This window comes from Streptomyces sp. NPDC085937 (genome assembly GCF_044540535.1).
Taxonomy (GTDB): domain Bacteria; phylum Actinomycetota; class Actinomycetes; order Streptomycetales; family Streptomycetaceae; genus Streptomyces.
In genome coordinates, this window is record NZ_JBITSH010000007.1 from 170211 (window position 1) to 227425 (window position 57215).

General features: G+C 69.3%; 54 protein-coding genes (2 of these 54 cut by a window edge). 31 read left to right on the forward strand and 23 right to left on the reverse strand.

From position 1 onward, the window contains the following. From ACIF8S_RS17330 to ACIF8S_RS17340, 3 genes are all read right to left on the reverse strand, one after another. A protein-coding gene (locus ACIF8S_RS17330; protein WP_399999932.1) for an IclR family transcriptional regulator crosses the window boundary here: on the reverse strand, window positions 1-589 show its 5' portion. It extends 239 nt beyond the left edge of the window; only the first 589 of its 828 coding nucleotides appear in the window; the start codon lies at window positions 587-589; the stop codon falls past the left edge of the window. Between the two features lie 195 nt (window positions 590-784). Then, window positions 785-997 carry a DUF5326 family protein gene (locus ACIF8S_RS17335; protein ID WP_024886229.1) on the reverse strand — a complete coding sequence of 71 codons (213 nt, stop codon included), beginning with the start codon at window positions 995-997 and terminating at the stop codon, window positions 785-787. Window positions 998-1146: 149 nt separating this feature from the next. Next, window positions 1147-1464 carry a cupin domain-containing protein gene (locus ACIF8S_RS17340; RefSeq protein WP_145829469.1) on the reverse strand — a complete coding sequence of 106 codons (318 nt, stop codon included), beginning with the start codon at window positions 1462-1464 and terminating at the stop codon, window positions 1147-1149. A 60-nt stretch (window positions 1465-1524) separates the two neighbouring features. Between ACIF8S_RS17340 and ACIF8S_RS17345 the strand changes: the two genes are divergently transcribed. The 6 genes from ACIF8S_RS17345 (at window position 1525) to ACIF8S_RS17370 (ending at window position 6208) form a co-directional block, all read left to right on the forward strand. Then, window positions 1525-1902, forward strand: coding sequence for a phage holin family protein (locus tag ACIF8S_RS17345; RefSeq protein WP_399999933.1), 378 nt, complete (start codon window positions 1525-1527; stop codon window positions 1900-1902). A 5-nt stretch (window positions 1903-1907) separates the two neighbouring features. Further along, window positions 1908-2399 (forward strand): low molecular weight protein-tyrosine-phosphatase, encoded by a 492-nt coding sequence (locus ACIF8S_RS17350; protein WP_399999934.1) that lies wholly within the window; start codon window positions 1908-1910, stop codon window positions 2397-2399. After that, window positions 2396-3547 carry a cystathionine gamma-lyase gene (locus tag ACIF8S_RS17355; protein ID WP_399999935.1) on the forward strand — a complete coding sequence of 384 codons (1152 nt, stop codon included), beginning with the start codon at window positions 2396-2398 and terminating at the stop codon, window positions 3545-3547. Before ACIF8S_RS17350 ends, ACIF8S_RS17355 begins: the two co-directional genes overlap by 4 nt. Window positions 3548-3775: 228 nt before the next feature. Further along, window positions 3776-4681 carry a LysR family transcriptional regulator gene (locus ACIF8S_RS17360; protein ID WP_399999936.1) on the forward strand — a complete coding sequence of 302 codons (906 nt, stop codon included), beginning with the start codon at window positions 3776-3778 and terminating at the stop codon, window positions 4679-4681. A 91-nt stretch (window positions 4682-4772) separates the two neighbouring features. Next, window positions 4773-5255, forward strand: a complete 483-nt coding sequence (locus ACIF8S_RS17365; protein WP_024886234.1) for an NUDIX hydrolase — start codon at window positions 4773-4775, stop codon at window positions 5253-5255. Between the two features lie 89 nt (window positions 5256-5344). Then, entirely contained in the window at window positions 5345-6208 is an 864-nt protein-coding gene (locus ACIF8S_RS17370) for a GNAT family N-acetyltransferase (protein WP_399999937.1), read from the forward strand. Window positions 6209-6284: 76 nt separating this feature from the next. Here the strand turns inward: ACIF8S_RS17370 and ACIF8S_RS17375 are convergent, their stop codons facing one another. Beyond that, window positions 6285-6704 carry a heme-binding protein gene (locus ACIF8S_RS17375; RefSeq protein ID WP_399999938.1) on the reverse strand — a complete coding sequence of 140 codons (420 nt, stop codon included), beginning with the start codon at window positions 6702-6704 and terminating at the stop codon, window positions 6285-6287. 143 nt (window positions 6705-6847) lie between these two features. Further along, on the reverse strand, window positions 6848-8056 hold the full coding sequence (locus tag ACIF8S_RS17380) for an MFS transporter (RefSeq protein ID WP_399999939.1): 1209 nt from the start codon (window positions 8054-8056) through the stop codon (window positions 6848-6850). Window positions 8057-8196: 140 nt separating this feature from the next. Between ACIF8S_RS17380 and ACIF8S_RS17385 the strand changes: the two genes are divergently transcribed. Further along, on the forward strand, window positions 8197-8661 hold the full coding sequence (locus tag ACIF8S_RS17385; RefSeq protein ID WP_399999940.1) for a MarR family winged helix-turn-helix transcriptional regulator: 465 nt from the start codon (window positions 8197-8199) through the stop codon (window positions 8659-8661). A 9-nt stretch (window positions 8662-8670) separates the two neighbouring features. Then, window positions 8671-9123 carry a GNAT family N-acetyltransferase gene (locus ACIF8S_RS17390; RefSeq protein ID WP_399999941.1) on the forward strand — a complete coding sequence of 151 codons (453 nt, stop codon included), beginning with the start codon at window positions 8671-8673 and terminating at the stop codon, window positions 9121-9123. 67 nt (window positions 9124-9190) lie between these two features. Here the strand turns inward: ACIF8S_RS17390 and ACIF8S_RS17395 are convergent, their stop codons facing one another. After that, window positions 9191-10576 carry a serine hydrolase domain-containing protein gene (locus ACIF8S_RS17395; protein ID WP_399999942.1) on the reverse strand — a complete coding sequence of 462 codons (1386 nt, stop codon included), beginning with the start codon at window positions 10574-10576 and terminating at the stop codon, window positions 9191-9193. A 203-nt stretch (window positions 10577-10779) separates the two neighbouring features. Between ACIF8S_RS17395 and ACIF8S_RS17400 the strand changes: the two genes are divergently transcribed. Further along, window positions 10780-11619: a phosphotransferase family protein gene (locus ACIF8S_RS17400; RefSeq protein WP_400000066.1), complete on the forward strand. Its 840-nt coding sequence runs from the start codon at window positions 10780-10782 to the stop codon at window positions 11617-11619. 55 nt (window positions 11620-11674) lie between these two features. On the opposite strand, the gene dnaB is transcribed toward ACIF8S_RS17400, so the two are convergent. Further along, window positions 11675-13153: a replicative DNA helicase gene (dnaB, locus tag ACIF8S_RS17405; RefSeq protein WP_399999943.1), complete on the reverse strand. Its 1479-nt coding sequence runs from the start codon at window positions 13151-13153 to the stop codon at window positions 11675-11677. Window positions 13154-13613: 460 nt separating this feature from the next. Here dnaB and ACIF8S_RS17410 point away from each other — a divergent pair, with 460 nt between their 5' ends. Further along, window positions 13614-14951 (forward strand): MATE family efflux transporter, encoded by a 1338-nt coding sequence (locus ACIF8S_RS17410; RefSeq protein WP_399999944.1) that lies wholly within the window; start codon window positions 13614-13616, stop codon window positions 14949-14951. 105 nt (window positions 14952-15056) lie between these two features. On the opposite strand, the gene rplI is transcribed toward ACIF8S_RS17410, so the two are convergent. The 4 genes from rplI to rpsF all read right to left on the reverse strand — a co-directional run bounded on the left by rplI (window position 15057) and on the right by rpsF (window position 16754). Next, window positions 15057-15503 (reverse strand): 50S ribosomal protein L9, encoded by a 447-nt coding sequence (gene rplI / locus ACIF8S_RS17415; RefSeq protein ID WP_399999945.1) that lies wholly within the window; start codon window positions 15501-15503, stop codon window positions 15057-15059. An 18-nt stretch (window positions 15504-15521) separates the two neighbouring features. Further along, on the reverse strand, window positions 15522-15758 hold the full coding sequence (gene rpsR / locus ACIF8S_RS17420; RefSeq protein ID WP_003949403.1) for a 30S ribosomal protein S18: 237 nt from the start codon (window positions 15756-15758) through the stop codon (window positions 15522-15524). A gap of 43 nt (window positions 15759-15801) precedes the next feature. Continuing rightward, a complete protein-coding gene (locus tag ACIF8S_RS17425) occupies window positions 15802-16386 on the reverse strand; it encodes a single-stranded DNA-binding protein (RefSeq protein ID WP_399999946.1) in 585 nt (194 codons plus the stop codon). A gap of 77 nt (window positions 16387-16463) precedes the next feature. Continuing rightward, a complete protein-coding gene (gene rpsF, locus ACIF8S_RS17430; RefSeq protein ID WP_019324683.1) occupies window positions 16464-16754 on the reverse strand; it encodes a 30S ribosomal protein S6 in 291 nt (96 codons plus the stop codon). Between the two features lie 314 nt (window positions 16755-17068). Between rpsF and ACIF8S_RS17435 the strand changes: the two genes are divergently transcribed. From ACIF8S_RS17435 to ACIF8S_RS17445, 3 genes are all read left to right on the forward strand, one after another. Beyond that, complete coding sequence (locus tag ACIF8S_RS17435; protein ID WP_349795648.1) at window positions 17069-17383, forward strand: hypothetical protein; 315 nt, start codon at window positions 17069-17071, stop codon at window positions 17381-17383. Window positions 17384-17548: 165 nt separating this feature from the next. Continuing rightward, window positions 17549-18670, forward strand: a complete 1122-nt coding sequence (gene femX, locus ACIF8S_RS17440; RefSeq protein ID WP_349795646.1) for a peptidoglycan bridge formation glycyltransferase FemX — start codon at window positions 17549-17551, stop codon at window positions 18668-18670. 100 nt (window positions 18671-18770) lie between these two features. Next, the gene (locus ACIF8S_RS17445) at window positions 18771-19802 is read left to right on the forward strand and encodes an alanine racemase (RefSeq protein ID WP_024886248.1); all 1032 of its coding nucleotides are present in this window, start codon (window positions 18771-18773) and stop codon (window positions 19800-19802) included. Between the two features lie 103 nt (window positions 19803-19905). On the opposite strand, the gene ACIF8S_RS17450 is transcribed toward ACIF8S_RS17445, so the two are convergent. Together ACIF8S_RS17450 and ACIF8S_RS17455 are read right to left on the reverse strand one after the other, a co-directional pair. Beyond that, on the reverse strand, window positions 19906-21414 hold the full coding sequence (locus ACIF8S_RS17450) for a glycosyltransferase family 87 protein (RefSeq protein ID WP_399999947.1): 1509 nt from the start codon (window positions 21412-21414) through the stop codon (window positions 19906-19908). A 102-nt stretch (window positions 21415-21516) separates the two neighbouring features. Beyond that, complete coding sequence (locus tag ACIF8S_RS17455; protein WP_399999948.1) at window positions 21517-23799, reverse strand: transglycosylase domain-containing protein; 2283 nt, start codon at window positions 23797-23799, stop codon at window positions 21517-21519. 723 nt (window positions 23800-24522) lie between these two features. Between ACIF8S_RS17455 and ACIF8S_RS17460 the strand changes: the two genes are divergently transcribed. From ACIF8S_RS17460 to ACIF8S_RS17475, 4 genes are all read left to right on the forward strand, one after another. Next, complete coding sequence (locus tag ACIF8S_RS17460; protein WP_215210608.1) at window positions 24523-25206, forward strand: PadR family transcriptional regulator; 684 nt, start codon at window positions 24523-24525, stop codon at window positions 25204-25206. Window positions 25207-25249: 43 nt separating this feature from the next. Next, window positions 25250-26332, forward strand: coding sequence for an inositol-3-phosphate synthase (locus ACIF8S_RS17465; protein ID WP_349795639.1), 1083 nt, complete (start codon window positions 25250-25252; stop codon window positions 26330-26332). Window positions 26333-26411: 79 nt separating this feature from the next. Continuing rightward, complete coding sequence (locus ACIF8S_RS17470) at window positions 26412-27674, forward strand: MFS transporter (protein WP_399999949.1); 1263 nt, start codon at window positions 26412-26414, stop codon at window positions 27672-27674. 123 nt (window positions 27675-27797) lie between these two features. Next, entirely contained in the window at window positions 27798-28286 is a 489-nt protein-coding gene (locus ACIF8S_RS17475) for a hypothetical protein (protein ID WP_399999950.1), read from the forward strand. A gap of 94 nt (window positions 28287-28380) precedes the next feature. On the opposite strand, the gene ACIF8S_RS17480 is transcribed toward ACIF8S_RS17475, so the two are convergent. Continuing rightward, a complete protein-coding gene (locus ACIF8S_RS17480; RefSeq protein ID WP_399999951.1) occupies window positions 28381-29847 on the reverse strand; it encodes a CCA tRNA nucleotidyltransferase in 1467 nt (488 codons plus the stop codon). Window positions 29848-30048: 201 nt separating this feature from the next. On the opposite strand from ACIF8S_RS17480, the gene ACIF8S_RS17485 reads away from it, so the two are divergent. From ACIF8S_RS17485 to trxA, 7 genes are all read left to right on the forward strand, one after another. After that, on the forward strand, window positions 30049-32439 hold the full coding sequence (locus ACIF8S_RS17485; RefSeq protein ID WP_399999952.1) for a DUF6049 family protein: 2391 nt from the start codon (window positions 30049-30051) through the stop codon (window positions 32437-32439). Window positions 32440-32483: 44 nt separating this feature from the next. Further along, on the forward strand, window positions 32484-34817 hold the full coding sequence (murJ, locus tag ACIF8S_RS17490) for a murein biosynthesis integral membrane protein MurJ (RefSeq protein ID WP_399999953.1): 2334 nt from the start codon (window positions 32484-32486) through the stop codon (window positions 34815-34817). 141 nt (window positions 34818-34958) lie between these two features. Further along, window positions 34959-36659: a protein kinase family protein gene (locus tag ACIF8S_RS17495; protein ID WP_399999954.1), complete on the forward strand. Its 1701-nt coding sequence runs from the start codon at window positions 34959-34961 to the stop codon at window positions 36657-36659. A gap of 28 nt (window positions 36660-36687) precedes the next feature. Further along, the gene (sigM, locus tag ACIF8S_RS17500; RefSeq protein ID WP_399999955.1) at window positions 36688-37413 is read left to right on the forward strand and encodes an RNA polymerase sigma factor SigM; all 726 of its coding nucleotides are present in this window, start codon (window positions 36688-36690) and stop codon (window positions 37411-37413) included. Beyond that, entirely contained in the window at window positions 37410-38324 is a 915-nt protein-coding gene (locus ACIF8S_RS17505) for a hypothetical protein (RefSeq protein ID WP_399999956.1), read from the forward strand. The genes sigM and ACIF8S_RS17505 overlap by 4 nt, the downstream gene beginning before the upstream one ends. A gap of 194 nt (window positions 38325-38518) precedes the next feature. Next, window positions 38519-39487, forward strand: coding sequence for a thioredoxin-disulfide reductase (gene trxB, locus ACIF8S_RS17510; RefSeq protein ID WP_399999957.1), 969 nt, complete (start codon window positions 38519-38521; stop codon window positions 39485-39487). Between the two features lie 39 nt (window positions 39488-39526). Continuing rightward, entirely contained in the window at window positions 39527-39859 is a 333-nt protein-coding gene (trxA, locus tag ACIF8S_RS17515) for a thioredoxin (RefSeq protein ID WP_024886262.1), read from the forward strand. Between the two features lie 87 nt (window positions 39860-39946). On the opposite strand, the gene ACIF8S_RS17520 is transcribed toward trxA, so the two are convergent. The 9 genes from ACIF8S_RS17520 to rpmH all read right to left on the reverse strand — a co-directional run bounded on the left by ACIF8S_RS17520 (window position 39947) and on the right by rpmH (window position 46967). After that, window positions 39947-40564 (reverse strand): GNAT family N-acetyltransferase, encoded by a 618-nt coding sequence (locus ACIF8S_RS17520; protein WP_399999958.1) that lies wholly within the window; start codon window positions 40562-40564, stop codon window positions 39947-39949. A 317-nt stretch (window positions 40565-40881) separates the two neighbouring features. Beyond that, window positions 40882-41985: a ParB/RepB/Spo0J family partition protein gene (locus tag ACIF8S_RS17525; RefSeq protein WP_399999959.1), complete on the reverse strand. Its 1104-nt coding sequence runs from the start codon at window positions 41983-41985 to the stop codon at window positions 40882-40884. After that, complete coding sequence (locus tag ACIF8S_RS17530; RefSeq protein ID WP_400000067.1) at window positions 41982-43058, reverse strand: ParA family protein; 1077 nt, start codon at window positions 43056-43058, stop codon at window positions 41982-41984. The genes ACIF8S_RS17525 and ACIF8S_RS17530 overlap by 4 nt, the downstream gene beginning before the upstream one ends. A 370-nt stretch (window positions 43059-43428) precedes the next feature. Continuing rightward, window positions 43429-44148, reverse strand: a complete 720-nt coding sequence (rsmG, locus tag ACIF8S_RS17535; RefSeq protein ID WP_399999960.1) for a 16S rRNA (guanine(527)-N(7))-methyltransferase RsmG — start codon at window positions 44146-44148, stop codon at window positions 43429-43431. Between the two features lie 120 nt (window positions 44149-44268). After that, window positions 44269-44781 carry a protein jag gene (locus tag ACIF8S_RS17540; protein ID WP_399999961.1) on the reverse strand — a complete coding sequence of 171 codons (513 nt, stop codon included), beginning with the start codon at window positions 44779-44781 and terminating at the stop codon, window positions 44269-44271. A 15-nt stretch (window positions 44782-44796) separates the two neighbouring features. Further along, the gene (gene yidC / locus ACIF8S_RS17545; protein WP_399999962.1) at window positions 44797-46062 is read right to left on the reverse strand and encodes a membrane protein insertase YidC; all 1266 of its coding nucleotides are present in this window, start codon (window positions 46060-46062) and stop codon (window positions 44797-44799) included. Window positions 46063-46065: 3 nt separating this feature from the next. Continuing rightward, entirely contained in the window at window positions 46066-46440 is a 375-nt protein-coding gene (yidD, locus tag ACIF8S_RS17550; protein ID WP_078541038.1) for a membrane protein insertion efficiency factor YidD, read from the reverse strand. Beyond that, complete coding sequence (gene rnpA, locus ACIF8S_RS17555) at window positions 46437-46808, reverse strand: ribonuclease P protein component (RefSeq protein WP_078541040.1); 372 nt, start codon at window positions 46806-46808, stop codon at window positions 46437-46439. The genes yidD and rnpA overlap by 4 nt, the downstream gene beginning before the upstream one ends. Before the next feature lie 21 nt (window positions 46809-46829). Then, entirely contained in the window at window positions 46830-46967 is a 138-nt protein-coding gene (gene rpmH, locus ACIF8S_RS17560; protein ID WP_003956500.1) for a 50S ribosomal protein L34, read from the reverse strand. A gap of 376 nt (window positions 46968-47343) precedes the next feature. Here rpmH and dnaA point away from each other — a divergent pair, with 376 nt between their 5' ends. The 7 genes from dnaA to gyrA form a co-directional block, all read left to right on the forward strand. Continuing rightward, the gene (dnaA, locus tag ACIF8S_RS17565; protein ID WP_399999963.1) at window positions 47344-49344 is read left to right on the forward strand and encodes a chromosomal replication initiator protein DnaA; all 2001 of its coding nucleotides are present in this window, start codon (window positions 47344-47346) and stop codon (window positions 49342-49344) included. 1101 nt (window positions 49345-50445) lie between these two features. Then, complete coding sequence (gene dnaN / locus ACIF8S_RS17570; protein WP_024886272.1) at window positions 50446-51576, forward strand: DNA polymerase III subunit beta; 1131 nt, start codon at window positions 50446-50448, stop codon at window positions 51574-51576. A 141-nt stretch (window positions 51577-51717) separates the two neighbouring features. Next, the gene (gnd, locus tag ACIF8S_RS17575) at window positions 51718-52593 is read left to right on the forward strand and encodes a phosphogluconate dehydrogenase (NAD(+)-dependent, decarboxylating) (protein ID WP_024886273.1); all 876 of its coding nucleotides are present in this window, start codon (window positions 51718-51720) and stop codon (window positions 52591-52593) included. Between the two features lie 72 nt (window positions 52594-52665). Beyond that, window positions 52666-53787, forward strand: coding sequence for a DNA replication/repair protein RecF (gene recF, locus ACIF8S_RS17580; RefSeq protein WP_399999964.1), 1122 nt, complete (start codon window positions 52666-52668; stop codon window positions 53785-53787). Continuing rightward, the gene (locus ACIF8S_RS17585; protein WP_399999965.1) at window positions 53784-54326 is read left to right on the forward strand and encodes a DUF721 domain-containing protein; all 543 of its coding nucleotides are present in this window, start codon (window positions 53784-53786) and stop codon (window positions 54324-54326) included. The genes recF and ACIF8S_RS17585 overlap by 4 nt, the downstream gene beginning before the upstream one ends. Before the next feature lie 433 nt (window positions 54327-54759). Continuing rightward, window positions 54760-56820 carry a DNA topoisomerase (ATP-hydrolyzing) subunit B gene (gene gyrB, locus ACIF8S_RS17590; RefSeq protein WP_349795601.1) on the forward strand — a complete coding sequence of 687 codons (2061 nt, stop codon included), beginning with the start codon at window positions 54760-54762 and terminating at the stop codon, window positions 56818-56820. 42 nt (window positions 56821-56862) lie between these two features. Beyond that, on the forward strand, window positions 56863-57215 hold the 5' end (the start) of the coding sequence (gene gyrA / locus ACIF8S_RS17595) for a DNA gyrase subunit A (protein ID WP_399999966.1). The gene runs 2245 nt beyond the window's last position; only the first 353 of its 2598 coding nucleotides appear in the window; it begins with the start codon at window positions 56863-56865; the stop codon falls past the right edge of the window.

Here is a 57215-nt window from a genome sequence, read left to right on the forward strand (position 1 = left end):
AGTCGCGCACGGTGTACGGGGTGACCGGCCGCACGGGGTAACGGTCGAGGTGGTCACGCCGGGCCCCCTCGTCGAGCTGCGCCAGCAGACACTGGCCGAGGGCGTGGGCGTGGCCGGTCTCGCGGAAGTCGGCCCACTCCTCGACGGCGGGATTGCCCGGGGTGTCGGCGACGCCGACCACACCGATCTCACCGTCGCGGTACACCGCGTAGTACACGGGGACACCCACCACGTCCCGCCAGCGGGCGAGGGTGTCGGTGACCGTGCTGCGACGTTTCTGCTGTGCTCCGCTGCTGCTCAACCGCTCGGTGGCCTCCCCCAGGAAGAACAGCCCCCGGTCGCGGCGCAGATAGCCCTCGTGCACCAGGGTGCGCAACAGGTGATAGGTCGTGGGAAGGGCAAGCCCGGTCTCCCGGGCGAGCTGTTTGGCCGGTGCCCCGTGCTCGTGCCCGGCGACGGTCTCCAGCAGGCGCATGGCGCGCTGGACCGAACCGATGAGGGTCGCGCCGGGGGACGCGGGAGGCGCCGGCGATCGCGGCTGCGCGGGAACCGCGGTCCTCTGTGCGGAGGCGGTGCCAGTCGTGGCCAAGGGTCACTCCCGTAACGCGAGGGGGCAGCCCGTGCGGGGAACACGGGTGGTGGGGTCGCCGCTCGCGGGGACCGGCCCCGCGTCGAGTTCCGGACTCTAACGGCCCGTCACCGCACGCAGGAGGCCCTGTGCAGAAACTTCCCCCACCCGAGGGAACCGGCGCTTCCCGTTACCGCCTCGCCGGTTCCCGCCGGATCACCAGTCGCCGCGCGACGAGGAGCTCGTCGTGAACTTCCGCACGACGTAGATCAGTCCGCCGATCAGGGCGACGAACACCAGCGCCTTGAAGAGCAGGCCGATCACGAAGCCGACCACGCTCGCTATCAGTCCGCCGAACACCACCAGGGCGATGACCGGCACCGCGATCCACTTCACCCACCACGGCAGTCCCGTGAAGATCTCTCGCATCGCCCTCGTCCTTACCTCTCCGCCCGCCACGTGCCGGGTCGTGTCGATGATGTCCTGCACTCGATGCTAGGGCGGACAGGGGCCCGGCGGGGGCTTCGGATCCCTTGTCCTCCCCTGACCCGTCCCCTAGGGAACCCGGAGACCGCGCCTCAGCTCTCCGGGGGAGAGAAGACCACCAGGACCCGCAGGTCCTCACTGATGTGGTGGAACTTGTGCGGCACCCCGGCGGGCACGTACACGACGCTGCCACGCGCCACCTGCGTGGTCTCCGTGCCCACGGTGATCGCGGCACGGCCGCTGGCCACGAAGTACACCTCGTCCTGACCGTGCGGCTGCTGGGGGTCCTGGGCGCCGGCGTCCAGGGCGTAGAGGCCGACCGACATGTTCCGTTCGCGCAGGAACTGGAGGTACGCCCCGTCGTTCGCGGCGCGTTCCGCTTCCAGTTCGTCCAGCCGGAATTCCTTCATCTCCTGGTCCCGCCCTGCCCTCACTGCCCGATCCGGATGCTGTCTGCCACGATCAGACACATGAAGAATTTCCTAGTCAAGACGATCGCCAACGCGGGAGCCCTCGCCGTCGCGGTCTGGCTGCTCGACAAGATCACCCTGACCGGGGACAGCACGGGCAGGGAGATAGGCACCCTGCTCCTGGTCGCGTTGATCTTCGGCGTGGTGAACTTCCTGGTCAAGCCGGTGGTCAAGCTGCTGAGCCTGCCCCTGCTCATCCTGACCCTGGGCCTGTTCACCCTGGTGGTGAACGCCCTGATGCTGCTGCTCACCTCCTGGCTGGCCGACCAGCTCGACCTGAGCTTCCACGTGGAGGGCTTCTGGACGGCCGTCCTGGGCGGTCTCATCATCTCCGTGGTCTCCTGGGCACTGAACGTCGTCCTGCCCGACGGGGACTGAACACCATGACCTACCGCGTCTGCTTCGTCTGCACCGGCAACATCTGCCGCTCGCCGATGGCCGAATCCGTCTTCCGCGCGCGCGTCGCCGAAGCTGGGCTCGGCGACCGGGTCGAGGTCGACAGCGCCGGTACGGGCGGCTGGCACGAGGGCGAGGGCGCGGACCCCCGCACCGTCGCCGTGCTGCGGGACAACGGCTACGGGGCGGGACACACGGCCCGGCAGTTCGACCCCTCGTGGTTCGCCCGCCTCGACCTCGTCGTCGCCCTGGACGCCGGTCACCTCAGGGCACTGCGTCGTCTCGCCCCCACGGAGCGGGACGCGGCCAAGGTGCGGCTGCTGCGGTCGTACGACCCCGGGGCCGGCGACGACCTCGACGTGCCGGACCCCTACTACGGGGACCGGGAGGGTTTCGAGCAGTGTCTTGAGATGGTGGAGGAGGCGAGCGACGGACTGCTCGCCGCGGTTCGCGAACAGGTGGAAGGACGGGCGGCATGAGCGACGCGACGAGGGGCACGACCGACGGGCCGGGTGACGGCACCCGTGCGGTGCGCGCCGGGCTGCCCGAGCCGGTCAAGCACGAGCCGACCCTGCCCGGTCCGGTGTTCGCCGCCCACTTCCACCTCCCCGGCGACCCCACCGGCCCGTACACCTACGGCAGGGACGAGAACCCGACGTGGACCCTGCTGGAACGGGCCATCGGCGAGCTGGAGGCCCCCGGACAGGACGACGTCGAGGCGCTGGTGTTCGCCTCCGGCATGGCCGCCATCTCCGCTGTGCTCTTCTCCCATCTGAGCGCAGGGGACGCGGTCGTCCTGCCGGACGACGGCTACCAGGCGCTGCCGCTGGCGCGCGCCCAGCTGGAGGCGTACGGCATCGAGGTGCGCACCGCGCCGACCGGTGGCGACGCGCAGCTGGAGGTCCTCGACGGCGCGAAGCTGCTGTGGATCGAGACGCCCTCGAACCCCGGCCTCGACGTGTGCGACGTGCGACGGCTCGCCGACGCGGCCCACGCGCAGGGGGCTCTCGTGGCTGTCGACAACACCCTGGCGACGCCGCTCGGCCAACGCCCGCTGGAGCTCGGCGCGGACTTCGCGGTGGCCAGCGGCACCAAGCAGCTGACCGGCCACGGCGACGTGCTCCTCGGGTACGTCACCGGCCGCGATGCCGGGGCGATGGCCGCGGTACGGCGGTGGCGCAAGATCGTCGGCGCCATTCCAGGCCCCATGGAGGCCTGGCTCGCGCACCGCTCGATCGCCACGCTGCAGCTGCGCGTGGACCGGCAGAACGCCACCGCGCTGACACTCGCCGAGGCCCTGCGGGAGCGGCCGGAGATCACAGGGCTGCGCTACCCGGGGCTGCCCGACGACCCGTCGCACAAGATCGCGTCCCAGCAGATGCGCCGCTACGGGTGCGTGGTGTCCTTCACGCTGCCCTCACGCGCGCGGGCGGACCGTTTTCTCGACGCCCTGCGGCTCGTGGACGACGCGACGAGCTTCGGCGGTGTGCGGTCCACGGCGGAGCGGCGCGGCCGCTGGGGCGGGGACGCGGTGCCGGAGGGCTTCGTACGCTTCTCCGTGGGCGCCGAGGATCCGGAGGACCTGGTGGCTGACGTGCTGAGGGCACTGGACCAGACCGCCGGCTGACACATTCCACCCGTCGGATTCCGGACATCCGGCACCGGACTGCGGACGGTCCGAGCCTCCCCCCTCGTGGCTCGGACCGTCCTCGGTTCTGCGCGCGAAGAACCGCGCGACCAAGGCTAGTTGACTCAGTGTCAGTGTCCAATCACAGTAGCGACAGCGACCTATCGACATATTTATAGTTGGCGCCGTCCGATCCGCGGCGGGGGCCGACGAGGGAGGGGGCGTGCCGTGGATCTGGCTCTGCTGCGGACCTTCGTGACCGTGCACCGGGCCGGTTCCTTCACGCGCGCGGCCGCCCTGCTGGGCCTTTCCCAGCCGGCCGTCACCTCACAGATCAGAACGCTGGAGCGGCAGGTCGGCCGCCCGCTGTTCCTGCGCCAGTCGCGCGGGGTGACGCCGACGACGATCGGCGACGAACTCGCCCACAAGGCGGCACCGCATCTGGACGCCCTGGTGGAGATAGCCGAGTCCGGGCTCGAGGAGGACTCATCCTTACGCTCCCTGCATCTCGCCGGTCCCCCCGAGTTCACTGCGGAGCGGGCGCTGCCCGCGCTCACGGAGCTGACCGGTGAGGACGGCCAGAGCTTCGCCCTGCGTGCCTCCTTCGGCACCGCCGAGGAGGTACTCGAAGGGCTCGCCGCCGGGCACCATGATCTGGCCATCAGCACCGTCCGGCCGCGCGGCGCCCTGCTCTCGGCCACCGCGCTCTGCGACGAGGAGCACGTCCTGGTCGCCGCGCCCCGCTGGGCCGAGCAGATCGCACCCGGCACGCTCCGCCGGTCCGATCCGTCCGTCCTGGAACGGATCCCGGTCCTGGAGGTGCACGAGTCGCTCCCCTTCGTCGTCCGCTACTGGGCCTCCGTGTTCGACTCCCGCCCGGTCAGTCCGGGCACGGTCGTCGTCCCGGACCTGCGAGCGGTGCTGGCCTGCGCCGCGGCGGGTGCTGGTCTCGCGGTGCTGCCCCGCTATCTCTGCGCGGGCGCCCTGGAACGCGGTGAGGTCGTGGCCCTGCACGAACCCGCGGTGCCACCGCTGCGCACCTATTTCCTGACCGTCCGTACCGGCACGCTGGCGATGCCGCACATCGCTCGGGCCCACGAGTGGCTGGAGCGGGCAGCCGCCCGCTGGTGCTGACCGGTTCCCGGAAAGCCTGTCCTCGCGGCATCCGGGCCGAGGGTAGGTCGCGCGATGTTTCACGTGGAACCAGCCGGGCCACATTTCCCCCATGACCGTCCGACCCGTGGTCAAGCGCACCGCCCGAGCCGTTCTGCTGGACGGCGAGCATTTGATCCTGATCAAGCGCACCAAACCCGGCGTGGATCCCTACTGGGTGACTCCCGGCGGCGGGGTCGAGCCGGAGGACCCGACCGTGGTCCACGCCCTGCACCGAGAGGTGTACGAGGAACTCGGCGCAAAAATCGCCGACGTGGTCCCGTGCTTCGTGGACACCGTGGAGCACATCGGTGAGGACGCCGACACCACCGGGGTGAAGGTGCAGCACTTCTTCGTGTGCCGCCTGGAATCCATGGACCCGTCCCTGCGGCACGGTCCGGAGGTCGAGGAACCCGCCGGTGAGTACGAGATCGTCCGGGTGCCGTTCACCCGGGTCGGCATCGCCTCCGTCCACCTCGTACCGCTGTCCCTGCGGCACTACCTGGACGGCAACATCGAGGGCGTCCGCGCCCTGCACGCCTCCGACCTGGGCTGATCCCCCTGCTGGACGGTATGGCCAAAAGCTCGTACGCATCTGCGGAAACAGGTGGACGCCGAAGGCCCCGGTCGGACAGCCTGACCTGCGTGCCGACACCTTCTCTCGACTCCCTGCCCATCCGTCGTCTGACGCTTCGCGATCTCACCGCCTGCGCCGACCTGTCCGAGGACCGGAGGTGGCCCCGGGAGGAGCACAAATGGGGTCTCCTCCTCGCGGCTGCGAAGGGCTACGGCATCGACGCTCCCGACGGTGGTCTGGCGGCCGCCTGCGTCGTCACCGAGTACGGACCACGCGAACAGCCCTCCCTTGCGGCCATCGGCATGGTCCTCGTCGCGGAGCGGCACTCCCGTCAGGGCATCGGACGCCGGCTGATGCGTCACGTCGTCGCGGAGGCGGGCACCACTCCCCTCACCCTGTACGCCACGCCCCTCGGCCGGCCCCTCTACGAGGAGCTCGGGTTCAAGGTCACCGGGCGGGCCGAGATGCTGCGCGGCCGCTTCGTCCCCGGGAGCCGGACGGACATCCGGACCCGCACCGCCACCGCGGACGACCTGCCGGGGATTCTGCGGCTCGACGAGGAGGTCTTCGGGGCGGACCGGACGCACATCGTGACCCGTCTGCCCGCCTTCGCGGACCAGCTACGCGTGGCCGAGGACGACGGACGGCTGATCGGTTACGCGGCTGCGTGGCCCAACATGGACACCCATGTCGTGGGTCCGCTCATCGCCCGGGACACCGCGACGGCCCAGGCACTCATCGCCTCCCTCGCCGCCCACACCAACCGGCCCCTGCGCACCGACATCGACGTGCGTCACGAAGAGCTGCTGGGCTGGGCGAAGGACCACGGGCTGTCGACGGTCGCGCATAACGCGGTCATGACGTACGGGATCACGGAGCTGCCGGGGGACTGGAGCAGGTCGTTCGCCCCGGTGACGGTCGCAGCGGGCTGACGGTCCGCGGACAGGGACGACGCCGGTCCCGGAGGCCGGGACCGGCGTCGCCAGCTGTGCCGTGCGTGGCGTGCCGTCAGGCGAGGGCCTGCACCGCGGTGGTGGCGACGCCGTGGTCCTGCTCCGGGGAGCCGCCGCCGACTCCGATGGAGCCGATCAGCCGGCCGTCACGCCGCACGGGCACGCCCCCGGCGATGAACAGCAGGGGCCGGTCCAGCGCGGTGGGCAGCGTGTGGAAGAGGCCACCGGGCTGTACGGCGTCCACCAGGTCGGCGGTGGGCGCGTCCAGCTGCAGTGCGGTGTAGGCCTTGCGGGTGCTGGTCTCGCCCGAGATCAGCACGGCCCGGTCGTCCCGGCGGAACGCGAGCAGGTGCCCGCCGGCGTCGAGGACGGTGACGCTGACGGTGATGCCGGCCGCTTCGGCGGCCTTGACCGCGGCGGTGACGAGGGCTTCGGCGTCGGCGGTGGCGAGCGGGGCGACTGCGGTGGTGCTCATGAGGTGGTTCTCCTAGCGGTACGAGGGATGTCCGTCGTCAGTCGGCACGGACGTGCCGTGACGGACGAGGGGATCGATGGTGTGCGGAGAGGGCGTTGGGAGCGCGGGGACGGCCCTGGCCCCGCGCCCGGAGGTTCCGGAGTTCAGTGCGTGGTGACGGTCGGGCGGTCGGCAGGCGACATGCCGGCGGCCGGCGTGCCGGCAGTGGTGTCGCGGCGTTCGAGGACTGCTGAGAGGACGGCGAGCGCCAGGGCGGCCGCGGCGAGAACGGCGCCGACCCAGTTGGGCGCGGTGTAGCCGAGGCCGACCGCGATCACGAGTCCGCCCAGCCAGGCGGACAGCGCGTTGCCGAGGTTGAAGGCGCCGATGTTGACGGCGGACGCCAGGGTGGGGGCGCCGTGCGCGTGGTCCAGGACCCGCTTCTGCAGCGGTGGGACCGTGGCGAAGCCGAGAGCGCCGACCAGGGCGATGGTGACGGCGGCGGCGACCTTGTTGTGGGCGGTCACGGTGAAGAGCGCCAGGACGACGGCGAGGGCCCCGAGGGACACGTACAGCATGGGCATCAGGGCGCGGTCGGCGTACCTGCCGCCGACGAGGTTGCCGCCGACCATGCCGAGGCCGAACAGGACGAGCAGCCAGGTGACGGAGCCGTCGGCGAAGCCCGTGACGTGCGTCATCATCGGCGCGATGTAGGTGATGGCCGCGAAGACGCCGCCGAAGCCGAGCACGGTCATCGCCATGGCGAGCAGGACCTGCACGTTCTTCAGGGCGGCCAGCTCGTGGCGCAGCCGCACGCCCTCGGGCTTGGGCATGTCGGGGACGAGCTTGGCGACACCGGCCAGGCCCACCACGCCTAGGGCGGCGACCAGGCCGAAGGTGACGCGCCAGCCGACGGACTGGCCGACGAAGGTGCCCAGCGGGACGCCGAGCACGTTGGCGACGGTGAGGCCGGTGAACATCATGGCAATGGCGCCGGCCCGCTTGTGGGGGGCGACCAGGTCGGCGGCCACCACGGAGCCGATGCCGAAGAAGGCGCCGTGGGCCAGCGAGGAGACCACCCGTCCGGCCAGCATGAGGCCGAAGGTGGGGGCCAGCGCCGAGAGCAGGTTCCCGACGACGAACAGGCCCATCAGCAGCATCAGCATGCGCTTGCGGGAGATCTTGGTGCCGAGCACGGTCATCAGGGGAGCGCCGAGCATGACGCCCAGGGCGTAGCCGGTCACCAGATAACCGGCGGTAGGGATCGAGACACCGAAGTCGCCCGAGACCTCGGGCAACAAGCCCATGATCACGAACTCCGTGGTGCCGATCCCGAAGGCCCCGATCGCGAGGGCCAGGAGCGCGAGAGGCATGAGGGACAGACCTTCCAGAGATTGCAGGAGCGCTTAGCGAGCTCTGACAATAATTGCAGACGCGGGATACTTGCAAGCGCGGGATATTGCGACTGTGCTCTACCCTGGTGACAAAAGCTCGTGGACGGAGGAGTCACCCCATGACAGCCACGGATCCCGCGCTCACCGCCCTCTCCCAGGGCTGGTGCGCTCTCTCGCTGCTGCACGGGAGGATCGAGGCCCACATCGAGCGCGCACTCCAGGCCCGGCACGACCTGAGCGTGCGGGAGTACTCGCTGCTCGACGTACTGAGCCGGCAGCACTCCGGTGAGGGAGGCCACCTGCAGATGAAGCAGGTCGCCGACGCGGTCGTGCTCAGCCAGAGCGCCACCACCCGCCTGGTCACCCGGCTCGAGGACCGCGGCCTGCTGGAGCGCTACCTCTGCCCCACCGACCGGCGCGGGATCTACACCGACGTCACCGAAGCGGGTCTCAAGCTCCTCGAAGAGGCACGGCCCACCAACGACACCGCCTTGCGTGAGGCCCTCGACGAGGCCGCGAAGAACCCCGAGCTGGCTCCTCTGGTCCATGCCGTGGAGACGCTGAAGGCTCCGGTGCCCGCATAGGGTGCCGCCATGGAAGATCTTGAGATACGGGCCGCGACCGCCGACGACATCCCGGCGATCGTCGCCATGCTGGCGGACGACCCACTGGGCGCGCAGCGCGAGTCACCGGACGACCTCTCGCCATACCTGACCGCGATGGAACGGCTGCGAGCTGACCCCCATCAGCATCTGGTCGTCGCGGTCCGGGAGGGCCAGGTCGTCGGGACACTTCAGCTGACGATCATTCCGGGACTGTCCCGGCGCGGATCCACCAGGTCGATCATCGAAGCGGTCCGTGTCCACGCGGACGAGCGGGGCGGGGGCCTGGGCAGCAAGCTGATCGAGTGGGCGATCGACACCTCCCGCCGCGAGGGTTGCCGGCTGGTCCAGCTGACCTCCGACAGCACCCGTACCGATGCGCACCGTTTCTACGAGCGGCTCGGCTTCGCGGCGTCCCACGTGGGCTTCAAGCTGCCCCTGTGAGCCATGAGGCCGTGTTTCACGTGAAACACGGCCCCTTGCCGGTGTTCATCCGAGTTGTCCGTCCGGCCTATCCGATGCCCTGCCACCCCTCAGGGTGCACGCCGCCGGGCACCGGGGCCCCTTCCTCGTACGGCTGCCGGGTGAAGACGAACGACCCCAGGTCGAGATGGCTGACCGTCCCGTCCGCCCGCCGTACGGGCCTCAGGCGCTCCCCGGCGTAGTAGCCCTCGAGCCCCACCCAGGTCTCCTCTCCGTCCGGGCGGAACCGGGAGCGCCTCCCCTTCCCGGAGAGCGGCTCCAGTGCGAGCAGCCCGTCGGCCGACAGCCTCAGCCCGAAGGGGTACGTCCCCCAGTACCACTGCCCGACCAGTTCGAGCGGGGCCGGATCGGCGCCCCGCAACGGTTGCCAGGGAGTGGGGAAGCGCGGTTCCGCCTCGGCGACGATCCGGACCAGGTCCGCGGCGACCGTGAACGGCGCCGGGCCGGAGGTGCAGTTGGCGAGGACCACCGCGCTCACGTCGTCCGCGAGACCCATCGTCAGGCAGGCCAGGAACCCGGGAAGCGATCCGGTGTGCCCGACGAGTGCCCTGCCGTGCTGATGACGCAGCTCCAGACCCAGGCAGTACGCGTAGCCGTCGGCCACGTCCGCCGCCTCGGCCGGTGCCGCCGGCGCCCTCATCTCCCGCACGGACTCGGCGCTCAGCACCCGCTCGTCCCCCGCGGCCAGGAAGGCGGCGAAGCGCGCCAGGTCGTCCGTGGTGGACCACAGCTGCCCGGCGGGGGCCATCACTCCCAGGTCCTCCAGCGGCTCGGGCTGCATCACGTCCGCCCAGGGGTGCACCGCCCAGCCACCGGCATGCGGCGCCTCGGGCAGCACAGTCGTCCGGTGCAGGCCCAACGGCTCGAGCACCTCCCGCCGCAGGACGTCCTCCCACGGCGCACCACGCAACTGGGCGACCAGCGCGCCCAGCAGCGCGTATCCGGGGTTCGAGTAGTGGAAGCGCCGGCCTACGGGGTGCACCACAGGGCGGTCCCCCAGAACGTCCGCGAGTTGAGGGCGCAGCGAGCCAGGGGTTCGCTCCCACCAGGGACCGGGCGTCTCGGCGGCCAGCCCGGCACGGTGTGCCAGCAGGTCGGCGACGCTGACCTCACCCACCCCCGTACCCGGCAAATGCTTCTCCAGGGGGTCGGCGAGGTCGAGCAGCCCCTCGTCCCGAAGCCGGAGCACCAGGACGGCGGTGAAGGTCTTGGTGATCGAGCCGATCCGGTACTGGACGTTGCCGTCCGGGACTTCTCCCTCCACCGAGGTCCGGGCCCCGCTCCACACGGTCTTCCCACCCCGCACCACCGCTGCCACGAGCGACGGCGCCCGTCCTTCGCTCTGCGCGAGGGCGATCCGGTGCAGCAGGGCCCGCCGGGTACCGGGCAGCAGTTCTTCCTCAGGTGACGTCATGCCACCAGTTCAGCAGGAACCAAGGTCACGTGCGGCTCCCCGCGCAGTCAGCGAAACAGGACAACCGAACAGGGCCCCGGGGAGCGGGTGCTTTGCGATGCTTGGCGCCGGATCCGGGGGCTCCGAACGATGGCCCGAAGACGTCCAGGGCCTCGCCGTGGTCCCCTACGAGTCGACGCACCCAGAGGATGAAGGAGAACGAATTGGAGCCGTCAGAACTCCGCCGAGCTGTGGCGGCAGGACGGGCAACCGCTGCGGATCTGGGCCTACCGGTCGACGATGCCGTCGTCATCCACAACTCGGACCGCATCGCACTGCGCCTGACGCCCTGTGACGTCCTCGCCCGGGTCGCACCCTCGGGACATCTGGCGGACTCCGCGTTCGAAGTGGAGGTCGCTCGCCGCCTCGCCGACGTCGACGCACCGGTGGCCGAACTCGATCCTCGGGTCGAGCCCCGGGTGTACGTCCGCGACGCCTTCGCCGTCTCGCTCTGGACCTACTTCGCGCCTGTGGGACCGGAGATCGCGCCGGCCGCCTATGCGGACGTACTCGAGCGGCACCATGCCGCCTTGCGCCAGGTCGATCTGGACGCACCGCACTTCACCGATCGAGTGGCCGCGGCGCTGAGAGAGGTGACCGACCGGGAACGGTCCCCCGAGCTGTCCGACTCCGACCGGGGTTTCCTCAGCGACACACTCGGTGGACTGGGTTCCTCGATCAGCGGCGACAAGGCAGGCGACCAGCTGCTGCACGGCGAGGCGCATCCGGGCAACCTCCTCAACACGAGGCGGGGGCCGCTCCTCGTGGACCTCGCCACATGCTGCCGCGGACCGATCGAGTGGGACCTCGCCCATGCCCCCGAAGAGGTCGGAGAGCACTACGCGGGCGCCGACCACGCCCTGATCGCACGCTGCCGCGCCCTGAACTGGGCACTCTTCTCGGCCTGGCGCTGGCGCCAGGCCGACCAGATGCCCGACCGGGCCCACTGGAGGGTGGAGGGCCTCCACCGCGTTCGTGCCGCACTCGATCGCTGCGAGGGCTGAACCGAAGGCGGAGGGCTTCTGAGACCTGGTCCGCAACGACGTGGGCGGTGACCGCTCAGGTCTGCGCCATGTCGACGAAGCGGGAGTAGTGGCCCTGGAAGGCGACCGTGATGGTGGCCGTCGGACCGTTTCGGTGCTTGGCCACGATCAGGTCGGCCTCGCCCGCGCGCGGGGACTCCTTCTCGTAGGCGTCCTCGCGGTGCAGCAGGATGACCATGTCGGCGTCCTGCTCGATGGATCCCGACTCACGCAGGTCGGAGACCATCGGCTTCTTGTCGGTGCGCTGTTCGGGACCACGGTTCAGCTGGGACAGCGCGATGACCGGGATCTCCAGCTCCTTGGCGAGCAGCTTGAGGTTACGGGACATGTCCGACACCTCCTGCTGCCGGCTCTCGGCCCGCTTGGAGCCGCCGGACTGCATCAGCTGGAGGTAGTCGATGACGACCAGCTTCAGGTCGTTGCGCTGCTTGAGGCGCCGGCACTTGGCGCGGATCTCCATCATCGACAGGTTGGGCGAGTCGTCGATGTAGAGCGGTGCTGCGGAGACATCGGGCATCCGGCGGGCCAGACGGGTCCAGTCCTCGTCGGTCATCGTGCCGGACCGCATGTGGTGCAGGGCGACACGGGCCTCCGCGGACAGCAGACGCATCGCGATCTCGTTGCGGCCCATCTCGAGGGAGAAGATGACGCTGGGCAGGTTGTTCTTGATGGACGCGGCCCGCGCGAAGTCCAGGGCCAGCGTCGACTTGCCCATCGCGGGACGCGCGGCGATGACGATCATCTGACCGGGATGCAGACCGTTGGTGAGCGAGTCGAAGTCGGTGAAGCCGGTGGGCACGCCCGTCATCTCGCCGCTGCGCGACCCGATCGCCTCGATCTCGTCGAGGGCGCCCTCCATGATGTCGCCGAGCGGCAGGTAGTCCTCGCTGGTGCGCTGCTCGGTGACGGCGTAGATCTCCGCCTGCGCGCGGTTGACGATCTCGTCGACGTCGTCGTCGGCGGCGTATCCCATCTGCGTGATGCGCGTGCCCGCCTCGACCAGGCGCCGCAGGACCGCGCGCTCGTGCACGATCTCCGCGTAGTAGGCGGCGTTGGCCGCCGTGGGCACCGTCTGCACGAGGGTGTGCAGGTACGACGCCCCGCCGACCTTGTTGATCTCGCCGCGCTTGGTCAGCTCCGCGGCGATCGTGATCGGGTCGGCCGGCTCGCCCTTGGCGTAGATGTCGAGGATGGCCGTGTAGACGGTTTCGTGGGCCGGCTTGTAGAAGTCGTGCCCCTTGAGGATTTCCACGACGTCGGCGATGGCGTCCTTGGACAGCAGCATGCCGCCCAGTACCGACTGCTCGGCCTCCAGGTCCTGGGGCGGGACCCTCTCGAACGCGGAGCCCCCGCCGTCCCAGACCCCTCGGGCCTGACCGCGGTCGTGCTGCTCGTCCCGGCCCCGGCCATGGTCGCCCGTGCGACGGGAGGCGGGCAGACGATCACTGGGACCGCTGTCGGCCCACGGGTCGTCCAAGGGCTCGGAAATGCTCACCGAGCCACCTCCTCCCGTCCGCCGGAGCGGATCTCGCCGTGCACCTCAGTTCTACGGCACGGCACTGACAAATAAGGGGCCCAACTCCGCTTGTCACGCGCCGGATTTGTGGCTTTCTCGAAACCGGTGGACGGAGCAGGCGCCGGACCACCGTAGGCCCGTCGGCACCGTCAGCCAATCTGGTTATCCACAGGCCATGTGGACGACCGGCCCAATGCTGTGGAGAACTCTGCGAAACCTGTGCACGAGCCGGTGGACAGCCCTGTGAACAAGCCCGCGATTGGCGTACGAGAAACGTTCTGACCAGCCCTTTTGCCATCCACCGGCTGTGCAGACAAAAAACTTCCTCACGGGGATCAAGATCCGTTCATGAGGTGTACGCAAGCCCACACCCTGAGCCACGACGTAAGGGTCACCGGCAGATTGCATCTCTTACCTGTGGATGATTAGATTGGTGCACATGACACAGGCCCCCGCGCGCCCCAGAGCCGCCCGCCGACAGCACGATCGAGAGATCGTCCTGCTGGCCGTCCCGGCCTTCGGCGCACTCGTCGCCGAGCCGCTGTTCGTGATGGCCGACAGCGCCATCGTCGGCCACCTCGGCACGGCACAGCTCGCCGGGCTCGGGGTCGCGTCAGCCCTCCTGATGACCGCCGTGAGCGTCTTCGTCTTCCTGGCCTACGCCACCACGGCGGCCGTCGCCCGGCGGGTGGGCGCCGGCGACCTTCCGTCCGCCATCCGTCAGGGCATGGACGGCATCTGGCTCGCCCTGCTGCTCGGCGCCGTCGTCATGACCGCCGTCCTCCCCACGGCGCCGGCCCTCGTGGACCTCTTCGGCGCCTCCGAGACGGCAGCCCCGTACGCCACCACGTATCTGCGCATCTCGGCGCTTGGCATCCCGGCCATGCTGATCGTGCTCGCGGCGACCGGTGTGCTCCGCGGACTGCAGAACACCCGGACCCCCCTGTACGTGGCCGTCGCCGGCTTCGTCGCCAACGGCGTCCTCAACGTCGTCCTGGTCTACGGCGCCGGCCTCGGGATCGCCGGCTCGGCCTGGGGCACCGTCATCGCCCAGTGGGGCATGGCGGCCGTATATCTGACCGTGGTCCTGCGTGGGGCACGTCGGCACGGCGCCTCGCTGCGTCCGGACGCCGCCGGCATCAGGGCCTCGGCCCAGGCGGGCGCTCCCCTCCTGGTGCGGACCCTCTCGCTGCGGGCGATCCTGCTGATCGCGACGGCCGTCGCCGCACGCCTCGGTGACACCGATATCGCAGCTCACCAGATCATCCTCTCCCTGTGGAGCCTGCTGGCGTTCGCTCTCGACGCCATCGCCATCGCCGGGCAGGCCATCATCGGGCGCTATCTGGGAGCAGGTGACGCCCAGGGTGCGCGGGACGTCTGCCGTCGCATGGTCGAGTGGGGTGTGGCGGTCGGTGTCGTCCTGGGGGCTCTGGTCGTGCTGGCCCGGCCTCTGTTCCTGCCGTTGTTCACCAGCGATGCTCTGGTGAAGGACGCCGCCCTGCCCGCCCTGGTGATCGTGGCGATCACCCAGCCCATCTGCGGCGTCGTCTTCGTCCTGGACGGCGTCCTGATGGGCGCCGGAGACGGGCGGTACCTGGCCTGGGCGATGCTGGTGACCCTCGCCGTCTTCACCCCGGCCGCCTTGCTGGTCCCCGTCCTCGGCGGCGGCCTCACGGCACTGTGGGTCACGATGATGCTCATGATGGCCGTGCGCATGCTGACCCTGTGGCTGCGTTCCCGCTCCGGCCGCTGGATCGTCACCGGCGCCGCACGCTGACGTTTCACGTGAAACACCGCGCCGGCGTCCCAGCGCACCCATGACATGGGGGCCGCATCCGGATGGATGCGGCCCCCATGCTCACTGCTTCAGCGAGCGCTGCACTCAGGCGGCGACGACCTCAAGGTTGACCTTGGCGGCAACCTCGGGGTGCAGACGCACCGACGTCTCGTGGGCGCCCAGCGTCTTGATCGGCGAGCCGAGCTCGATGCGGCGCTTGTCGACGTCGGGACCACCGGCGGCCTTGATCGCCGAGGCGATGTCGGCCGGGGTGACGGAACCGAAGAGACGACCGGCGTCGCCGGAGCGAACGGCCAGGCGGACCTTGACGCCCTCGAGCTGGGCCTTCACCTGGTTGGCCTGCTCGATGGTCTGGATCTCGTGGATCTTGCGAGCACGACGGATCTGCTCGACGTCCTTCTCGCCGCCCTTGGTCCAACGGATCGCGAGCTTCCGCGGAACCAGGTAGTTGCGAGCGTAACCGTCCTTGACGTCGACGACGTCGCCCGCGGCACCGAGACCGGTGACCTCGTGGGTGAGGATGATCTTCATGAGTCGGTCACCCTTCCCTTATCGCGCGGTGGACGTGTAGGGCAGCAGCGCCATCTCACGGCTGTTCTTGACGGCCGTGGCGACGTCACGCTGGTGCTGCGTGCAGTTGCCGGTCACGCGGCGGGCACGGATCTTGCCGCGGTCGGAAATGAACTTCCGCAGCATGTTCGTGTCCTTGTAGTCCACGTACGTGACCTTGTCCTTGCAGAATGCGCAGACCTTCTTCTTAGGCTTGCGCACAGGCGGCTTCGCCATGGTGTTTCTCCTGTGTGATCAAGAAGTGTGGGTACGGCCCGCCCTAGAAGGGGGGCTCGTCCGAGTAGCCGCCGCTGCCGCCGGAGCCACCGCCCCAGCCACCGCCGCCGCCCTGCTGGCCGCCGGCGGGAGCACCGCCGGTCGCCCACGGGTCGTCGGCGGGCGCGCCGCCGCCCTGCTGGCCGCCACCGGGGCCGCCGCCCCAGCCGCCGCCACCCTGGCCGCCGCCGCCACCGCCGCCGTAACCGCCCTGGCCACCGCGGCCGGTGGTCTTGGTGACCTTGGCCGTGGCGTTACGCAGACTGGCGCCGACTTCCTCGACGTCCAGCTCGTAGACCGTGCGCTTGACGCCCTCACGGTCCTCGTAGGACCGCTGCTTCAGCCGGCCCTGCACGATGACGCGCATGCCTCGCTGGAGCGACTCGGCGACGTTCTCCGCCGCCTGACGCCAGACGGAGCAGGTCAGGAACAGGCTCTCGCCGTCCTTCCACTCGTTCGTCTGACGGTCGAAGGTGCGGGGGGTCGACGCGACACGGAACTTCGCGACGGCCGCACCGGACGGGGTGAAGCGCAGCTCGGGGTCGTCGACAAGATTGCCGACGACCGTGATGACGGTCTCGCCTGCCATGGGGGAACCTCTCGGCGGGTTTGCTGCTGGCTGCTTGTGCTGCTACTCGGATCCCGGGATCAGCTGAGCGGAGAGGCTCAGTGGGTCTCGGGACGGAGGACCTTGGTCCGGAGGACCGACTCGTTCAGGTTCATCTGGCGGTCGAGCTCCTTGACGACCGCAGGCTCGGCCTGCAGGTCGATGACCGAGTAGATGCCCTCGGGCTTCTTCTTGATCTCGTACGAGAGACGACGACGGCCCCAGGTGTCGACCTTCTCGACCTTTCCGCCGCCGTCACGGACGACAGAGAGGAAGTTCTCGATCAGCGGGGAGACAGAGCGCTCCTCGAGATCGGGGTCGAGGATGACCATCACCTCGTAGTGACGCATGTGGAACCCACCTCCTTTGGACTCAGCGGCCACGGTCGTTCCGTGGCAGGAGGGTCGTGATGCGTTGCGCAACGATGTCTGTCAGTAGAACAGCCGCCACTGACAATCGAGCCGGGCGGCGGTCACCGGGCCGGACGGGACGGGCCGTGACCCGGTCCTGCTCCTGCCTGGCTCTGTCCGGACAGACACCGGTGCAGACGCTACAGAGTACCCGCACAGCGGCTTCCGGTTGAAATCCGGCCGTGGGGGCCGTCAATCTGTACACATCGGGTGTGTACGGCGCTACGATGCGCCGCCCATCGCAGGAGGTGCCCATGGCACAGGCATTGCGACCCAACACCGCAGGCGGACTCTTCGCCACGGACGGAAAGCCCCACCCTCTCCAGGACACGCTGCTCGCGGTGACCCTGGTGCTGGGACTCACGTCCTTCATCACGGCGCAGTTCCACCACCTGCACCTGCTCAGTTCCTGGACCGGCCTGGTGGGCATCCTCACCGGTGCGTACGGCCAGTGGATCTCGGTGACCACGCGCGAGCGCTTCGGGCTCATCGTGGGCCTCGGGGCCGCGGGCGTCGGCTTCTTCCTGGGCATGGCGCACGGCGGCCTCTTCGGTGGAGTCGTGGACTGACACCGGCACCACCCGAATCGCACATCGTCGAACGCCCCGGCCGAGGCCCGGCCGGGGCGAAGGTCCCGTGCGCCCAACCGGGCCGCACCCGCGGCGCAGTAGGCTTCGCGCGAGAGCCGGAGCCCCTGAACCCATGGGGACACACCAGCCCGAGGAGCGCCCCGAATGAGCCTGACCCTGAGGACCATCAGTCGCGAGCAGCATCTGGCGTACATCCAGAGCCTGCCGTCGGCGAGCCACATGCAGGTCCCGGCCTGGGCAGACGTCAAGGCGGAATGGCGTGCGGAGAACCTCGGCTGGTTCGACGACCGCACCGGCGAGATGGTCGGTGCCGGTCTGGTCCTCTACCGTCAGCTGCCCAAGATCAAGCGCTACCTCGCCTACCTGCCCGAGGGTCCGGTCATCAACTGGTTCTCGCCGAATCTGCAGGAGTGGATCGAGCCGATGCTCGCCCACCTGAAGCAGCAGGGCGCCTTCTCCGTGAAGATGGGCCCGCCGGTGATCATCCGGCGCTGGGAGGCCGCCACCATCAAGCGCGGCATCCAGGACCAGGACGTCAAGCGCCTGCGTGACCTGGAGGCCGACTTCATCGAGCCTCGCGCCTTCGAGGTCGCGGACAAGCTGCGCCGCATGGGATGGCAGCAGGGTGAGGACGGCGGCGCCGGCTTCGGTGACGTCCAGCCGCGCTACGTCTACCAGGTGCCGCTGGCCAACCGCTCGCTGGAAGAGGTCCACAAGAACTTCAACCAGCTGTGGCGCCGCAACATCAAGAAGGCGGAGAAGGCCGGCGTCGAGGTCGTCCAGGGCGGTTACGAGGACCTGGCCGAGTGGCAGCGGCTGTACGAGATCACGGCCGTGCGCGACCACTTCCGGCCGCGCCCGCTGTCGTACTTCCAGCGCATGTGGACGGCCCTCAACTCCGAGGACCCCAACCGCATGCGGCTGTACTTCGCCCGGCACAACGGCGTGAACCTGTCCGCGGCGACGATGCTGATCGTCGGCGGGCACGTCTGGTACTCCTACGGGGCCTCCGACAACATCGGCCGCGAGGTCCGTCCCTCGAACGCGATGCAGTGGCGGATGCTGCGCGACGCCTACGCGCTGGGCGCCACGGTGTACGACCTGCGCGGCATCTCCGACTCGCTGGACGAGACGGACCACCTCTTCGGGCTGATCCAGTTCAAGGTGGGCACCGGCGGTCAGGCGGCCGAGTACCTCGGCGAGTGGGACTTCCCGCTGAACAAGCTGCTCCACAAGGCGCTCGACATCTACATGTCGCGCCGCTGACCCGCGCTTCCGCGCGGTCTTCGTCTTCGTAGCCCGACGGCTTCGTCGCCTCCCATACCTTTGATACACCGCAGCCACGAGAAAGGTTCCAGGTCCGGCCATGGCGCTCACGCTCTACGTCGACACCGCGCGCTGGCGGGCGCATCACAAGCACGTGCAGGAGCAGTTCCCGGGGCTGGTCCCCGTCTGCAAGGGCAACGGCTACGGCTTCGGCCACGAGCGGCTCGCCGAGGAGGCCACTCGGATGGGCTCGGACGTCCTGGCGGTCGGCACGACGTACGAGGCCGCCCGGATCAAGGACTGGTTCGGCGGTGACCTGCTGGTGCTGACGCCGTACCGCCGCGGTGAGGAGCCGGTGCCGCTGCCCGACCGGGTGATCCGCTCGGTGTCGTCGGTGGACGGCGTGTACGGCCTGGTCGGTGCGCGCGTCGTCATCGAGGTCATGTCCTCGATGAAGCGGCACGGCATCAGCGAGCAGGACCTGCCCCAGCTGCACGCCGCGATAGAGAACGTCCGGCTGGAGGGCTTCGCCATCCACCTCCCGCTGGACCGCACCGACGGCTCCGATGCCGTCGAGGAGGTCATCGGCTGGATGGACCGCCTGCGGGCGGCCCGCCTGCCGCTGCACACAATGTTCGTGAGCCACTTGAAGGCCGACGAGCTCGCGCGTCTCCAGCAGCAGTTCCCGCAGACCCGCTTCCGCGCCCGGATCGGCACCCGGCTCTGGCTGGGGGACCACGAGGCCACCGAGTACCGGGGCGCGGTCCTGGACGTCACGCGCGTCACCAAGGGGGACCGGTTCGGTTACCGCCAGCAGAAGGCCGCGTCCGACGGCTACCTGGTGGTCGTGGCAGGCGGAACGTCCCACGGGGTGGGTCTGGAGGCCCCCAAGGCCCTGCACGGCGTCATGCCGCGTGCCAAGGGCGTGGCCCGCGCGGGCCTCGCGACGGTCAACCGGAACCTCTCGCCGTTCGTGTGGGGCGGCAAGCAGCGCTGGTTCGCCGAGCCGCCGCACATGCAGGTGTCCATCCTGTTCGTGCCGGCCGACGCGCCGGAGCCCAGGGTCGGCGAGGAGCTGGTGGCCCATCTGCGGCACACCACCACGCAGTTCGACCGGCTCGTCGACCGCTGACGACACGCCCGAAGGGCCGTGCAGGCAGTTGCGTGCACGGCCCTTCGGGCGTTCCGGTGGAGGTTCGGCCGGCGGCGGAGTGCCCCGCGCGGAGGCGGTTCGCTCAGAGCGAACCGCCGGTGGCTCCCGTCCGGCCCCAGTCGACCTGAGGACCCTCGAAGTGCGCCGCGTGCCGTGCCGGACGGGCCGCGGGGCCGAGCACGAACACGTCCTCGGTGCCGTCCAGCACGCCACCGGAGGGGTCGTCGTCGCCTGAGCTGCGGACCGGGTCGCGCTCCGGCATCAGGATGTCGCGGACGACCATGACGCACAGGTAGAGCGTCCCCAGCAGGTGCAAGCCGATGGCCCAGTGATAGCCGTCGGTGGGCAGGCCCTTGTGGGCGTCTCCGCTGGTCGTGTACGCGAGGTACATCCAGATGCCCAGGAAGTACGCCACCTCGCAGGCCTGCCAGATCAGGAAGTCCCGCCACTTGGGCCGGGCGAGCGCCGCCAGCGGCACGAGCCACAGCACGTACTGCGGCGAGTAGACCTTGTTGGTGAGGATGAACGCGGCGACGATCAGGAAGGCAAGCTGGGCGAAGCGCGGCCGGCGCGGAGCCGTGAGCGCCAGAGCGGCCACGCCCGCACAGCACAACAGCATCAGCAGCGTCGCGAACGTGTTGACCGTCTCCGTGCTGAGCGGATCGTCGGAGTTCTGCGCCAGGATCAGCCAGAACGACCCGAAGTCGACCCCGCGCTCCTGGCTGAACGTGTAGAACTTCGACCAGCCCTCGAAGGCGAACAGCATCACCGGAACGTTCACGACGAGCCAGGCGACGGCGGCCCCGGCGAGCGCCGTACCGAAGTGCCGCCAGCGGCCCGCGCGCCAGCACAGCATGAGCAGGGGACCGAGCAGCAGCACGGGATACAGCTTGGCGGCCGTGGCAAGGCCCAGCAGGACTCCAAAGGCGAGGGAGCGGCCCCGCGACCACATCAGCATCGCGGCGGCCGTCAGAGCGACCGCCAGCAGGTCCCAGTTGATGGTGGCCGTCAGCGCGAAGGCCGGAGCCAGGGCGACGAGCAGGCCGTCCCAGGGCCGCCGGGCGTGCGTCCGCGTCACGCACACGGCGATGACGGCCGCGCATGCCATCAGCATCCCGGCGTTGACCATCCAGTACCACTGCTCCTGGTCCTGGATGCTGCCGCTGCCGGGAGTGAGCCAGGAGGCCACCTCCATGAACACACCCGTAAGCACCGGGTACTCGAGGTACTTCATGTCCCCGGGGAGCTGGTCGAAGTACGGCACCAGTCCATCGGCGAAGCCACGCCCCTGGTAGAGGTGGGGAATGTCCGAGTAGCAGGCGTGCGTGTACTGCGAACTGGCACCGAAGAACCACGCCCCGTTGTAGCAGGGCGCCTTCTGCACCAGCCCCAGGGCGAACATGCCGATCGCCACGAGCGCGATCACCCGCACCGGGGTCCACCAGGACCTGCCGAGCAGGGCACGGCGCCCGATCGGTCCCCCGATCAGCTCACTGCCGGACGCTGCGACCCGGTCTTCCTCGGTCGGCCTCACCGGGTCCGCTTCGTGGGCGCTCGCTTGCGTCGTTTTTCCACTGGGCATGCCGCACATCCTGCCGTACCTGTCCGGTGATACGCCGAGGGCCGGCGTACCCCGTCGGGGGTACGCCGGCCCATGTTTCACGTGAAACACCCAAGTCGGGCGAGGAACGACTCAGCCGCTGCCGCCTCCGAGGAAGCCGCCGTTACCGCCGCCCCGGGGGCCTCCCGGATCCTCGGAGTCCGTCGGATCGGGGGACGAGCTCGCGCCTCCGTCGGTGCCTCCGTTGTCGCTGCCGCCCGGGCCGGTCCCGCCGTTCTCCTCCTCCTCGTCCCGGCAACGGAAGTCGAACGGCCCGCAGGTCTCGGTCTCGGTGGGCGGCGGCGGGGTGGTCACGGTCTCGGTGGGCGGCGGAGGCGCCGACGGCGTCGCCTCTTCGGTCTCTGTGACGGACGGGGACGGCGACGGAGCGCCGATGCCGTCCGCGACCTCGCCGATCTTCTCCGCCTTGGGGAATCCGGGGTCGGACTCTCCCTTGAGCGCGGCCTTCATGAACTCGGTCCACACCTCGGTGGGGATGTCACCACCGTGGATCGAGTCCTTGCCCGCCGTGCCGTTCATGGAGAGCAGCTTGTGGCTCTTGGGGTCCTCACGGAACATCGCGACCGCGGTCGACAACTGCTGGGTGTAGCCGACGAACCAGGCCGACTTGTTCTCGTCCGTGGTACCCGTCTTGCCGGCGACACGACGACCCAGGTCCTGTGCGTGGTAGCCGGTTCCGTTCTCGACGACGTTCTCGAGCACGTCGGTCACGTTGTTCGCCACGTTCTCGGGCATCGCCTGCTTGATCCGCGGCTTCTCGAAGCCGGGCAGCTCCGAGCCCTGGTGCTTGACGGCGGTCACCGAGTACGGGTCCGCCTGCTTGCCGGAGGCCGCGAACGTCGCGTACGCGTCCGCCATACGGATCGCGCTGGGCGTCGACGTACCGAGCGCGAAGGAGGCGTTCAATCCGGCGAAGCTGTCCTTCAGGATGCCGGACTTCTGCGCGACGTCCGCCACCTTCTTCATCCCCACGTCCATGCCGAGCTGCACGAACGGGGTGTTGACCGACTGCTCCATCGCCTTCCGCAGGCTGATGAAGCCCCACGGGAACGGGCCCTCGTTCTTCTGCAGGAACGGCGTCTGGTCCTTGTTGAGGACGAAGGAGCCGTCGTTGTTACGGATCTTCAGACGGTCGTTTCCGTTGTACTTACTGGCCGGCGAGAGGCCCACGCCGTCGGTCTTGTACGTGCCGTACTGCATCGCGGCGGCGAGCACGAACGGCTTCCACGTCGATCCGACCGGGATACCCGAGGTGTCCGCGTTGTTGTTGAAGTGGCCGTTCTCGAATCCGGCACCGCCGTACAGAGCGACGATCGCGCCGTCGTTGGGTTTCACCGTGGCCGCGCCGAACTGGACGTGCTGGTCCAGTTCGCGCTTCGGGTCGATGTTCTTCGACTCGACCTTCTTGACGGCCTTGGCCAGTGCCTCGACCTTGTCCTTCTCGAAGGTCGTGTAGATCTGGTAGCCGCCCTGGTCGAACTGCGCCTCCGTGATCTCGGTGTTCTTCAGCACGTAGCGCTTGGCCGTGTCGACCAGGTAGCTGATCTGTCCGGTCATACCCTTGGTCGCCTTGCGGCCCTGAGGCTCGGGGTACTTCTTGACCGCTGTCCTGTACTCGGCGTCCGAGATGCGCTCGTCGGTGTGCATCTGCTCGAGGATCCAGGCCCAGCGCTCCTCGGAACGCTCGCGGTTGGCCTCGGGCGTGGCCGAGCTGTCGATGCTCTGGTTGCCGGCCGGGTCGTAGTAGGTCGGGCCCTTGAGCAGGGCCGCGAGGAAGGCGCACTCACTGGGCGTGAGGTCGACCGCGTCCTTCCCGTAGTAGGTCTGGGCGGCGGCCTGGATTCCGTAGGCGCCACGGCCGTAGTAGGAGGTGTTGAGGTAACCCTGGAGGATCTCGTCCTTGGAGAGCTTCGTGCCCACCTTGATCGAGATGAACATCTCCTTGAACTTCCTGGAGACCGTCTGCTCCTGGGTCAGGTAGGTGTTCTTCACGAACTGCTGGGTGATCGTGGAACCGCCCTGGGTGTCGCCACCGCGCGCCATGTTGCCGAGCGCTCGGGCGATACCCATGGGGTCGATGCCGGAGTCGGTGTAGAAGCTCTTGTTCTCGGCCGAGATCACCGCCCACCGCATGGCCTCGGGGATCCGGTCGATGGTGACGTTCTGCCGGTTCTGTCCGCTGCCGGTGGCGACCATCTGGGTGCCGTTCGCCCAGTAATAGACGTTGTTCTCGGACCGCGCCGCGGCGTTCTCCTCACTGGGGACGCTCACCATCGCGTAGCCGATGCCGGCCACGGCGACGAGACCGCCGAAGAAGGCGAGGCACAGGCCGGACACGAGCTTCCACGACGGCATCCAACGGCGCCAGCCGTCCTTGTCGTAGCGCGGATAGTCGATGATCCGCTTCTTGGCGGGCGGGGCCGCGCGGCCCCGCCCCCGTGCGGGACCCGCGGCGCGGCGGGCCCCTCCCCGCTGTGCCGCGCGTCGCGCCTCGGCACGACTGCCGTACGGACGGGTCTCATCCCCCGCGCCGCGGGCACCCGACCCATAGGCATCGGACGGAGACCCGGTGGCGCCTCGCGGTGCCGCTCGGCGGCCGGAGGACGAGCCGGACTGGCCGCGTCGGGCCGCGGCACGTCCGCCTCCCTGCGGCTGCGGCGGTTTGCGACGGTGCTCGCTCATCGAACGACTACTCCTCGGGCAGGCGCAGCTCTGCGCGCCTGGAAACGGCGGCTGGTTTCCGGTCCCCCCGAAGTACGGATGCTGCGCTCGGCGCATTCACCCGTACTGCACCGGGGACAGGGACGCCCCCGGTCGTCACTCGGTTCCCAGTGGTCTGCATGGCGCACAGACTACGCACCGTCAAAACCCACCGGGCCCAGAAGTTCACCTCAAATCAGGCAACTTGCTCGCAACGAAACGGTGATGTGATCCCGTTCACCCTCCCCCCTCTTGTCGCACCCGGAAGGTCGTTCTATCGTCGTGATGTATCGAGTCGATACATCAGCACGACATAAGGGCGGCCACGCACCGCACACGAGCCCATCGCGGCGTGACGGGGGCAGAGGGGAGGCGACGATGAGCCGGCGTTCCGGAATCCTCGAATTCGCCGTACTCGGCCTGCTCCGCGAATCCCCGATGCACGGGTACGAGCTGCGCAAACGACTCAATACGTCACTGGGTGTGTTCCGCGCGTTCAGCTACGGGACGCTCTACCCCTGCCTCAAGACGCTGGTCGGCAACGGCTGGTTGATCGAGGAGCCGGGACACACCACCGAGGACGCTCTGGCCGCTCCGCTCACGGGGCGCCGCGCCAAGATCGTCTACCGGCTGACGGCTGAGGGCAAGGAGCACTTCGAACAGCTGCTCGCCCAGACGGGGCCGGACGCGTACGAGGACGAGACGTTCGCCGCGCGGTTCGCCTTCTTCGGGCAGACGTCGCGCGACGTCCGCATGCGCGTGCTCGAGGGCCGCCGCAGCCGGCTGGAGGAACGCCTCGAGAAGATGCGTGCCTCCCTGGCCCGGACCCGGGAGCGTCTCGACGACTACACGCTTGAGCTCCAGCGCCACGGGATGGAGTCCGTGGAGCGCGAAGTGCGCTGGCTGAACGAGCTCATCGAGAGCGAGCGGGCCGGACGGGACCTCAAGGGTTCCGCCGCCGGGGGGCCCGCTCAGCAGGACACCACATCTGGAGCGACGGGCGACCTGCCCCGGCCGGGGGACGACTCCCGGCCGGATACGCCCGGCGACACCGCCACGTGAGAGTCCGCAAGGGCCTCACTCGTACACACAGGGAGCAACCGGAATGGGTTCGGTTCGCGTAGCCATCGTCGGCGTGGGCAACTGCGCCGCATCGCTGGTGCAGGGAGTCGAGTACTACAAGGACGCCGACGCCGGGTCCAAGGTGCCGGGCCTGATGCACGTCCAGTTCGGCGACTACCACGTCAGCGACGTGGAGTTCGTCGCCGCCTTCGACGTGGACGCCAAGAAGGTCGGTCTCGACCTCGCGGACGCCATCGGCGCCTCCGAGAACAACACCATCAAGATCTGCGACGTCCCCAGCACCGGTGTGACGGTCCAGCGCGGCCACACGCTCGACGGTCTCGGTAAGTACTACCGGGAGACCATCGAGGAGTCCGCCGAGCAGCCGGTCGACGTCGTGCAGGTCCTCAAGGACAAGCAGGTCGACGTCCTCGTCTGCTACCTGCCCGTCGGCTCCGAGGACGCGGCGAAGTTCTACGCCCAGTGCGCCATCGACGCCAAGGTCGCCTTCGTCAACGCCCTCCCGGTCTTCATCGCCGGCACCAAGGAGTGGGCGGACAAGTTCACCGAGGCGGGCGTCCCGATCGTCGGTGACGACATCAAGTCGCAGGTCGGTGCCACCATCACGCACCGCGTCATGGCGAAGCTGTTCGAGGACCGGGGCGTCATCCTGGACCGCACGATGCAGCTGAACGTCGGCGGCAACATGGACTTCAAGAACATGCTCGAGCGTGACCGCCTCGAGTCCAAGAAAATTTCCAAGACGCAGGCCGTCACCTCGCAAATCCCCGACCGGGACCTCGGCGAGAAGAACGTCCACATCGGCCCGTCCGACTACGTCGCCTGGCTGGACGACCGCAAGTGGGCGTACGTCCGCCTCGAGGGCCGCGCCTTCGGTGACGTCCCGCTGAACCTGGAGTACAAGCTCGAGGTCTGGGACTCCCCGAACTCCGCCGGTGTCATCATCGACGCCCTGCGCGCCGCGAAGATCGCCAAGGACCGGGGCATCGGCGGCCCGATCCTCTCCGCGTCCTCGTACTTCATGAAGTCGCCGCCGGTGCAGTACTTCGACGACCAGGCCCGGGAGAACGTCGAGAAGTTCATCAAGGGCGAGGTCGAGCGCTAAGGCCTCACCCGCTGCGGGCAGTCGAGGGTCTCCGGGTCGTGTGTCCCGGAGACCCTCTTCATATGTGAGGCTGTGCCCCATGGCCGTCGTCCGTGACCTGCGCGTTCTGCTGCGCTTCCAAGGCTTCCGACGCCTGCTGGCCGTCCGGCTGCTCTCCCAGGGCGCCGACGGCGTCTTCCAGGTCGCGCTCGCCGCCTACGTCGTCTTCTCACCGGAGCGGCAGACCTCGGCCGCGGCGATCGCCTCCGCGATGGCCATCCTGCTCCTGCCGTACTCCGTGGTCGGGCCCTTCGCCGGCGTCCTGCTGGACCGCTGGCGCCGCCGCCAGGTCTTCCTGCACGGCAATCTGCTACGCGCCTTGATGGCCTCGGTGACGGCCGTCCTCATCCTCGCCCGGGTGCCCGACTGGCTCCTGTTCGTGGCCGCGCTGTGCGTCACCGGCGTCAACCGATTCGTGCTCGCCGGACTGTCCGCCGCGCTGCCCCGCGTGGTGGACGCCGAGCGGCTCGTCATCGCCAACTCCCTCTCGCCGACCGCCGGAACCCTCGCCGCGACCGCGGGCGGCGGTCTGGCCTTCGTCGTCCGGCTGGTCGTCGCCGACTCCGACGCCGCCGTGGTGCTCGTGGGTGCCGCGCTCTACCTGTGCGCGGCGCTGGCGGCCCTGCGCATCGCCAAGGAGGCCCTCGGACCGGACCGGGCCTTGGTACACCCCCGGTTGTCCGCGGCTCTCTCCGGCACCGCCGGCGATCTGGCCGCCGGCGTGCGGCACCTGGCGGCCCCCCAACGCAGGAACGCCGCCTGGGCACTCACGGGGATGTTCCTCATGCGTTTCTGCTACGGCGCGATGCTCGTGATGCTGCTGATGCTCTGCCGGTATCACCTGACGTCGACCACGGACGAGGGACTCGCGTTGCTGGGGCTGGCGTTGGGCGTGTCCGGCGCCGGCTTCTTCGCCGCAGCCGTGCTGACGCCGTGGGCCGCGGGACGGCTGGGACCTGGCCGTTGGATCGTGGCGTGTGCCGCGGCGGCGGCCGTGCTGGAGCCGGCGTTCGGTCTGCCCTTCGCCTCCGGCCCCCTGCTGGCGGGGGCGTTCGTACTCGGCGTGACGACCCAGGGCGCGAAGATCGCCACCGACAGCATCGTCCAGGCTTTTGTGGACGATGAGTTCCGCGGCCGGATCTTCTCGGTGTACGACGTGTTGTTCAACGTGGCGTTCGTCGGCGCGGCTGCCGTGGCCGCCCTGATGCTCCCTCCGGACGGCCGCTCGGTCCCGCTGGTGGTAACAATTGCCGTTATCTACGGAGCGGTTGTGGCGACTATGTCCCGGTTTGAGCGCCAGTAAGTGTCACATCAGTGCCACAGCGGCTGAACTTGCTTCAGAGTCGTCCGTGGGGACCGGTAGCTTACGTGGGTCTTACCAACGCGCCTTTCGCGTCACGTTTCTATGTTCTAGGGGGACCCCCAAGTGACCACTCCGCCGCCCCAGGGCAACCCGTTCGCCCAGGGCCAGCAGCAGCCCTACGGCCAGCCCCAGGGCCAGGCCCCCTTCCCGCAGCAGGCCGGCCAGCCTGGCTTCCCCCCGCCCGGGGCGCCTGTGCCGCCGCAGCAGCCGCAGGGCCGCAAGATCAGCTTCAAGACGATCAAGAACATCGTCATCGTCCTGATCGTCGCCGGTGTGGCCATCGGCGGGTGGATCGCCAGCCGTGACGACGCCAGCGCGGCCGCCGTGGGTGACTGCATGCACCGTGGCAGCACCGACGACAACAACCCGGACCTCGAGGTCGTGGACTGCGGCGACTCGAAGGCGCAGTACAAGGTGCTGGCCAAGGTCGAGGGCGACTTCTCCGGCATCACGGCTCAGAGCAAGTGCGAGGCGGCGGCCAAGGACTTCGAGTACGTGTACACGGAGACCAACGGCAGCAAGAGCTTCCTGCTCTGCCTGAAGGACAAGTAGAACAAGATCGGGGGGCGGTGTTTCACGTGAAACACCGCCCCCCGACTCATGCGCGGGGTCATGTTTCACGTGAAACATGACCCCGTTTCCGTCGTCACCCCTGCTGTTCGGACCACCACTCCTTGAGTGCCGCGACCGCCGCTTCGTGGTCCATCGGACCGTTCTCCAGCCGGAGCTCCAGCAAGTGCTTGTAGGCCTGCCCGACCTCCGGCCCCGGCTTGATCTCCAGGATCTGCATGATCTGGTTGCCGTCGAGGTCCGGACGGATGGCGTCCAGCTCCTCCTGCTCCTGGAGCTGGGCGATGCGCGTCTCCAGCCCGTCGTACGCACGGGAGAGAGCGGCGGCCTTGCGGCGGTTCCGCGTGGTGCAGTCCGAACGGGTCAGCTTGTGCAGGCGGCCGAGCAGCGGCCCCGCGTCACGGACGTAGCGGCGGACGGCGGAGTCCGTCCACTCTCCCGTGCCGTAGCCGTGGAACCGCAGGTGCAGCTCGACGAGCCGCGAGACGTCCTTCACCATTTCGTTGGAGTACTTGAGCGCGGTCATGCGCTTCTTGGTCATCTTCGCCCCGACCACCTCGTGGTGGTGGAACGAGACACGGCCGTCCTTCTCGAAGCGGCGGGTACGGGGCTTGCCGATGTCGTGCAGCAGGGCGGCCAGCCGAAGGGTCAGGTCGGGGCCGTCCTCCTCCAGGGCCATCGCCTGCTCCAAAACGATCAGCGTGTGCTCGTAGACGTCCTTGTGCCGGTGGTGCTCGTCCCGCTCCAGGTGCAGGGCCGGAAGCTCGGGCAGCACGTACTCGGCGATCCCGGTGTCCACGAGCAGGGTGAGGCCCTTGCGGGGGTGCGCGGAGAGGATCAGCTTGTTCAGCTCGTCCCGGACACGCTCGGCGGAGACGATCTCAATGCGTCCGGCCATCTCCTTCATCGCCGTAACGACCTCGGGGGCCACCTCGAAGTCGAGCTGGGCGGCGAACCGCGCGGCACGCATCATGCGCAGCGGGTCGTCCGAAAAGGACTCCTCGGGCGTCCCCGGCGTGCGCAGCACCTGCGCCGCGAGGTCCTGGAGGCCGCCGTGCGGATCGATGAACCGCTTCTCCGGAAGGGCGACAGCCATCGCGTTCACCGTGAAGTCACGGCGCACGAGGTCTTGCTCGATGGAGTCGCCGTAGGAGACCTCCGGCTTGCGGGAGGTGCGGTCGTACGCCTCGGAGCGGTAGGTGGTCACCTCGATCTGGAAGCTCCGGTCGGTGTCCCCGACGCGCGCCTCCTTCTGCGCCCCGACCGTCCCGAAGGCGATCCCGACGTCCCAGACGGCGTCCGCCCAGGGACGCATGATCTTCAGGACGTCCTGCGGGCGGGCGTCGGTCGTGAAGTCCAGGTCGTTGCCGAGGCGGCCGAGCAGTGTGTCCCGCACCGAGCCGCCGACCAGGGCGAGTGAGAACCCAGCCTCCTGGAAACGGCGGGCTAGGTCGTCGGCGACAGGGGCGACCCGCAGCAGTTCACTCACGGCGCGGTCCTGCACCTGGCTCAGGGCACTGGTTGCTTCGTTGGCGTTCGGCACAACAGAAGAGGGTACGTGGCCCGAACGGCCCGGAGCGCCCCGAAAATGACGCAGGGACGGACACCTGTGGCGATCATGGACAAGGCTCGCGCTGCTCGATCTTGGACACCGGTCCGCGGCACTTCCCCTCCCCGCACATCGTTACCATGCCTGGACGCACATTCCGACGACCACTGACGACGACAAGGGACGGGCGAGCGCGTGGCCGAGGCGGCAGACTTCCAGGGAACCCGTCCCTCACCTGCCCACCGCTGGCTGCGGCGCACCGGTGTCCTGCTCGCCGGAGCGCCCCTCGTGGCGGGGCTGCTTCAGCTGCCCGCCGCGTCCGCGGAGGCCGCCGTGCAGGCCGCGCCGCGGGCCGCCTCCGACGACGGATCGGTGGCCGTTTCCGTCGACTCCCTCGCACCCTCCGCTCCGACCGGGGACGACACCGTCACCGTCTCCGGGACGGTGACCAACAAGGGCAAGCGGACCGTCACCGACGCCTCCGTCGGCCTGCGGGTCGGGCCACTGCTGGACACCCGGTCGAGCATCGACAGGGTGGCGAAGAACGCCGGAGACGTCGACAGCCCGCTCGGCGCGGAGATCGACGGCAAGTACTCCGAGAAGTTCTCCAAGCTCACCCCGGGTGTCTCCCAGCCCTACTCCATCTCCGTCCCGGCGAACGCGCTGGACCTGGGTGACGACGGTGTCTACGAGCTGGCGGTCGCCCTGGCCGGGGAAACCTCCGACGAGCCCTGGGAGCACACGCTCGGCGTCCGGCGGACATTCCTGCCGTGGCAGCCGGAGGACGCCGGCACCAAGACGAAGACGACGTTCATGTGGCCGCTGATCTCCACCGTCCACATGACGGCCGAGACCGGATCGGACGAGGAGCAGACGCCCGTCTTCCACGACGACGAGCTCGCAGCCGAGATCTCCCCGGGCGGCCGGCTGGACCGGATGGTGGCCCTCGGCAAGGACCTCGACGTCACCTGGGTGATCGACCCGGACCTGCTGGCTTCTGTCGAGGCGATGACCACCCGGTACGAGATCCCCGGCGAGACCGCGGACGACAACAACGACGTCGGCGGCCATCAGGCGGTCGCCAAGCGCTGGCTCACCGAGGTACAGAAGGCGGTCACGGACAAGGAGGTCGTCGCGCTGCCCTTCGGCGACCCCGACCTGGCCTCCCTCGCCCACCGCGGCACGTCCGTCACGGGTTCGCTCCGCCACCTCAAGGAGGCCACCGACGTAGCCGCCGGCACGGTGGAGTCGATCCTCCACGTGACGCCCAGCACGGATTTCGCCTGGCCCGTCGAGGGCGCCGTCGACCCTTCCGTCATCAAGGTCTCCACCTCCGCCGGAGCCGACAAGGTGATCGCCCGCAGCGACACCTTCGAGGAGGGCCGCGACCTCACCTACACGCCCACCGCGCCCCGGCCGATCGGCGGCGGAACCACGGCCGTGGTCGCCGACGGTCGGCTGTCCACCGTCTTCCGGGGCGACATGACCAAGGCCTCCGCCTCCACCCAGGCGGTGCAGCGCTTCCTGGCGCAGAGCCTGACCCTCGCCCTGCAGACCGACCGTCCGCGCAGCGTCGTCGTCGCACCGCAGCGCACCCCGTCCGCCGCCCAGGCCCAGACGATGGCCGAGGCCATCAGCGCCCTGCAGGACAGCACCTGGTCGCAGCCGCAGGACCTCACGGCAGCCGCCAAGTCCAAGCCGGACCCGGCCGCCGGCACCGAGGTGCCTTCGGCCTCCTCGTACCCGTCGTCGCTGCGCAGGCAGGAACTGCCGAAGTCGGCCTTCGAGCAGATCGCCAGGACACAGGACAAGCTCGACCGCTTCAAGGTGATCCTCTCCGACGAGTCCCGCGTGGTGACGCCGTTCGGACGCGCCCTGAACCGGGGCATGGCGGCTTCGTGGCGCGGCCGGCCGTCCGAGGCCGCGATCTACCGCAGCGGCGTCGAGTCCTACCTGGACGGGCTGAGCGGCCAGGTCCGGCTGATCGACAAGTCGGAGACGAAACTCTCCGGGCGCAGCGCCACGATCCCCGTCACGGTCCAGAACAACCTGGTGCAGGGGGTCGAGCACCTGGTGCTCCGGCTCACCTCCACCAACCCCACCCGCCTGGAGATCGACGGCAACGCCTACGAGGAGCAGCCCGTCACCGTCTCCGGGGGCCACAGCCAGTCGGTGAAGTTCACCACGTCCGCCAACGCCAACGGCCGGGCCACGGTGGTCGCACAGCTGTACACGCAGGACGGGCGGCCCTACGGTCAGCCCGTCACGTTCGACGTGAAGGTCACGGAGATCACCGCGACCGTGATGCTGGTCATCGGCGGCGGGGTCCTCCTGCTCGTCCTGGCCGGGTTCCGGATGTACACCCAGCGCAAGCGCGCAGCGGCCCGGGAGGCCGAGGAGCAGGACCAGACGGCGGACGAGGACGCCGACGACCCGAAGAACCCCGAAGCCTCCGAGAGGCGTGCCACCCAGGAGTCCGGTCCGGACCCTCGCGAGGACGCCCGGGAGCAGCCGAGTGACCCGGCCCCGGACACCGCACCGGAAAGCGCCGACCCGTCCGGCACGGGTGAGAGAGTGGACCGTTGAGGATGTCGTGGCCGGTCGGCCCGGGACGATGAGGTGGGGTAACCATGAACGCGCCGTACGACGGTGACCGCGGCAGTGCCGCGGCCAACTCGGGCCATCCCGAGTCGGACCCCGCCGGGGGTCCGCCGCCCGGGCACGACCAGGCGTCACAGCCACCCGCCGACATGTACGTCCAGGACGCCTACGACCAGGACCCCTACCGGGCGCAGGACATCGCCGCCCAGGACCCTGTCGCGGAGGCGCTCTACGACCGGTCGGCGCACCCACCGCCCCCGCCCGCGGCCCAGCACCCGCAGCAGCCCCTGTACGGGCAGCCGCCGCAGTCCCCGTACGCGCCCGACCCCCGGGTGTGGGCCCGCACGCCCGCCCCGGAGCCGGACGGCCCCACCCAGTACCTGCCCTACGGCGACGACCCGCGCACCACGCAGTACGTCGGCGTGGACGACCTGGTCGGCCAGGCCGGGGAGCAGCGCCATGAGCCCGACGCCTTCGCGCATCTCTTCCGCGACCAGCAGCAGAGTGGTGCCTTCCCCGACCAGCAGGGCGGCGGGTACGCCCGGCCGCAGGCCGGGCCCCATCCCGGGCCTCCTCCCGCGCACCCCGGGCAGCCCGCGGGCGACCCGCAGCAGTACGCGGCCGCGCCGGTGCCCGGCCCCGCGTCCCCCACGCCCGGCCACTACGGGGGAGCGACTCCGCCACCCGTCGCCGAGCCGACGGCCCCGGAACCCGCGCCGGCCCCGAAGAAGGGCGGCCGTGCCGGTGGTCTGCTGAAGTCCAGTGCCGTGATGGCGGCCGGCACGATGGTGTCCCGCCTCACGGGATTCATCCGGTCCGCGCTGATCGTGTCGGCCCTGGGTCTCGGGCTGCTCGGCGACTCCTTCCAGGTCGCCTACCAGCTGCCCACCATGATCTACATCCTGACCGTCGGCGGCGGTCTCAACTCGGTCTTCGTGCCGCAGCTGGTGCGGTCCATGAAGGACGACGAGGACGGCGGCGAGGCCTACGCCAACCGCCTGCTGACGCTGGTGATGGTGGCGCTGGCCCTGCTCACCGCGCTCGCCTGGCTGGCCGCCCCACTGCTGGTGCGCGCCCTGTCGAACCCCGTCGCCACGGACCCCGCGGCCAACGATGTCGCCGTCACCTTCACGCGCTACTTCCTGCCCTCGATCTTCTTCATGGGCGTCCACGTGGTGATGGGTCAGATCCTCAACGCCCGCGGGCGGTTCGGCGCGATGATGTGGACCCCGGTCCTGAACAACATCGTCATCATCGTCACGCTCGGCACGTTCATCTGGGTCTACGGCACCGCCGCGGACTCCAAGATGCAGGTCTCGACCATCCCGCCGGAGGGTATGCGGCTCCTCGGGGTCGGCGTGCTGCTGGGTCTCGTCGTGCAGGCCCTGGCGATGATCCCGTACCTGCGGGAGACCGGTTTCCGCATCCGCCTGCGCTTCGACTGGAAGGGCCACGGTCTCGGCAAGGCGGCGATGCTCGCCAAGTGGACCATCCTCTTCGTCCTCGCCAACCAGGCGGGCGCGTTGGTCGTCACCCAGCTGTCCACCGCCGCGGGTCTGGACTCGGACGTCGAGGGCACCGGTTTCGCCGCCTACGCCAACGCCCAGCTGATCTGGGGTCTGCCGCAGGCCATCATCACGGTCTCCCTGATGGCCGCGCTCCTGCCCCGCATCTCGCGCTCCGCGGCGGAGGACGACGGAGGCGCCGTGCGCGACGACATCTCCCAGGGCCTGCGCACCACCGCCGTCGCCATCGTGCCCATCGCCTTCGGCTTCGTCGCGCTCGGCATCCCGATGTGCACCCTGATCTTCGGCTCCTCGGGCACCAGCGAAGCCACCAACATGGGCTTCATGCTGATGGCCTTCGGCCTCGGCCTGATCCCCTACTCCGTGCAGTACGTCGTCCTGCGCGCCTTCTACGCCTACGAGGACACCCGGACCCCCTTCTACAACACGGTCATCGTGGCCGCCGCGAACGCGGTCGCCGCAGGAGTCTGTTTCCTGGTGCTCCCGCCCCGCTGGGCCGTGGTCGGCATGGCCGCCTCGTACGGCGTGGCCTACGCCCTCGGAGTCGGTGTCGCCTGGCGGCGGCTGCGCAAGCGGCTGGGCGGCGACCTGGACGGCGCCCGGGTGCTGCGGACCTACGCCCGGCTCTGCATCGCCTCCGTGCCGGCTGCCCTCCTCAGTGGCGCGGCCTGCTACGGCATCAGCAAGGTCCTGGGCCAGGAGGTCCTGGGGTCGTTCGCCGCGTTGGTGGGCGGTGGTGCCGTGCTGCTCGGTGTCTTCTACGTAGCCGCGCGCCGGATGCGGATCGAGGAGGTCAACTCGTTGGTCGGTATGGTCCGCGGACGCCTGGGACGCTGAGACAGGGGGTAGGCGCACAACCATCATCGGCCCCCGTGTGTCGTGCATAGCGGCGGACTGTGGGCACAATTGGGTTCGGCGTCGGACTGCGCGCGACGGATGCCGGCCGACGCGCAATGGATGGGGAGGCAGGGAACGACGGTGGCGGAACGGAGCACAGCTGCCGTCGACGTGGCAGACAACAGCGGCGAGCAGTCGCTGACCGCGGAGGCGGACCAGTCCACGGCCGACGGGGTGGCCAAGAACCGGGAGCGGGACACGGACAGCGACGAGGCACAGGAGAGCACCGGGACCGAGGGTTCCGCGACGACCTCGCCACCCGAACTGCACAGCGGCCACAAACTGGCCAGGCGCTACCGCCTGGAAGAGTGCGTCACCCGACTGGACGGGTTCAGCAGTTGGCGTGCCGTGGACGAGAAGCTCCGCCGTGCCGTCGGCGTGCACATCCTGCCCGCGGACCACTCACGTGCCCGGTCAGTGCTGGCCGCGGCCCGTTCCTCGGCCCTGCTGGGCGACCCGCGTTTCGTCCAGGTGCTGGACGCCGTCGAGGAGAACGACGTCGTCTACGTCGTGCACGAATGGCTGCCCGACGCCACCGAGCTGACCACCTTGCTCGCCTCCGGACCGCTGGAGGTGTACGACGCCTACCAGATGGTCAGTCAGGTCTCGAGCGCCATGGCGGCGGCCCACCGCGAGGGCCTCGCCCATCTGCGTCTCAACCCCAACGCCGTCCTGCGCACGTCGACCGGTCAGTGGCGCATCCGCGGTCTCGCCGTCAACGCCGCCCTGCGCGGCGTCAGCTCGGACACCCCGCAGCGCACGGACACGGAGTCGGTCGGCGCCCTGCTCTACGCGGCGCTGACGCAGCGTTGGCCGTACGAGAACGACGCCTACGGCATGGCCGGCCTGCCGAAGGACATCGGCCTCATCCCGCCGGACCAGGTCCGCGCCGGCGTCCACCGCGGCCTGTCCGAACTGGCCATGCGCGCCCTCGCCAACGACGGTGCCACCGCCTCCCGTCACGAGTCGCCGTGCACCACGCCGGAGGAGCTGGTGAAGGCGATCGGTGAGATGCCCCGCATCCGTCCGCCGGAGCCCGCGTTCACCACTCCGCCGGACTATCAGCGCACCACGTACCAGCAGGGCTCCTACGGCCGTCCCGCAGCACGCCCCCACGTCACCCAGCCGTCCCCGGTTCCGCCCCCGCCGCTGCAGAGCCGTACGGGCAAGGCGCTGAAATGGGCCGTCTCGGCCCTCCTGATCGCCGCCCTGGGGCTGGGCAGTTGGCAGCTCGCGGACGCGCTGCTGGAGCAGGGCGGCAAGTCCGAGGACACCAACAAGACCCAGCCGACGGACGGGGACGACAAGAACGCCGACAAGCCGGTGCGTGGCAAGCCCATCACCGTCGCGGAGGCACACGACTTCGACCCCTTCGGCAAGGACGGCTCCGAGTACCCGGAGAACGTGCCCAAGATCATCGATGGTGACCCGAACAGCTACTGGCAGACGAGCTACTACGAGACCTCCGACTTCGGCCGGCTGAAGCCGGGTGTGGGTGTCATCCTCGACCTCGGCAAGAGCCAGGAGGTCGGCAAGGTCGACGTGTCCTTCATCGGCAGCACGTCCGTCGAGCTCCGTGCCGCACCCGGCGACACCGGGACGCGACCGACGTCCTTCGACTCCTACAGCAAGGTCGCCGAGGGGTCGGGCACCTCCGTCGTCCTTACGCCCAAGGAGACGGTGAAAAGCCGTTACCTGCTGGTCTGGCTGACCGAGCTGCCCACGCAGGCAGACGACGGGAAGTGGCGCGGCCGGATCGCGGACGTCAAGGTGACCAGCTGAGGCCGGCTGCCTCGAGGGAGGGGATCCGATGGCGGACGGCGCCGCATACGACGGAGTGAGCGATCAGGACCTGCTCGCCCGGCACGTCGACGGCGACGCCGAAGCCTTCGGTGAAATCGTGAGGCGGCACCGCGACCGGCTGTGGGCCGTCGCCCTCCGGACGCTGGGGGACCGCGAGGAAGCCGCTGATGCCGTCCAGGACGCCCTCGTCTCCGCCTACCGGGCCGCCCACACCTTCCGCGGCCAGTCGGCCGTCACGACGTGGCTGCACCGCATCACGGTGAACGCCTGTCTGGACCGCGCGCGCAAGGCCGCCTCGCGGAAGACCGCACCGGTCGACGACACGGAGCGCCTGGAGCAACTGCTGGAGCCGCACGAGTCCGCCTCGGCACCAGCGGAACGCAACGATCTGCACCGCCAGCTCATCGAGGCGATGGGCACCCTTCCGCCCGACCAACGGACCGCACTCGTCCTGGTCGACATGCAGGGTTACCCCGTCGCCGAGGCGGCCCGGATCCTCGACGTGCCGACCGGCACCATCAAGAGCCGATGCGCCCGCGGCAGGGCGAGACTCCTGCCGTTGCTCACCCACCTGCGTCCGGAGGGCACCAGCGAGGGTGAGCAGAGAGGCGCGCCACGGAACCGGACCAGGGGCGCGTCCGTCCCACCCGCAGCGGGTCCAGAGCGACCGGACCCGCCGGACCCAGAATCGAGCGACCCGGCTGCACTGAAGGGCGGAGGTGGGCGAGCGTGACGTCGACGACCGACAAGGCAGAGCATCCCGACGTCGCGGAGATCTCCGACCTCACCGAGGGGCTGCTCCCCGCGGCCCGCCGGGACGTCGTACGCAGGCACCTGGACCGGTGCGCTCTCTGTGCCGACGTCCATGCGTCCCTAGAAGAGATCAGGGGCCTCCTCGGCACCATCCCCGGCCCGCCGCGCATGCCGGCCGATGTCGCGGGCCGCATCGACGCGGCGCTGGCCGCCGAGGCCCTGCTGCACGCCGCGGCGCCCGCGCCCGACAGTGCGGATCGCAGCATTCCCGCTGTTCCGGTCGAGAGCGGCGACGATCAGCAGCATGTTTCACGTGAAACACCGACGCCGTCCCAGGGGCCCTCGGGCCGCCCCCGTTCCTCGACGACGGGTCCTGGCCGCAAACCACGCTTGCGGGGGAGGAACCGGCGGGTCGCCGTACTGGGGACTGTGTTCACCGTCGCCGCCCTCGGTCTTGGCTCCGTCGTGCTGTCGTCGATGAACGACAGCGGCACCTCACCTGAAGGGCAGCGGACGACCGCTGCGGACACCTTCTCCGAGGGGAAGCTGGAGAGGCAGGTCGCCGACCTTCTCGCGCGGAACCCGGAGCAGGACAAGAGCGCTCGCTCCCCCCACACCTTCGGACTGCCCTCAGATTCGGGTGCCGCCAACCCCCGGGTGCTGACGAAGCCTGCGGTTCCGGCATGCATCCAGGACGGCATCGGTCGCAACGACGCCGCGCTGGCCACCGAGCAGGGCATCTACCAGGGCAAGGACGCCCTGCTCGTCGTCCTCCCCGACGCGTCGGACGCCACCCGGGTGACGGCCTACATCGTCGAGGCGACGTGTGTGCGGAACTCCTCTCCGTCCTCCACCGCGCAGGTGCTGCTGGAGCACTCCTACACCCGCTGACGGCCGGGCGCATGATCTGCGCTCTCCTTGGTATCCCGTACGGTGTGTGGCCCCGGCCTGCCGCCGGAGCACCGTCTGCGTGTGCCCGGGCACGGCGGGAATGCGGGCCCCTTAGGATCCGTTGGGTGGGGTGAGAGTTCCGAAAGAAGCTCCCACCGGTCGAACGACGCAGACCAGAGACGAGGAATCTAGCCGTGAGCGACGTCCGTAACGTGATCATCATCGGCTCGGGGCCCGCCGGCTACACGGCGGCGCTCTACACCGCCCGTGCGTCGCTGAAGCCCCTGGTGTTCGAGGGCGCTGTCACCGCCGGCGGTGCGCTGATGAACACCACCGACGTGGAGAACTTCCCCGGCTTCCAGGACGGCATCATGGGCCCTGAGCTCATGGACAACATGCGGGCCCAGGCCGAGCGCTTCGGCGCCGAGCTGGTTCCGGATGACGTCGTCGCCGTCGACCTGACCGGTGAGATCAAGACCGTCACGGACACCGCCGGCACGGTCCACAAGGCGAAGGCCGTCATCGTGACCACCGGCTCGCAGCACCGCAAGCTGGGGCTGCCGAACGAGGACGCCCTCTCGGGCCGTGGCGTCTCGTGGTGTGCCACCTGTGACGGCTTCTTCTTCAAGGACCAGGACATCGCCGTCATCGGTGGCGGTGACACCGCCATGGAGGAGGCGACCTTCCTCTCCCGCTTCGCCAAGTCGGTGACGATCGTCCACCGCCGTGACACGCTGCGCGCCTCCAAGGCCATGCAGGAGCGCGCCTTCGCCGACCCGAAGATCTCGTTCGTCTGGGACAGCGAGGTTGCCGAGGTTCTGGGCGACCAGAAGCTCTCGGGTCTGAAGCTGCGCAACGTCAAGACGGGTGAGCTTTCCGACCTGGCGGTGACGGGCCTGTTCATCGCGATCGGCCACGACCCGCGTACCGAGCTCTTCAAGGGCCAGCTCCAGCTGGACGAGGAGGGCTACCTCAAGGTCGACGCACCCTCGACGCGCACCAACGTCACGGGAGTCTTCGGAGCCGGCGACGTGGTGGACCACACCTACCGTCAGGCGATCACCGCGGCCGGCACCGGCTGCTCGGCCGCCCTTGACGCCGAGCGCTACCTCGCCGCTCTGGCCGACGAGGAGAAGGCCGAGCCCGAGAAGACCACTGTCTGACCCACCCGCCCCACGCACCAATTAGTTAAGGAGCCCGCTGTGGCCGGCACCCTGAAGAACGTGACCGACGACTCCTTCGAGCAGGACGTCCTCAAGAACGACAAGCCTGTCCTGGTGGATTTCTGGGCCGCCTGGTGCGGCCCGTGCCGTCAGATCGCTCCGTCCCTCGAGGCCATCGCCGCGGAGTACGGCGACAAGATCGAGGTCGTCAAGCTGAACATCGACGAGAACCCGGGCACGGCTGCCAAGTACGGCGTCATGTCCATCCCGACCCTGAACGTCTACCAGGGTGGCGAGGTCGCCAAGACCATCGTCGGTGCCAAGCCCAAGGGCGCGATCGTGCGTGACCTTGAGGACTTCATCGCCGAGTAGTGAGAAACCGCCTCCCCGGCGGTGCATGTTTCACGTGAAACCCGGATGGGCCGACCCGGTTGGGTCGGCCCATCCGTGTGAGTGAACTCAGAGAGGTCGCAGGACCGGCTCCTTCTGTACGGCTCCAAGCAACCGGTCGAGCGCCATCTCGACGTCTTCCTTCCAGGAGAGCGTCGACCTCAGCTCCAGGCGCAGCCGCGGGTACGTCGGGTGCTGGCGGACCGTTTTGAAGCCGACGGCCAGCAGGTGGTCCGCAGGAAGCACACAGGCGGGCTCCTTCCACCGCGCGTCGGCGAACGCCTCGATCGCCTTGAAACCCCGGCGCAGCAGATCCTTCGCCACCGTTTGCACCATCACCCGGCCGAGTCCCTGCCCCTGGTACTCCGGCAGGATGAACGCGGTCATCAGCTGCACCGCGTCGGGGGACACCGGGCTGGTGGGGAACGCCGTGGAGCGCGGCACGTAGGCCGGAGGCGCGTAGAGGACGTAGCCCACGGGGACGTCGTCGACGTAGACGACCCGTCCGCAGGAGCCCCAGTCGAGAAGGACCGCCGAGATCCAGGACTCCTTCTCCACTGTGGAGGTTCCCGCCTTTACCGCTGCCTCGCCGCTGACGGGGTCGAGCTCCCAGAAGACGCACGAGCGACAGCGCTGGGGGAGGTCGGGAAGGTTGTCCAGCGTGAGCGGTACGAGCCGACGGCCCATGAAGCCTGTTCCTCGCTTCCTTCGCCCGCTGCCATACGGGCGGCTGTCAGAGCACTCCGTTCCCTGAGCAGGCTGCCGATGAAGCCGCTGACGACGCCCACCCCCAGCCCCGCGCTCATCAATCCGGTGCGGCTCGTCATTCGCATGGCCCCTGCCTAGCTCTCAGAGGTGTTGCTGGGTGGATACGCCCTGTTCAGTCGCATCGTATCCACGAAGCGATTCCCCCGATACCGACAAAAGGCAAAGGGGCGGGCCGCGTTCCGGCACGACCGGACACGGCCCGCCCCAATCGGTCTTGAGACCGGGACGAGCGACCCTCAGGAATCGATCTCCTCGGCCTCGTCCTCGTCGCCGAGGCTGCTTTGCAGTACCGGACCCTCTCCAGGTGCGAGGGTGCCGAGGATGCGCTCCAGGTCCTCCATCGAGGCGAACTCGACGGTGATCTTGCCTTTTTTCTGCCCGAGGTCGACCTTCACCCGCGTCTCGAAGCGGTCCGAGAGACGCGTCGCCAGTTCGGACAGGGCCGGCGACACGCGCGCGCCCGCACGCGGTCCCTTGGCACGCTGAGCCTTCTGAGGCCGGGAGCCCATCAAGGTCACGATCTCCTCGACGGCCCGCACGGAAAGGCCCTCGGCCACGATGCGGTGAGCGAGACGATCCTGCTCCTCGGAGTCCTCGACGGACAGCAGCGCGCGGGCGTGTCCGGCCGACAGCACTCCCGCGGCCACCCGGCGCTGAACGGTCGGGGAGAGCTTCAGCAGACGCAGGGTGTTGGACACCTGCGGGCGGGACCGGCCGATGCGGTCGGCGAGCTGATCATGCGTGCAGTTGAAGTCCTTCAGGAGCTGGTCGTAGGCGGCAGCCTCTTCCAGCGGGTTCAGCTGGGCGCGGTGCAGGTTCTCCAGCAGGGCGTCGAGGAGGAGCTTCTCGTCGTCCGTGGCCCGCACGATCGCCGGGATGGCCTCCAGACCGGCCTCGCGGCAGGCACGCCATCGGCGCTCGCCCATGATGAGCTCGTAGCGGCCGCCGCCCACCTGGCGCACGACCACGGGTTGGAGGAGGCCCACCTCCTGGATGGAGGTGATGAGCTCGGACAGAGCGTCCTCGTCGAAGACCTCACGGGGCTGCCGTGGGTTCGGCGTGATGGCGTCGAGGGGGATTTCGGCGAAGTGAGCGCCCACCGGCGGAGCCGGCGCGGCAGCAGGGCTCGCCGCAGTCGTGTCCTCGGTTTCACGTGAAACAGACGTCAGTGCGGCCACCTTCGCGGCCGCCACCCCACGCTCGTTCGGCAGGATCGGCACCGCTGCGGGTGACGGGGAAGCCGTCCCGCCGATTGCGGCCGGTGGCACCGTCTTCTCTACCGGGGCAGCGGGGATCAGTGCTCCGAGACCACGACCCAGCCCCCTCCGTCGCTCACTCACTGCACGCCCTCCACCATGTTCGGATCAGTCTGCTGTGCGCCGATGTGCGCCTGCGATGCGTCATAGCTGACGCCGACGCCTCTCAGCGCGATCTCACGCGCCGCCTCGAAGTACGAGAGGGCACCGCTCGATCCAGGATCGTAAGTCAGCACCGTCTGGCCGTAGCTCGGCGCCTCGGAGATACGGACGGAGCGGGGGATGCTGGTCCGCAGGACCTCGTCGCCGAAGTGGGTGCGTACCTCCTCCGCAACCTGGGACGCGAGCCGTGTCCGGCCGTCGTACATGGTGAGCAGGATGGTCGAGACGTGCAGTGTGGGGTTCAGGTGGCCCCGCACCAGGTCGACGTTGCGCAACAGCTGCCCGAGCCCTTCCAGCGCGTAGTACTCGCACTGGATCGGGATCAGCACCTCCTGGCCCGCCACGAGGGCGTTGACCGTGAGCAGGCCGAGCGACGGCGGGCAGTCGATGAGGATGTAGTCCAGCGGCTGCTCATAGGCCTGGATCGCCCGCTGCAGTCGGCTCTCACGCGCCACCAGTGACACCAGCTCGATCTCCGCACCGGCGAGATCGATAGTGGCGGGGGCGCAGAAGAGTCCCTCGACGTCCGGTACAGGCTGGACGACCTCCGCCAGCGGCTTGCTCTCCACCAGCACGTCGTAGATGGAGGGCACCTCCGCGTGGTGGTCGATACCCAGGGCGGTGGACGCGTTGCCCTGAGGGTCGAGGTCGATCACCAGGACGCGGGAGCCGTGCAGAGCGAGCGAGGCCGCGAGATTGACGGTTGTCGTCGTCTTGCCGACGCCGCCCTTTTGGTTGGCGACCACGATGACACGGGTCTGCTCGGGACGTGGAAGCCCCTCACCGGCACGGCCCAGAGCCTCCACCGCCAGTTGGGCAGCACGACCGATGGGAGTGTCGTCCATCGGAGGCGGTGTTTCACGTGAAACATCCGCCCCCATCGATTCGGTACGGGGACCGGGGACCGGGTCGGTCATCGGTCCCGCGATGTTGGCGTCGGACCGCAAGGATTCACTCTCCTCGACTTCAGGCTCGCTATGAACAGAGCCTCCCATGCCTACGGGGTCGCGAACCAGTGAGGCCTGACGTTCTGTGGAGAAATCCACCTCTGTGGACAACTCCGTACCCCGGGAGGGGCTGGGTTTCCCGTCAGGGGCAGGGCCCTCCGCAAGGGAACCGAGGGGCTTCCGGTCACGGGGTTCGGCCGCAGCGCGGCCCCGACTGATGATGCCGTGCAGCAGTGAGCGACGTTTCACGTGAAACACGATGCACAGCGGTCGAGGCCGCCGTGCCGCGACACTCCGGCATGCGCAGGTATGGCACCTTGTGTGGAGTACGCCCGGCCCAGCGGGCCGGGCGCGTCGTCCCGGTGCGTCGTCACATCGTGTCGGCCACTCGACCTCCACATCGAGGAGCCGGGACTCGCTACCCGCGACGGCGGCGGGCGCGTCCCGTGCGGGCGGCCTTGGCCCGCTTGGCCGCGAAGCGCACGCCGCCGGGACTCTCCCCGACCTCGACCCTCACCACCGTGGACATCGGGTCGACGACGCCCTCTCCCACCTGCACGACCGACGTGGTGACGGCGCCGAGCTTGCTCAGTGCGGTGGCCGCACTCTTCAACTCTTCCTCGGCGGTGTCGCCCTTGAGCGCGAGCATCTCCCCGTACGGCCGCAGCAGCGGAATGCCCCAGGTGGCCAGCCGGTCCAGCGGGGCCACGGCACGCGCGGTGACCACGTGCACCGGGGGAAGCTTGCCCATGACCTCCTCGGCCCGCCCCCGCACGACCGTCACATGGTCCAGCCCGAGCAGCTCCACGACTTCGGTCAGGAAGTTGGTACGGCGGAGCAGCGGTTCCAGGAGGGTGATCTTCAGGTCCTCGCGGACCAGGGCCAGGGGAATGCCCGGCAGGCCGGCCCCCGAGCCGACGTCGCACACGGTGACGCCTTGGGGCACGACCTCCGAGAGCACCGCACAGTTCAGCAGGTGCCGCTCCCAGAGGCGGGGCACCTCACGCGGGCCGATGAGGCCGCGCTGAACGCCCGCCTCCGCGAGCAGCTCGGCGTACCGGACTGCGTCCGTGAAGCGCTCACCGAACACCTCACGGGCCTGCTCGGGCGCGGGGGGAAGCTCCGCTGCCTCCGTCACGGGGGACCGTCCTTCCGTACCGTGCCGGCACACATGCCGGCACCAGAACCAGAACTATCAGGCTGACAAGAGTTCGGCCCCGCCTGCGCAACAGACGGGGCCGGTGGAACGTGGAACCGATCAGGCGGGAAGCACGACGACGAAGCGCTGCGGCTCCTCGCCCTCGGACTCGCTGCGCAGGCCCGCGGCCTTGACCGCGTCGTGCACGACCTTGCGCTCGAACGGGGTCATCGGGTCGAGCCGCACGGGCTGCCCGCTGCTCCTGGCCTCGGAGGCGGCCTTGGCCCCCAGGTCGGCCAGCTCGGTGCGTTTGCGAGCGCGGTAGCCGGCGATGTCGAGCATCAGGCGGCTGCGGTCACCGGTCTCCCGGTGCACAGCCAGGCGCGTCAGCTCCTGGAGGGCCTCCAGGACCTCGCCGTCACGGCCCACCAGCTTCTGCAGATCACGGCCGCCCGTGTCGCTGATGATCGAGACAGAGGCGCGGTCGGCCTCGACGTCCATGTCGATGTCGCCGTCGAGATCGGCGATGTCGAGCAGACCCTCCAGGTAGTCCGCCGCGATGTCGCCTTCCTGCTCCAGGCGGGTCAGGGTGTCTGCGCCCTCGGCAGCGGCCGCGGTGGTGCCTTCCGTCACGGGATGGACTCCTTCTTACTTCTTGGACGGGGACTTGGGCCGCTGCGGGCCCTTGCGCTGTCCGGACTGGGCCTTGCTGCGGGTGCTGCCGTTGCCGGCGGGCTTGGCGTTGCCCTTCTTGGCCGCGGGCTTGGCGTCCTCGGGTGCGTCGTCCTTCGTCAGCGAGGTGGGCTCACCCCCCGCCTTGGCCGTGCCGGACTGGCGCTGGGACTTGGACTGCCGCTTGGGCTGCTGGCGCTTGGGAACGGTGGCGGTCGTCGTACCGTCCTCGGCCTGGACGGCGGCACTGCTCTCGCCACGGATGACGTTGCCGTCGGTCTGGGCGGCAAGGCCGGCCTTGTTCAAGCCGTTGATGAACTTGCGCTCGTACTCGTTGCGGTCGCGGCCCTTCGCGACGATCGCCTTGACGATGGCGCGCTCCCGGCGGTTGCGGGTCTTGCCGTGCTTGGCGACGTGCTTGGAGAGACGCTCCAGGTAGGCGGCCTGGGCCTTGGAACCCGGCGTGGGGTTGTTGTGGATGACGTACATCTGCTGGCCCATGGTCCACACGTTGGTGGTCAGCCAGTAGACGAGGACACCGACCGGGAAGTTGATGCCGAAGACGGCGAAGATGACGGGGAAGACATACATCAGCATCTTCTGCTGCTGCATGAACGGCGTCTTCACCGTGGTGTCGACGTTCTTCGTCATCAGCTGGCGCTGCGTGTAGAACTGCGACAGCGACATCAGGACGATCATGATCGCCGTGACGATGCGGACGTCGAGCAGCGTCGAGTTCAGGGCCTCGACCTTGTCCGGGCTGTCCGTGAACTTCGCGGCGAGCGGGGCACCGAAGATGTGGGCCTTCTGGGCGCTCTCCAGCAGACGCTCGTTGATCACGCCGATCGTGTCGTTCGAGGCGATGCTGTTGAGCACGTGGTAAAGCGCGAAGAAGAACGGCGACTGCGCCAGGATGGGAAGACACGAGGAGAGCGGGTTGGTGCCCGTCTCCTTGTAGAGCTTCATCATCTCTTCGGACTGACGCTGCTTGTCGTTCTTGTAGCGCTCCTGGATCTTCTTCATCTCCGGCTGGAGCGTCTGCATCGCGCGCGTCGCCTTGATCTGCTTCACGAAGAGCGGGATCAGGCAGATGCGGATCAGAATCACCAGGGACACGATGGACAGGCCCCAGGCCCACCCCGTGTCCGGGCCGAAGATGGAGCCGTACACGCTGTGGAACTGGACGATGACCCAGGAGACAGGTGTCGTGATGAAGCTGAAGAGGCTGGCAATCGTGTCCACTAATCATGCTCCTTGGGCATGGGACGAGGTCTCTGCGGCCGGGCTCGACGGACTCGTAGGACTCGTGGGAGAAGCTTGTCCCTCGGTGGCCGGTTCGGCGGCGGAGGTCCCGCCCTTGCGTGCACGCCAAGCGTTACGCAGCATTTCGTGCCACCGCGGACGCTTACGCGGTGGGACATGGTCCACACCGCCCAGCGACCACGGATTGCACCGCAGGATGCGCCAGGCCGTGAGTGCTGTGCCCTTGACGGCACCGTGCCGGTCAATGGCCGTGTAGCCGTAGTGGGAACACGACGGGTAGTACTTGCACACCGGGCCCAGCAATGGACTGATCGTCCACTGGTAGAGCTTGATCAGGGCCAGCAGCGGGTACTTCATCGCGCGCCCCCTCCCAGCAGCCGCTGCAGAGCGGCATCCAGGTCTCGGGCCAGCTGTGCATGGTCGGCGTCGCCCGCGGCGGGCAGCGCTCGTACCACTACCAGGCTACCGGGGGGCAGCTGGTCGACTCGCTCGCGCATCAGATGGCGAAGCCTCCGCTTCACCTTGTTGCGCACCACCGCACCGCCAACGGCTTTGCTCACGACGAAACCCGCACGCGTCGGGGGAGCGCTCTCCCCAGGCGCATGCGGGTCCGTTGCACCGCTACGAAGGTGGACGACGAGGTGCTGGCGCCCGGCCCGGCGTCCTCGTCGTACCGCGGTCGCGAAGTCCTCGCGCCGCCTCAGCCGGTTCTCGGTGGGCAGCACGATGTCATGACCTGATCGGGATCAGGCGGACAGACGGGCGCGACCCTTGCTGCGGCGGGACGCGAGAATCGCGCGGCCGGCACGGGTGCGCATACGCAGCCGGAAGCCGTGGGTCTTGGCGCGACGACGGTTGTTCGGCTGGAAGGTGCGCTTGCTCACTCGGGGGCTCCAGAAAGATTCGGTGGTTGCGGGGTGCCGTCCTGGCTGTCACCGTGCGCCCACGAGTAGCTCGCGTTACGCCCGAGTGCACCGCTGACCGATCAACATGCGCGATCTGTGCCCATCGGAGGCAGGCGGCAGCAGCCATCGACAACTCGACCTGGTCACGGTACGCGCGGCTGCGCCATTCGGTCAAACCGGCGCTCGCCAGGAGACACTTGTCCACAGGCTGGGGACAACAACTTGAACCGTACCGGTCGCGCTGACTACCGTGACTGGACTCCGATTCGTTCCCTTGACCCTCCACCACCCGATTTACATCCCGACCCGTCCCTTCGCATCACACGATCGAGGGACCTGTGAGAGAGCGTGCCCTGTGGCTGACGTACCTGCCGATCTTGCCGCAGTGTGGCCACGCGTACTGGAGCAACTGCTCGGCGAGGGCCGTGGTCAAGGTGTGGAGAGCAAGGACGAGCACTGGATCCGGCGCTGCCAGCCGCTGGCCCTGGTGGCCGACACCGCACTGCTCGCCGTCCCCAACGAGTTCGCCAAGGGCGTGCTCGAGGGGCGTCTGGCCCCCGTGGTCAGCGAGAGCCTGAGCCGCGAGTGCGGCCGCCCGATCCGTATCGCGATCACGGTCGACGAGACCGCCGGCGAGCCCCCGGCCACGCCCACGCCCCGCCCGCAGCCGCGGTACGAGGAGCCGGAGCTGCCCGTCCATCCGGACCGCCCGGACCACCGTGACCGTCCCGAGCACCGTGAGCGCCCGGACCGGCACGACCGGCAGGAGCGCGAGCCGTACGAGGGCTACGAGGGCTACGGTCGCCGCCGCGGCGACCAGCCGGGACCGCCCGGTGACCAGATGCCGTCCGCCCGCCCCGCCTACCCGTCGGAGTACCAGCGCCCGGAGCCGGGCTCCTGGCCTCGTCCCTCTCAGGACGACTACGGCTGGCAGCAGCAGCGCCTCGGCTTCCCCGACCGGGACCCCTACGCCTCTCCGCCCCAGGACTCCTACGCTTCACCGCAACAGGACTCCTACGGCTCCCCGTCGCAGGACGCGTACGGCTCGCAGGACTCCTACGGCTCGGACGCCTACGGCGGCCCGGCCTCCCAGGACTACCGTCCCCAGCCTGTGGAGCGCCCCTCATACGACCAGCGCTCCGACTACGAGTCGTCCCGGGGCGACTACGACCAGCGTGACGCCATGCGCCGCGACCTGCCCGAGCCGCCGCCCGGCTCGGGGCACGTCCACCGCGGCGGCCCGGTGGGCCCGAACCTGCCCACGACCGGTGCGCCCGGCCCTCTGGCCGCGCAGCCGGCCCCGGCGACGGGCCCCGGCGAGCCGACCGCACGGCTGAACCCGAAGTACCTCTTCGACACCTTCGTGATCGGCGCGTCCAACCGCTTCGCGCACGCGGCCGCCGTGGCGGTGGCCGAGGCGCCGGCGAAGGCATACAACCCGCTGTTCATCTACGGGGAGTCGGGCCTCGGCAAGACGCATCTGCTGCACGCGATCGGGCACTACGCGCGGAGCCTCTACCCGGGTACGCGCGTGCGGTACGTGAGCTCGGAGGAGTTCACCAACGAGTTCATCAACTCCATCCGCGACGGCAAGGGCGACAGCTTCCGCAAGCGCTACCGCGAGATGGACATCCTGCTCGTCGACGACATCCAGTTCCTGGCGGACAAGGAGTCGACGCAGGAGGAGTTCTTCCACACGTTCAACACGCTCCACAACGCCAACAAGCAGATCGTGCTCTCCAGCGACCGGCCGCCCAAGCAGCTGGTCACGCTGGAGGACCGGCTGCGGAACCGTTTCGAGTGGGGCCTGATCACCGACGTCCAGCCGCCCGAGCTGGAGACGCGCATCGCGATCCTGCGCAAGAAGGCGGTGCAGGAGCAGCTCAACGCCCCGCCGGAGGTGCTGGAGTTCATCGCCTCCCGGATCTCCCGCAACATCAGGGAGCTGGAGGGCGCGCTGATCCGGGTGACGGCTTTCGCGTCGCTCAACCGGCAGCCGGTGGACCTCGGGCTGACGGAGATCGTCCTGAAGGACCTGATGCCCGGTGGCGACGACTCGGCCCCGGAGATCACCTCGACGGCCATCATGGGCGCGACCGCCGACTACTTCGGGCTCACCGTCGAGGACCTGTGCGGCACCTCCCGCGGCCGTGCGCTGGTGACCGCCCGGCAGATCGCCATGTACCTGTGTCGTGAGCTGACGGACCTGTCGCTGCCGAAGATCGGCGCGCTGTTCGGGGGGCGGGACCACACCACGGTGATGCACGCCGACCGGAAGATCCGCAATCTGATGGCGGAGCGGCGCTCCATCTACAACCAGGTCACCGAGCTCACGAACCGCATCAAGGCCGGCTGACGGCCCCGACACCGCACGAAGGCGCCTCCGGAGGGATCCGGGGGCGCCCTTCTTCGTGTGCCCCCCCTCGGCGCCCTCCCGGCATCGGCAACGCGGCCCCCTCGCACGCTTGCGGGCGGCCGACGGCGCCGCGGCGCAATCGTCGGACGGCACGCAGACACCCCCGGCCGACGCACGCAGCACCCCACCCGACGCACGGAGCACCCCCACCCGACGCACGCAGTCGCCCCCGTCCGACGCCCAGAGGCGTCTCCGACCCCGTCCCTCGGCAGTCCCCTCCGGATTCCGGCGGCGTCCGGCGGCGTCACGGCCCCGTGCGGTGTTCGATTTCCGCCCGGGGTTACGGCCGTCCTCCACAGATTCGGTGACTTTTTCCCGTCCACACGCTGGGGACCGGGAAGTTGTCCCAACCTCATCCACAGTGCACCCTGGCGACACAGCATCTGTGCAGGTCATCTGCCTGTGGATCCGTGGACGAAGGATCTCCACAGACTGTGGACGAAGAACTGATCCACAGGCTGTGCATCAAGTTGTCCACGGCCAACCCACAGGCTGCGGCCGGTTGTCCCCAGTGATCACCGGCTTCTCCACATGGCTGTCCACTGTTCGGCAACCTGACGCGTCTTCTCACCGGGGCGAGTGAAAGCCGTCACATCGTGCTGCCGGAGGGGGCTGTGGGAAAGGACCGCAAACCTGGGGACGCAGCTGGGGAGAACTCGGCCTCCCCTGTGCACGGGATGTGCAGAACTTTCCGTTCTCCACAGAACGGCCAGGTTGTCCACGGGCGCCGCCCACAGGGTCGGTGGACAAAAAACCGAGCCTGACCTGGGAAAACGGGGTTATCCACGGTATCCACAGGCCCTACTACTACTCCCGACCATAGAGAGCCAGGAATTCGTTTCGAAGGGGGTCCTGTGCACAACTCGCTGTCTCGGCCCGACTGCCACTCGTCACGACTTGACCCCGAGAGGCACCTACTGTCAGTGCGGTGCGTCAGACTGGACCCCGGTGTCCTTCCCCTCACCGGGGCCGACGACACCGAGTCAGACGACGAAAGCCAGGCAGGGCGAGAAGCGCCGGCAACAGCAGGAGGCGGCAACAGTGAAGATCCGGGTGGAACGCGACGTACTCGCGGAGGCAGTGGCCTGGGCGGCTCGCAGCCTCCCGGCCCGTCCGCCGGCGCCTGTCCTCGCCGGCCTGCTGCTCAAGGCCGAGGACGGCCAGCTGAGCCTGTCCAGCTTCGACTACGAGGTCTCCGCGCGGGTGTCGGTGGAGGCCGAGGTCGAGGAGGAGGGCACGGTCCTGGTCTCCGGCCGCCTGCTGGCCGACATCTCCCGCGCCCTGCCCAACCGGCCGGTGGAGATTTCCACAGACGGTGTACGGGCGACGGTGGTCTGCGGCTCCTCCCGGTTCACCCTCCACACACTGCCTGTGGAGGAGTACCCGGCCCTGCCGCAGATGCCGAACGCGACGGGCACCGTCCCCGGCGAGGTCTTCGCCTCCGCCGTGCAGCAGGTCGCCATCGCGGCCGGCCGCGACGACACCCTGCCCGTCCTCACCGGTGTGCGCATCGAGATCGAGGGCGACACGGTGACGCTCGCCTCCACCGACCGCTACCGCTTCGCGGTCCGCGAGTTCCTGTGGAAGCCGGAGAACCCGGAGGCTTCCGCGGTCGCCCTGGTGCCCGCCAAGACGCTGCTGGACACCGCCAAGGCGCTGACCAGCGGCGACCAGGTCATCCTGGCGCTGTCGGGCTCCGGTGCCGGTGAGGGGCTGATCGGTTTCGAGGGCGCCGGCCGCCGTACCACCACGCGCCTGCTGGAGGGCGACCTCCCGAAGTACCGCACGCTGTTCCCGACGGAGTTCAACAGCGTCGCCGTGATCGAGACCGCCCCCTTCGTGGAGGCCGTGAAGCGCGTGGCGCTGGTCGCCGAGCGCAACACCCCGGTGCGGCTGAGCTTCGAGCAGGGTGTGCTCATCCTGGAGGCCGGTTCCAGCGACGACGCACAGGCTGTGGAAAGGGTCGACGCCCAGCTGGAGGGCGACGACATCTCCATCGCCTTCAACCCGACGTTCCTGCTGGACGGCCTGAGCGCCATCGACTCCCCGGTCGCCCAGCTGTCCTTCACCACGTCCACCAAGCCGGCGCTGCTCAGCGGCCGCCCGGCGATGGACGCGGAGGCGGACGAGGCCTACAAGTACCTGATCATGCCGGTGCGTCTCAGCGGCTGATCCGCTTCACGCGGGAGCCGCAGGTGAGGACGGGCGTGTGAGCGCGTATGCCCACAGATGTGCGCGAGCGTCCGGGTTTAGGCTCGGACGCCGGCACGCAAGGTGCCGTCACGTCCCGTCGCAACCTAAGGAACACATCTGATGGAGCTCGGTCTCGTCGGTCTCGGCAAGATGGGCGGCAACATGCGCGAGCGGCTGCGCCGCGCGGGCCACACCGTCTTCGGGTACGACCGCAACCCGGACCTCGCCGATGTCCACAGCCTGCAGGAGCTTGTGGGCAAGCTCAGCGGCCCCCGTGTGGTGTGGGTGATGGTCCCGGCCGGCGAGCCGACCCAGTCCACCGTCGACGAGCTCGCCGAGCTGCTGGAGCCCGGCGACGTCGTGGTGGACGGCGGCAACTCCCGCTGGACGGACGACGAGAAGCACGCCGCGGAGCTGGCCGCCAAGGGCATCGGCTTCGTCGACTGCGGCGTCTCCGGCGGCGTCTGGGGCCTGGAGAACGGCTACGCGCTGATGTACGGCGGCTCCGCGGAGGACGTCGCCAAGGTGCAGCCGATATTCGACGCCCTCAAGCCGGAGGGCGACTTCGGCTCGGTGCACGCCGGCAAGGTGGGCGCGGGGCACTTCGCGAAGATGGTCCACAACGGCATCGAGTACGCCATGATGCAGGCCTACGCCGAGGGCTGGGAGCTGCTGGAGAAGGTCGACTCGGTGACCGACGTGCGGGAGGTCTTCCGCTCCTGGCAGGAGGGCACCGTCATCCGCTCCTGGCTGCTCGACCTGGCGGTCAACGCCCTCGACGAGGACGAGCACCTGGAGGACCTCCGGGGTTATGCACAGGACTCCGGTGAGGGACGCTGGACTGTGGAGGCCGCCATCGACAACGCGGTCCCGCTGCCGGCGATCACGGCCTCGCTGTTCGCGAGGTTCGCCTCCCGCCAGGAGGACTCGCCGCAGATGAAGATGATCGCGGCGCTGCGGAACCAGTTCGGCGGGCACGCGGTCGAGAAGAAGTAGTCCACAGGGACGGCACTTGTCCACAGGACCGCGCGGCGGTCCACAACGCCGCGGGAGGTCGGCGAAACGACCATGCACGTCACGCATCTGTCGCTGGCCGACTTCCGCTCCTACCCCCGGGTCGAGGTTCCGCTCGACCCGGGGGTGACGGCCTTCGTCGGCCCCAACGGGCAGGGCAAGACGAACCTCGTCGAGGCGGTCGGCTACCTCGCCACCCTCGGCAGCCACCGGGTGTCCTCCGACGCCCCGCTGGTCCGCATGGGCGCCGACCGCGCGATCGTCCGGGCCCAGGTCCGGCAGGGCGACCGGCAGCAGCTGATCGAGCTGGAGCTCAACCCGGGCCGCGCCAACCGCGCCCGCATCAACCGGTCCTCGCAGGTCCGGCCGCGGGACGTGCTGGGGATCGTGCGGACCGTGCTGTTCGCGCCCGAGGACCTGGCGCTGGTCAAGGGCGATCCGGGTGAGCGCCGACGGTTCCTCGACGAGCTGATCACCGCGCGCTCCCCGCGCATGGCGGGCGTCCGCTCCGACTACGACCGGGTGCTCAAGCAGCGCAACACCCTGCTGAAGTCGGCGGCGCTGGCCCGTCGGCACGGCGGACGCACCCTGGACCTGTCCACGCTGGACGTCTGGGACCAGCACCTCGCGCGCGCGGGCGCCGAACTCCTGGCGCAGCGCCTGGACCTGGTGGCCGCGCTCCAGCCGCTGGCCGACAAGGCGTACGAGCAACTGGCGCCCGGCGGTGGCCCGGTCGCCCTGGAGTACAAGCCGTCCGCGCCGGGCGAGGCGCACACGCGCGAGGACCTGTTCGAGCAGCTGATGGCCGCGCTCGCGGAGTCCCGCAAGCCGGAGATCGAACGGGGGGTCACCCTGGTCGGCCCGCACCGTGACGACCTGCTGCTCAAGCTGGGCCAGCTGCCCGCCAAGGGCTACGCCTCGCACGGCGAGTCGTGGTCGTACGCCCTGGCGCTGCGCCTCGCCTCCTACGACCTGCTGCGCGCCGAGGGCAACGAGCCGGTGCTGGTGCTGGACGACGTGTTCGCCGAGCTGGACGCGCGCCGCCGGGAGCGTCTGGCCGAGCTGGTGGCCCCCGGTGAGCAGGTGCTGGTGACGGCCGCCGTCGACGACGACGTACCGCACGTGCTGGCGGGTACGCGGTTCGCCGTGGCCGAGGGGACGGTGGAGCGCGCATGAGCGACGGGAAGCCGGCCGCCGGCGATTCCGGGAAGTCGCCGGAGCCCTCCGGCGTCGATCTGGCGCGCGTGGCGCTGCGCGCGGCCCGGGAGGCGGCACGCGCGCGTGGGGACGCGGCGCAGCAGAAGAAGCAGGCGCGGCGCGGGGGCCTGCGCTCCGGGGCGCGCACCGACCGGCGGGACCCGATGGCGCTCGGCGCGGCGATCAACCGCCTTCTCACCGAGCGCGGTTGGGAAGCCCCGGCGGCGGTGGGCGGCGTGATGGGCCGCTGGCCGGAGATCGTCGGCGAGGACGTGGCCAAGCACTGCGAGCCGGAGCGCTACGACGAGGACGAGCGGGTGCTGGTGGTGCGCTGCGACTCCACTGCCTGGGCGACCAATCTGAGGCTGCTGGCGCCGACACTCGTGGCCCGCCTGAACGACGATCTGGGGCACGGCACCGTGCGACTGATCAAGGTCGTCGGACCCGGGGGTCCGGTCCGCCGTTTCGGGCCGCTGCGGGCTCCGGGCAGCACCGGTCCCGGCGACACGTACGGGTGATCCGGGGGCTTTTTCCGCCCTGCCGGACACAAGTGAGAGACATCACATCAGGGCTTCTCAGCACCGCCTTCGCGGGCCGGAAGCCCGCTTCGTCGCGCCCCCGCACACGGGTGCGAACCACCACCTGACTCGTAAGTAGCCAAGGGTTGACGGTCGAAAGCGCTGAGTGCCGTCGTGGGGCTCTTGGAGCCCCCATCCGCATATCGGGAGTCGGGCGAGGCCGGTTCAGGGCGCCACATGCGGACTCAGGTGCCCGCAAACCCCCATCGATGTCAGCGCTACCGGTAGACTGGAAGACAATCCCGCCCCGTCCGTGGGGACCGTCCGGGAAGAGCTGAGCAACGCTGATCAAGGCTTACCAACGCAACATGCCGCAGCCGCTCCGGCAACCTGCCGACGAGCCCGGCTCGTGCTGTGCCAGAAAGGGCGCTTCGTGGCCGATTCCGGCAACCCCAACGAGAACATCCCGTCCACCGACACCGGCGTCACCGACGCGGCGAGCCCCTCGACCGACGAGGGAGCCACGTCGTACGACGCGAGCGCCATCACCGTCCTCGAGGGCCTGGACGCGGTCCGTAAGCGACCCGGTATGTACATCGGGTCGACCGGCGAGCGGGGACTGCACCACTTGGTGCAGGAGGTCGTCGACAACTCGGTCGACGAGGCGCTGGCCGGCTACGCGGACACGATCGACGTGACGATCCTGGCCGACGGCGGCGTCCGCGTCGTCGACAACGGCCGTGGCATCCCGGTGGGCATCGTCCCCTCCGAAGGCAAGCCCGCCGTCGAGGTCGTCCTGACCGTGCTGCACGCGGGCGGCAAGTTCGGCGGCGGCGGCTACGCGGTCTCCGGCGGTCTGCACGGCGTGGGCGTGTCCGTGGTCAACGCGCTGTCGACGCGCGTCGCCGTCGAGGTCAAGACCGACGGCCACCGCTGGACGCAGGACTACAAGCTGGGCGTCCCCACCGCGCCCCTGGTCAAGCACGAGGCCACCGAGGAGACCGGCACGTCGGTCACCTTCTGGGCCGACGGCGACATCTTCGAGACCACCGACTACTCCTTCGAGACGCTCTCCCGGCGCTTCCAGGAGATGGCGTTCCTCAACAAGGGTCTGAAGATCAACCTCACCGACGAGCGGGAGTCGGCGAAGGCCACCGCCGGTGCGGACGAGGCCGGCGAGGACGAGAAGGACGAGGTCAAGACCGTCTCGTACCACTACGAGGGCGGCATCGTCGACTTCGTGAAGTACCTCAACTCCCGCAAGGGAGAGGTGGTCCACCCCACCGTCATCGACCTCGAGGCCGAGGACAAGGACCGTCACCTGTCCCTCGAGGTCGCCATGCAGTGGAACGGCGGCTACACCGAGGGCGTGTACTCCTTCGCGAACATCATCCACACCCACGAGGGCGGTACGCACGAAGAGGGCTTCCGCGCCGCGCTGACCTCGCTGATCAACAAGTACGCGCGCGACAAGAAGCTGCTGCGCGACAAGGACGACAACCTCACGGGTGACGACATCCGCGAGGGTCTGACCGCGATCATCTCGGTGAAGCTGAGCGAGCCGCAGTTCGAGGGCCAGACCAAGACCAAGCTGGGCAACACCGAGGTGAAGACCTTCGTGCAGAAGGTCGTCTACGAGCACCTCGCCGACTGGCTGGACCGCAACCCCAACGAGGCCGCGGACATCGTCCGCAAGGGCATCGCGGCGGCCACCGCGCGCGTGGCGGCCCGCAAGGCGCGTGACCTGACCCGCCGCAAGGGCCTGCTGGAGACGGCGTCCCTGCCGGGCAAGCTGTCCGACTGCCAGTCGAACGACCCCACCAAGTGCGAGATCTTCATCGTCGAGGGTGACTCCGCCGGCGGTTCGGCCAAGTCCGGCCGTAACCCCGAGTACCAGGCGATCCTCCCGATCCGCGGCAAGATCCTGAACGTCGAGAAGGCGCGCATCGACCGGATCCTGCAGAACCAGGAGATCCAGGCGATGATCTCCGCGTTCGGCACCGGCGTGCACGAGGACTTCGACATCGAGAAGCTCCGCTATCACAAGATCATCCTGATGGCGGACGCCGACGTCGACGGCCAGCACATCAACACCCTGCTGCTGACGTTCCTGTTCCGCTTCATGCGGCCGCTGGTCGAGGCCGGACACGTGTTCCTGTCCCGTCCCCCGCTCTACAAGATCAAGTGGGGCAAGGACGACTTCGAGTACGCGTACTCCGACCGCGAGCGCGACGCGCTGATCGAGATGGGCCGCAACGCCGGCAAGCGCATCCGCGAGGACTCCGTCCAGCGCTTCAAGGGTCTCGGCGAGATGAACGCCGAGGAACTGCGTATCACCACGATGGACCAGGAGCACCGCGTGCTCGGCCAGGTCACCCTGGACGACGCCGCCCAGGCCGACGACCTGTTCTCGGTCCTGATGGGCGAGGACGTCGAGGCACGCCGCGCGTTCATCCAGCGCAACGCCAAGGACGTCCGCTTCCTCGACATCTGAGTCGGTCTCAGCTGACCGCACCAGGAAGGACCTTCACCAGCAATGACCGACGAGAACACTCCCGTCACGCCTCTTGAGGACGTGGACGCCGCCGCCATGCGTGTCGAGCCCGTCGGGCTCGAGACGGAGATGCAGCGGTCGTACCTCGACTACGCGATGTCCGTCATCGTGTCGCGTGCGCTGCCGGACGTCCGTGACGGCCTCAAGCCCGTCCACCGCCGTGTGCTGTACGCGATGTACGACGGCGGCTACCGCCCCGAGCGCGGCTTCTACAAGTGCGCCCGCGTCGTCGGCGACGTCATGGGCAACTACCACCCGCACGGCGACTCCTCGATCTACGACGCGCTGGTCCGCCTGGCGCAGCCGTGGTCGATGCGGATGCCGCTGGTGGACTC

Coding starts and splice junctions, on each gene's coding strand:
- ACIF8S_RS17470 (WP_399999949.1), top strand. CDS start 26,412: ATGGCCGTCGTCCGTGACCTGCGCGTTCTGCTGCGCTTCCAAGGCTTC.
- sigM (WP_399999955.1), top strand. CDS start 36,688: ATGGCGGACGGCGCCGCATACGACGGAGTGAGCGATCAGGACCTGCTC.
- gnd (WP_024886273.1), top strand. CDS start 51,718: ATGGAGCTCGGTCTCGTCGGTCTCGGCAAGATGGGCGGCAACATGCGC.
- rpsR (WP_003949403.1), bottom strand. CDS start 15,758: ATGGCGAAGCCGCCTGTGCGCAAGCCTAAGAAGAAGGTCTGCGCATTC.
- ACIF8S_RS17435 (WP_349795648.1), top strand. CDS start 17,069: ATGGCACAGGCATTGCGACCCAACACCGCAGGCGGACTCTTCGCCACG.
- ACIF8S_RS17380 (WP_399999939.1), bottom strand. CDS start 8,056: ATGCCTCTCGCGCTCCTGGCCCTCGCGATCGGGGCCTTCGGGATCGGC.
- ACIF8S_RS17340 (WP_145829469.1), bottom strand. CDS start 1,464: ATGAAGGAATTCCGGCTGGACGAACTGGAAGCGGAACGCGCCGCGAAC.
- ACIF8S_RS17390 (WP_399999941.1), top strand. CDS start 8,671: ATGGAAGATCTTGAGATACGGGCCGCGACCGCCGACGACATCCCGGCG.
- ACIF8S_RS17355 (WP_399999935.1), top strand. CDS start 2,396: ATGAGCGACGCGACGAGGGGCACGACCGACGGGCCGGGTGACGGCACC.
- rpsF (WP_019324683.1), bottom strand. CDS start 16,754: ATGCGTCACTACGAGGTGATGGTCATCCTCGACCCCGATCTCGAGGAG.
- ACIF8S_RS17445 (WP_024886248.1), top strand. CDS start 18,771: ATGGCGCTCACGCTCTACGTCGACACCGCGCGCTGGCGGGCGCATCAC.
- ACIF8S_RS17425 (WP_399999946.1), bottom strand. CDS start 16,386: ATGGCAGGCGAGACCGTCATCACGGTCGTCGGCAATCTTGTCGACGAC.
- ACIF8S_RS17375 (WP_399999938.1), bottom strand. CDS start 6,704: ATGAGCACCACCGCAGTCGCCCCGCTCGCCACCGCCGACGCCGAAGCC.
- ACIF8S_RS17410 (WP_399999944.1), top strand. CDS start 13,614: ATGACACAGGCCCCCGCGCGCCCCAGAGCCGCCCGCCGACAGCACGAT.
- yidD (WP_078541038.1), bottom strand. CDS start 46,440: ATGAAGTACCCGCTGCTGGCCCTGATCAAGCTCTACCAGTGGACGATC.
- ACIF8S_RS17460 (WP_215210608.1), top strand. CDS start 24,523: ATGAGCCGGCGTTCCGGAATCCTCGAATTCGCCGTACTCGGCCTGCTC.
- ACIF8S_RS17365 (WP_024886234.1), top strand. CDS start 4,773: ATGACCGTCCGACCCGTGGTCAAGCGCACCGCCCGAGCCGTTCTGCTG.
- ACIF8S_RS17335 (WP_024886229.1), bottom strand. CDS start 997: ATGCGAGAGATCTTCACGGGACTGCCGTGGTGGGTGAAGTGGATCGCG.
- ACIF8S_RS17520 (WP_399999958.1), bottom strand. CDS start 40,564: ATGGGCCGTCGGCTCGTACCGCTCACGCTGGACAACCTTCCCGACCTC.
- ACIF8S_RS17350 (WP_399999934.1), top strand. CDS start 1,908: ATGACCTACCGCGTCTGCTTCGTCTGCACCGGCAACATCTGCCGCTCG.
- rplI (WP_399999945.1), bottom strand. CDS start 15,503: ATGAAGATCATCCTCACCCACGAGGTCACCGGTCTCGGTGCCGCGGGC.
- recF (WP_399999964.1), top strand. CDS start 52,666: ATGCACGTCACGCATCTGTCGCTGGCCGACTTCCGCTCCTACCCCCGG.
- ACIF8S_RS17395 (WP_399999942.1), bottom strand. CDS start 10,576: ATGACGTCACCTGAGGAAGAACTGCTGCCCGGTACCCGGCGGGCCCTG.
- ACIF8S_RS17585 (WP_399999965.1), top strand. CDS start 53,784: ATGAGCGACGGGAAGCCGGCCGCCGGCGATTCCGGGAAGTCGCCGGAG.
- ACIF8S_RS17465 (WP_349795639.1), top strand. CDS start 25,250: ATGGGTTCGGTTCGCGTAGCCATCGTCGGCGTGGGCAACTGCGCCGCA.
- femX (WP_349795646.1), top strand. CDS start 17,549: ATGAGCCTGACCCTGAGGACCATCAGTCGCGAGCAGCATCTGGCGTAC.
- murJ (WP_399999953.1), top strand. CDS start 32,484: ATGAACGCGCCGTACGACGGTGACCGCGGCAGTGCCGCGGCCAACTCG.
- ACIF8S_RS17455 (WP_399999948.1), bottom strand. CDS start 23,799: ATGCCGTCGTGGAAGCTCGTGTCCGGCCTGTGCCTCGCCTTCTTCGGC.
- ACIF8S_RS17345 (WP_399999933.1), top strand. CDS start 1,525: ATGAAGAATTTCCTAGTCAAGACGATCGCCAACGCGGGAGCCCTCGCC.
- ACIF8S_RS17450 (WP_399999947.1), bottom strand. CDS start 21,414: ATGTGCGGCATGCCCAGTGGAAAAACGACGCAAGCGAGCGCCCACGAA.
- ACIF8S_RS17530 (WP_400000067.1), bottom strand. CDS start 43,058: ATGGGAGGCTCTGTTCATAGCGAGCCTGAAGTCGAGGAGAGTGAATCC.
- ACIF8S_RS17385 (WP_399999940.1), top strand. CDS start 8,197: ATGACAGCCACGGATCCCGCGCTCACCGCCCTCTCCCAGGGCTGGTGC.